The following is a 57,671-nucleotide window of genomic DNA, read 5'->3' as shown; positions in this document are numbered from 1 at the left end:
GGACCATTGGTGGTGGCTATCCTGATAGGACGTTTCGGACACAAATTACATCTGGTAACCTACACGACTCAAAGTGCCAACCTGATGATACGTGAAATCGGTATTGTTCTTTTCCTTGCCAGTGTGGGCATCGAAGCGGGAGCCAATTTTGTGGATACTGTGATCCATGGAGACGGTCTGCTTTATGTAGGTTGTGGTTTCCTGATTACGATTATCCCTTTGCTGATTATCGGAATTATAGCGCGATCATATTATAAAATTAATTATTTCATGTTGATGGGATTGATTGCGGGTAGTAATACAGACCCTCCCGCATTGGCATATTCCAACCAGGCAACCGGTAGCGATGCTCCGGCAGTAGGCTATTCTACAGTATATCCGCTATCTATGTTTCTCCGTATCCTTGCGGGACAAATGATTTTGTTGTTAATGATGTAACAAATCAAAAATAGCAATGGCCAATTACTGTGTTTTCATTTACACCGTAGTTGGCCATTAACATATTATAGCATGCCCGATTCTGATTTATAAATTTAGTTTTTTAACTATAAACTCTTCTATAAACCTTACCGTTTCATCGATTCCCAATACCGAAGAGTCAATACAAAGATGATAGGTTGCGGCCGCTCCCCAAGTTTTATAACTGTAATAATTATAATATTCGGAGCGTTTCTTATCTGCCTTATTCATTTTTTCCTCAGCAGCTTCTTCGGAAATGCCATGAATACGGCACAAACGCGCCACACGGTCTTCGTGCGAAGCAGAAATGAAAATATTGGCGCAACGGGGATGTTCGCGCAAAATGTAATCGGCACAACGCCCCACGAATACACAAGATTTCTCTGCTGCAAGATGCCGGATGACATCACTCTGAATTTTAAAGAGAGCATCATTACTCAGACAATTGGTACAGGGCATAGCACCATCACTGATAAAAGGAAAACGCATCCCAAACAATCCACCTATAATACCTTGGGAAGCTTTTTCATCCGCTTTCTCAAAAAATTCCCGACAAAGTCCACTCTCCTCTGAAGCCAGATTAATCAGCTCTTTATCATAAAAATCAATGCCTAACCTGGCTGCCAGTTTTTCCCCGATCTCTTTTCCGCCACTGCCCAATTGACGGCCGATATTGATGACATAATTACCGTTCATAGTACATTTGTATATTGGTTCAATAGCAAACATACACATTATTTCCGAAAGAAGGAAATAAATAATGTACCAATATCCGGCACATCGCATTTCTTATCAATTGGTAACTTTTCTTCTTTTCCATAGACGTATCTTTGCATCCGCTAAAAAAAACATAGATTTTATGAAAGACAGTATTGATTTCGGAAACATGGAAATCCCGAGACTGTTCAGGAAGTTGTTGATTCCAACAGTACTCGGAATGGTTTTTTCCGCCATTTTTGTAATTACCGATGGTATCTTTGTCGGTAAAGGAATTGGTAGCGACGCCTTGGCGGCAGTCAATATCACGGCCCCGCTATTTATGATCACCACCGGCATCGGATTGATGTTCGGAGTAGGTGCATCTGTCGTGGCGTCCATCCATTTATCACAAGGCAAACGAAAAGTGGCAAGTATCAATATCACACAGGCACTTGCCTTTTCATCCCTCCTGATCCTGGTATTATCAGCACTTTGCTGCTACTTTGCAGAACCGATAGGACGATTACTCGGCAGTTCGGAACGATTGCTGCCGTTGGTAGTGGAATACATGAACTGGTATGTTCCTTTTCTCGTTTTCTATCTGCTTTTGAGTGCCGGCATGTTTTATATCCGTCTGGACGGATCGCCCAACTATGCTATGATGTGCAATGCCGTATCAGCCATTATCAATATCGTACTCGATTATATTTTCATCTTCCAATTAGGTTGGGGAATGATGGGAGCTGCCTTTGCCACCAGTTTGGGAACTATGGTCGGCGGATTGATGACTCTTATTTATCTACTCCGTTTTTCCCGCAACGTGGGCATTTATCGTATCAAACTTAGCCGGAAAAGTATGCAGCTTACCTTCCGCAATATCGGCTATATGGTGAGGCTCGGCTCTTCGGCATTCATCAGCGAAGCATCCATAGCCAGTATGATGTTTTTGGGGAATTACGTATTTATCAGCCATTTGGGAGAAAGTGGTGTAGCAGCATTCAGCATCGTGTGTTACTTCTTTCCTATTATCTTTATGGTATACAACGCCATCGCCCAATCGGCACAACCCATCATCAGTTACAATTTCGGGCAACAGAATCCGGGCAGAGTGGCACGTACCATCCGACTGGCATTGAAAACAGCTTTGGGATGTGGTATTTTATTCTTTACCGCAACTCTTGTATTCAATCACGAAATAGTAGGACTATTCATCGACAAAAGTTACAAAGCGTATGACATTGCAGTAGATGGAATTCCTTATTTTGCAGTCAGTTATCTGTTCTTTGCACTCAACATAGTTGGTATCGGTTATTATCAAAGTATCGAACGTGCCCGGCGAGCCACTGTCATCACCCTTTTCCGGGGAACATTGTTTATGTTGACAGGCTTCCTGCTCCTGCCTCCGATACTGGGAATAAAAGGTATTTGGCTTGCCGTCCCTCTTGCCGAACTGCTGACTTTGCTGCTGATTATTGGAATTTACCTGAAAGACTCTTTCGCCATTCGCCGATGATGCGTATCTTTGCATCGTTCAAACAGATGTAAAAGAGCCTTATGGAAACATTTATTGAAAAATTCAGGAATAGCTATCGTCTTTCGGAAACCGATACGCAGACTCTTCTCAATTATATGGAGGAGGTGCGTTTCAAAAAGAAAGAAGTCATTGTTCATGAAGGTTCCAGAAACGGAAATTTATATCTGATAAAGCAAGGCATCTGGCGCGCTCATTATCTGAAAGACGGGGCTGATACCACCATCTGGTTTGCCGGGGAGGGCGAAGCCGCTTTTTCGGTATGGGGATACGTGGAAAATACAGCATCGCACATCACCATCGAGGTGATGTGCGACAGCATAGCCTATTGTATATCCGGACAAACATTGAACGATCTTTATACTTCATCGCTCGGTCTTGCCAATCTGGGCCGCCGCCTGATGGAACAACAATTACTCTGCACTGAAAATTGGTTGATCAGTGCCGGAAGTCCAAAAGCCAGAGAGCGTTACCTAACACTTATCAAAGAGCATCCCGAACTGCTACAAAACGTACCTTTGAAACACATAGCTTCCTATCTGTGGATAACGCCACAGTCACTGAGCAGAATCCGGGGAGAAATAAAGATGTGATCGGCCTCCCCCCCAAAAAATATAATCATCTTTTGAGAAAGAAATGTCAAACCTGATACAAGATCAACTCCTGTTTACAGAAAGTATATATGCAAGCCAGCCGATGGGAATTGAAATATATGACGCAATGGCATTTCACTAATCTATTATAATATAGCAGGTTCTTTATTCGCACGAAGGTGGCCGGCTGCCTGTCCATGTCCTGATGAATGTTTAAAATGGGTCGGCACATATTTTTTCCTTGTTCTGCATTGAATTTACATAACGCAAGCGGGTAAACACAGATCCGCTCTCTTTTCGTTAAATCTCCCTATACTAACGGCGTTCAGTAAACAATCCTCCTGATAAAAGTGTTTCATTGAACATTTTTCGTCCGTTTGCTATGCTATTTCAGAAATAATCACCATCTTTGTGGTGAACTATTTGATATTTATAAGGCAGAAACAAAGGAAATAAATAACCTTTGTTTTTACACTAACTGTAGGTGTATAATTTTATATACCTACAGTTTCTGGATAAAGACGGCTCTGCCCCCGTGTCTAACTTCGTAATGGGTTAGCATATTTCTTTCCTTGTTTCGGCATCGAATGTCAAATAGTTCAAACGGGTCAGCAGGGCCGTTCATTCTTCCCCTGCCCGATTAACACGTTTGTACTATGGGCAAACATTTAAATATCAGAATCTTGTATTTTCACTGGCGCCGAACCAACGCCAACGGTTGGTATCGGGTGGACTATATTTTCCAACGAGGCAAAAAGACCCTGCATTATACCCTTTCTACCCGGGATCAGGAATATTTAGGGTGTTTCACTTCACCTTCACATATCGAACGTGCAGACATGATTGAGTTTCTGGCCGAGATTCTTTTGGAAATCCACAAAGTGAAATATTTATCCCTGAAACGTACACCAAGCCAGGCATACATCGCTTCCAGATATATATCCCGAATCGATCAGATGTGCAAACTTAGTCGTTATTACAAAACGCCTAAAATTGAAGACGGACTATAGAACTTTAATTTTTCATAATAAATTCTCTTTTATAATTGACTTTGAATCTAAATCCGACCCACCAAAACCAGTTGACTCGCCGAACCGCTGCCACTCTACCCCCCGGAGGACAGCGGTTCTTTTTCTTTCATTTAACCAGTTCACATGAATCGTTTCTTTATTCTATTGCATATTTAATTCCTTAATTATCAGCATTTAATCATTCGTATAGGTATCTTTACCCAGTACCGTGTACGCGGGCTCATGGGCACGTGTACACGGGACCGGATGTAGATTGCACCATTTCCGGTTGAACAAGAATGGAATCTAATTCCGTTTTCGGAAGTGTAAGCCCTCGTTTATAGTTGACAAAAAAGCAAGTATCCCGGCTTTCCACCGAAGAGTTCATCCATGAGGTGAAGAAGCGAGTTTTAGAATAAACCATCTGAAAATCAATATCTTTAAAAAGTAAGATTTCTGTCCTCAAAAACTTTGTTTTAACACAGAGTTAAAGTTTGTTCTTTGGATGTGAATAACAAGTTCTTTAAATGCAAAAGACTTATTATTTGCGCATAAGAACCTGACAAACTGCAAAAGGCGTTAACAATGTTAATTGAAAAAAGAGATAAGGATGAAGATACCGGTTCAGACGGCGCAAATTCACTTCCGAAACTTGAGTTATCTTATTCAGCCGGTGTCTATTTATTCTTATTAAAGCAAGCAAAAAGGACAATTGTCAACTTGAAAATAAAGAAATAAAGAATTTACCACCAAATTTGAAGAAGAACCATTTTTCGCATGAGAAGGCTTTGCATTGATTTATTTTCCGGAGTTCCATCACAAGCAATGGCTTTGAACACCCGGAGGATGTACTGCCTCACGAAGTACAGGTGTCGAAATCTAAAAGACATATCCCAGATTCACATAGAATCCTACATCGTGTGCCCTGCTTGAATAGCCGAAAGAGGCCTCTAACGGACCGAACAAGCTATCGTAGCCATATCCCAAGCTGCCTCCCCAAACCGGCTTACCACTCAGGATATCAAAAAAGTTATCTTCCCGCAACGCCACATTCCCGGTAAGAGTGACATAATTCTTCCCCCCGATACGCTGGCGCACCTTCAAACCGGCTACGATAACAGAATTATCGACTATCTCCAGATTGGTGATCCCGGCAAAAGGAAGTTGCTGGGGCAAGTAATGACCGAAATTATCTCCACCGATGGCATTCAGATAGGGATAAGGGATATCTTTGCCTATAAGAATACGTCCATACAAAGAAGGAATCAAAGCAAAACGGTCGGTAACCGAAAAGACACTGGCCCACGAGGCGGTCAAAGCAGAAAAGGGAGCATGATCTTTATACTGTGTCAGGTTATCGGTATAAAGTGAATAATTCCCCTGAAGATCGGTCCCTTTCGAGGGAAAATATCCCTTATTGTATGTATTATAATGCAGTTGGGCATAATAGCTGAAGAAGTGTTGGGGTTTCACCTTCAACTGTTGCCCGCCCGCATTATATAGAAAGTCCTTATACTTGAAGAACTCAAAACGCAGTCCGGCTCCAAAACGAAGGTTACGATACCACACATCCGAAAACCCCAACTCACCGGAATGGTATTTATAAGTAGTGTTATAAGCACGTTTCCCGTGATCGTAGATATTAATATCGTTATACTCAAACTGATAAGCGAGATTGAAATTTCGCATCTGCATCGGTGCCAATGTATAGTCAACCCGGGCCAGATAGCGTTTTCCAAGACGTCCGGTCAGTGAAAGCCACGATGGAATACGCGTATTAAGACGGGTGCTCACATTCAACAGCAATGAAGCGATCTCTTCCGAGTCGAAACGGATCCCCAGATTGAGATTACGCTCGTACTTCTCTTCCAAAATAAAGTGTAGCAGATATCCCTGGTCGGTATCAGTCAGTTTGTAACTGACATTGGAATAAGCCTGGCTTCCGCGCAACGTAGCAAGTGCTTCATAAAGTTGCTCCATGCGCATCCGGCTGTTCTCCTTCAGGTGACAGCGGTGCATAATCCATTTCTTGTCACTGTCTTCGATACCGTCAAAGGTGATCTCTTTCACAAATATATCTTTCTCGGACCATAAAGAAGTAAACGGACCGTGTCGGGGAGCAACGTAATCTTCGGGTAGACCGATCTCTTTCTTCAGTCTGCGCAAAGCAGTCCACTGCGCGCGGGCTGCCTCTTCGCCACGGTGCATCAATGTGTCGAGTGCGGGAATGTTGAAACTTGCGGCAGAATAACCTTTTACGTCCACTTTAATATACACCGTTGCCAATTTAATATTCTCTTCATATCGGGTTTGGCCGGTCAGATTGATGATCTGGTTGAATATCTCACCAAGATTATTCAGTTCATCCGCAGTCCGGAGATCATTCTGTACATCGACACCAATAATCACATCGGCTCCCATAGCCCGGGCTATGTTCGTGGGAAAGTTGTTTTTCATCCCTCCGTCAACCAGTATCTCGTCGCCCATACGAACGGGTGTGAATACGCCGGGAATAGCCATACTGGCACGCATAGCGGTAGCCAATACACCATTGTGAAACACTACTTCTTCACCGTTCACAATGTTCTCGGAGACACAAGCAAACGGAATAGGCAGCTTATTGAAGTTAATGGAATCGTGATAGCCTACAGTCAGTTCGGAGAAAAGATTACCCAGGTTCTGCCCCTTAATGACCCCTCCGAACACATTCGCCTTCAAATCCTTTTTCAAAGGGACAGAAAGAATATAAGTTTCAGAATTCTTCCGTTCAGTCATCGTTTGATCTTCCCAACTGATACGGTCACTCAACAGAAAAGACCAATTCTGGTGATTGACCATACTATCAAGCTGACAGGGGGTATATCCGATGGAATAAAGCCCGCCAATGATAGACCCCATGCTGGTACCTACGATATAATCGATAGGAATACCTGCTTCCTCGATCACTTTGAGGGCACCGATATGGGCTACTCCCTTCGCTCCTCCCCCACTTAGCACCACAGCTACTGATTTGCGCTGCTGCGCATGCATGGGCAGGAAAAGAAACAGACTGACAAATAAAACCAACAAGAAACTTACATACTTTTTCATGGCTGCTACATTGCTTTCAGATCGTTACAGATAAAAGACAAATGCAGGCAATGATTTGTTTAGCGCAGACCGAAGAATCCTATACCCGGGCAGCAGCTTTACGGAACTGGCGGAACTGCCACCACAACATGGTAGCGGATATCAGGCTGGCTATCAGGTCGGAAACCGGCATACTGATCCAGACACCCGTCTGCCCCCAAAAACGCGGAAGAATCAACAGACAGGGAATCAGGATGAGTACCTGGCGGGTAATGGAAAGGAAAATAGCTTTACTTGCCATCCCGATACTCTGGAAGAAATTGGAAGTGACCATCTGAAAGCCGACAATCGGGAAAAAGAGTACCACAATGCGGAGGCCTTCGGCAGATTGGCGAATCAGCTCTTCGTGCGATGTGAAGACGGACACTGCCAGGTCGGGAATAAACATTCCCATCAGAAAACCGGTAGTGGTGACAATGGTCGCACCATAGATGGTCAGTTTCAGCACACGAGTGACACGGGGATATAACTTTGCCCCATAATTGTATCCGGCAATCGGCTGCATACCCTGGTTCAGTCCCATCACAATCATAAGGAATAGAAATACCAGACGGTTGACAATGCCAAATGCCCCGATGGCAAGATCCCCCCCATACCGTTTCAAACCCTGATTTATCAGAATCACAATGAAACACGATGCAAGATTCATCAGGAAAGGAGACATACCTATAGCCAGCGAATCGAGAACAATTTTTCGCTTCAACCGGAAAATTCCTCGGTGGAAATGGAGTAATTCCTCCTTATTGCCAAAGAGCCTGAACTGCCAAGCAAGGGCAATCACTTGTGCCGTAATCGTAGCAATGGCCGCTCCCTGGATGCCCCAACCAAAACCATAAATAAACAAAGGATCGAGAATGGTATTGATAACCACTGTAGCAATGGTGGCAACCATCGCCTTCTGCGGATGCCCGGCTGAACGAAGTACCGCATTCAGCCCCAGATAAATATGGGTGATGACATTCCCATAAAGAATCACTTTCATATAGTCACGGGCATAGCCCACCGTTTCGTCACTGCCTCCAAAGAAGTAAAGAATAGGATCAAGAAAAATAAGGGTTAATACGGTGAAAGCAAGCCCGATAATGATATTCAGTACCAGCACATTGCCCAATACCCGTTGCGCCGTATCGTAATCTTTTTGTCCCAGTTTGACCGAAATCAGCGTAGCGGCTCCCACTCCAACCAAGGAGCCGAAAGCAGCGGCAAGATTCATCAGTGGAAAAGTCAGAGCAAGTCCGGAAATAGCCATCGGACCCACTCCGTGACCAATAAAAATGCTGTCTACCATGTTGTAAAGAGAAGATGCGGTCATAGCGATAATAGCCGGAATGGCATACTGCATCAAGAGTTTTCCAATCTTTTCGGTGCCCAGCGCAGTGGGCGTCTTTTGTCCTGTCATACCTATTATTTTGAGGGTGCAAAGATACAAATCTATTTAGAATTAAAGGTGAAGAATAAAGAATAAGAGTTACAATGCCGTATTTCTAAGAAAAGTTTCGTATTTTTGCCTCCAAAATTGAGTTAATATCTAACGAAATGAACATATTAGAACTAAGTGAACAGGAAATCATCCGACGTAACAGTCTGAATGAACTTCGCGCGATGGGCATCGAACCCTATCCCGCAGCAGAGTATGTAACCAATGCTTTCTCAACTGATATTAAAGCCGAATTCAAAGATGACGAGACACCCCGCCAGGTATCCGTAGCCGGTCGTATGATGAGCCGCCGCATAATGGGTAAAGCCTCTTTCATTGAATTGCAGGACTCTAAAGGCCGCATCCAGGTATATATCACCCGTGATGACATCTGCCCGGGAGAAGACAAGGAAATGTACAACACTGTGTTCAAACGCCTGCTCGACTTAGGCGACTTCATCGGAATCGAAGGCTTCGTGTTCCGTACACAGATGGGCGAAATCAGTATCCATGCACAAAAGCTGACGGTGCTCGCCAAATCGATCAAACCACTGCCTATTGTTAAATACAAAGACGGCGTAACTTACGACTCTTTTGAAGATCCTGAACTGCGTTACCGCCAGCGTTATGTCGATCTGGCTGTCAACGAAGGCGTTAAAGATATTTTCATCAAACGCAGCAAAGTATACAGTTCCATGCGCGAATACTTCAACTCAAAAGGATACATGGAAGTGGAAACTCCGATCCTGCAGGCCATTGCCGGAGGAGCAGCCGCGCGTCCGTTCATGACTCACCACAATGCTTTGGATATTCCTTTATACATGCGAATCGCCAGTGAGCTCTACCTGAAACGCCTTATTGTCGGTGGTTTTGAAGGTGTATACGAGATCGGTAAAAACTTCCGTAACGAAGGTATGGATCGTACACACAATCCTGAATTCACCTGTATGGAGATATATGTAGCCTACAAAGACTACAACTGGATGATGGAATTTACCGAAAAAATGATCGAAAAGATCTGTCTGGATGTAAACGGTACTACCGAAGTAAAAGTAGGCGACAACATCATCAATTTCAAAGCGCCCTATAAGCGTGTCACTATGCTGGGAGCCATCAAAGAGCACACCGGTTACGATCTGACAGGAATGAACGAAGAGCAGATTCGCGAAGTTTGCAAGAAACTGAAGATGGAGATCGATGATACGATGGGTAAAGGTAAACTGATCGATGAAATATTCGGTGAGTTCTGTGAAGGAACTTATATCCAGCCGACTTTCATCACTGACTACCCTATCGAGATGTCTCCGCTGACCAAAAAGCACCGTACCAACCCTGAACTGACAGAACGTTTCGAGTTGATGGTAAACGGTAAAGAGTTGTGTAACGCATATTCTGAATTGAACGATCCGATCGACCAGTTGGAACGTTTCGAAGACCAGATGAAATTGAGCGAAAAGGGAGATGATGAAGCGATGATCATCGACAAGGACTTCGTTCGTGCATTGGAATATGGCATGCCTCCTACTTCGGGTATGGGTATCGGTATGGACCGTCTGACTATGCTGATGACCGGTCAATCGACCATTCAGGAAGTATTGTTCTTCCCGCAGATGCGTCCGGAGAAAGTCGTACCGAAAGACAGTGCTTCCAAATTTATGGAACTGGGCATTGCCGAGGAGTGGGTACCTGTCATCCAGAAAGCAGGATACAATCAGGTGGCCGACATGAAAGAGGTTAATCCGCAGAAATTCCACCAGGATATTTGTGGCATCAACAAGAAGTACAAATTGGAACTGACCAATCCGTCAGTTAACGATGTAGCCGAGTGGATACAGAAAATTAAATAAATTAAGAATGAAGAATGGCGATGAGAAGCCGGAGCTTTTGACTTCCAGCCTTCCCTGCACATTCTTCATTCTTCATTTTTAATTCTTAATTTATAGAAATGAAATTACCCGGTAAGATAGCGATAATGGGCGGAGGAAGCTGGGCTACAGCCATCGCAAAGATGTGTCTGGCTCAGGAAGAGTCTATCAATTGGTATATGCGGCGCGACGACCGCATCGCCGATTTCAAACGGCTCGGGCATAATCCAGCCTATCTGACAGGCGTAAAGTTCGACATGAAGCGCATCAATTTCAGCTCCAACATCAATGATGTGGTGAAAGAGTCTGATACGCTAATCTTCGTCACCCCTTCTCCATATCTGAAAGCTCACCTGAAAAAGCTGAAAACACGGATCAGAGACAAGTTCATTATTACCGCTATCAAAGGTATTGTCCCCGATGACAACCTGATTGTCTCGGAATACTTTAACAAGGAATATGGGGTTCCTCCCGAAAATATTGCCGTACTGGCCGGTCCCTGTCATGCCGAGGAAGTGGCACTGGAACGTCTCTCCTATCTCACCATCGCTTGCCCGGACAAGGATAAGGCACGTGTTTTTGCCCGCAGACTGGGCAGCAGCTTCATCAAAACTTCTGTCAGCGACGATGTGATAGGGATTGAATACAGTTCCGTACTGAAAAACGTATATGCCATAGCAGCAGGCATCTGCAGCGGCTTGAAATATGGAGACAACTTCCAGGCCGTACTGATATCAAACGCCATCCAAGAAATGAATCGCTTCTTAAATACGGTACATCCGATAAACAGAAACGTGGATGAATCTGTTTATCTGGGTGATTTGTTGGTGACCGGCTACTCTAACTTCAGCCGTAACCGTACATTCGGTACCATGATCGGTAAGGGATACTCTGTAAAAAGTGCCCAAATCGAAATGGAGATGATAGCGGAAGGATATTATGGAACAAAGTGTATTAAGGAAATCAATAAACATCATCACGTAAATATGCCGATACTGGATGCTGTATACAACATCTTATATGAGCGCATATCTCCGATGATTGAAATAAAATTGCTGACTGACTCGTTTAGATAAACAAGGAAGCAGACAAATAACTCTTTAACTCCTAAATAAAGAAAGATATGATTAGTTTGAACATTGAAAAAACTTTTGGATTCATTTCCAAGGAATCGGTTTCTGCCTACGAAGCTCAGGTAAAAGCCGCACAGGAAGCGCTGGAAAACGGCACTGGTAAAGGTAACGACTTTCTGGGGTGGTTGCATCTGCCCTCTTCTATCAGTAAAGAGCACCTGGCTGACCTGAAGGCTACTGCACAAGTACTGAGAGACAACTGTGAGGTAGTGATCGTAGCCGGTATCGGAGGAAGTTACCTGGGTGCCCGTGCGGTGATCGAGGCATTGTCAAACAGCTTCACTTGGTTACAGGAAAAGAAAACAGCTCCGGTCATGATTTATGCCGGCCACAATATTGGTGAAGATTATCTGTATGAACTGACAGAATTCCTGAAAGACAAGAAATTCGGTGTAATCAATATCTCCAAATCCGGTACAACTACAGAGACCGCTCTGGCATTCCGCCTGCTGAAGAAGCAGTGTGAAGATCAACGCGGCAAAGAGATGGCAAAGAAAGTAATCGTAGCAGTTACAGATGCCAAGAAAGGTGCTGCACGCGTTACTGCAGATAAAGAAGGATACAAATCTTTCATTATCCCTGACAATGTAGGAGGACGTTTTTCCGTATTGACTCCGGTAGGTTTATTGCCTATCGCAGTAGCCGGATTCGATATCGAGCAACTGGTAAGCGGTGCTGCCAACATGGAGAAAGCTTGTGGAGCCGATGTTCCTTTCGCAGAAAATCCTGCAGCGATTTATGCCGCTACTCGTAACGAACTGTACAAGAACGGCAAGAAAATAGAGATTCTTGTTAACTTCTGCCCGAAGCTTCACTACGTAAGCGAATGGTGGAAACAGCTTTACGGAGAATCTGAAGGAAAAGATAACAAAGGTATCTTCCCGGCAGCAGTCGATTTCTCTACAGACCTGCACTCGATGGGTCAGTGGATTCAGGAAGGCGAACGCACAATCTTCGAAACAGTGATCTCTGTAGACAAAGTGAACCATAAGTTAGAAGTACCTTCGGATGAAGCTAACCTGGACGGCTTAAACTTCCTGGCAGGCAAACGCGTAGACGAAGTGAATAAGATGGCCGAACTGGGAACTCAATTGGCTCATGTAGACGGTGGTGTTCCTAACATGCGTATCGTAATTCCTGAACTGAGTGAATACAGCATCGGACAATTACTCTATTTCTTCGAAAAAGCATGTGGTATCAGCGGCTATCTGCTGGGCGTAAACCCATTCAACCAGCCGGGTGTGGAAGCATACAAGAAGAATATGTTTGCTTTACTGAACAAACCCGGATACGAAGAAGAATCAAAAGCTATTCAGGCAAGACTGTAAGAACCCAATAAAACAAGTATATAATAGAAAAGAGCGGCACACTACGGGAGGGCACTGAAAAAGTCCTGCTGTATCTCTTCTACTTAAAAAATGACGGTATAAATCCAAAATAATACGGCTTTATACCGTTTTTTTGTATCTTAGAGTCACCAAAAGAATACCGCAATGCTAGCATCTCAAGAACGTTTGACTTTTAGTGATTATTCAAGTCTTTATGATTTGATCATCCCTCAGGATAACCTACTTCGACGTATCAACTCGCTGATAGACTTTTCCTTTGTTTATAATGAGCTTGTTTCCAAATATTGTCCGAACAATGGTCGTACCGCCGAGAGCCCTATTCGTATGTTCAAGTACCTTCTTTTAAAAACAATTTATGATTTGTCTGATATTGATGTGGTTGAACGTTCACGCTATGATATGTCCTTTAAATACTTTTTAGGAATGGTACCGGAAGAGGATGTGATAGACGCCAGCTCTTTATGCAAATTTCGTAAGCTCCGTCTGAAAGATATGGACTTGTTGAACCTGCTTATCAACAAGACGGTAACTTTGGCAATAGAGAAAGGCATTATAAAATCCACTTCTGTAATCGTTGATGCCACACATACCGGTTCGCGTTCAAATCCCCATTCTCCTATTGAGATACTGAAGTTGCGTTCCAAACAGTTACGTAAATGTCTCTATGAAGTGGATGAAAAGATAAAGGAACTATTACCCGAGAAGAATTCTGATGACGTTCTGGAACATGAGCTGACTTATACGCAAACACTGATTGATACATTAAAAGAACAGGCCCCCTTCGTCTGTATTCCCAAAATAAAGGAAAAATTGAACCTCTTAAAAGAGACATTGGATGATATCAGCGACCATTACACTGTCTCTGAAGATGAGGATGCACGTATCGGGCACAAATCGGAAGATAGTTCTTTCTTTGGGTATAAGACGCATATCGGAATGACCGAGGAGCGCATCATAGCAGCGGCTGTCATAACTTCCGGTGAGAAGGGAGACGGCCCCCAGCTACCCGCATTGATTGAACAAAGCCGAAAGAATGGTATCGATGTACAAACAGTGATTGGTGATTCAGCTTATTCGGGAAAGGATAATCTGGAGAAAGCTCGTGATGAACACTTTGAGTTGGTAGCTAAATTGAATCCCGGTATCAGCCAGGGTTTCAGAAAGGAAGAAGACAAGTTTGATTACAATAAGGATGCCGGCATGTTTGTTTGCCCTGCCGGTCACATAGCTATACGGAGGGCAAAACAGGGGAGAAAAAATGGAGCATGGAATCAGGCGTATACTTATTATTTTGATGTGCATAAGTGTCAATGCTGCTCAAGACGAGAGGGGTGTTATAAGCCGGGAGCTAAATCTAAAACCTATTCTGTTCCCATAAAAACCGATGAGCAGCAACAACAGGTAGAGTTCCAACAAACCGAACGGTTCAAAGAGAAGGCTGCCGAACGTTATAAGATTGAAGCTAAAAATGCGGAACTGAAACAGGTATATGGATATGACAGGGCGCAGTCCTACGGATTGTCATGTATGAAAATGCAAGGAGCAATGGCTATTTTTGCAGCAAATCTCAAGAGAATACTCAAACTGAGTTAAAGTAAATGTAATCCATGTCCGTGGACGACAAATACGGCTTGTATAAACCAAAGAGTTGAGTTATTCTCCTTAATATAAGAAAAAGTTGCATGTGAATGAAATGCAGCATTCAACATACAACTTTTTCCGGTAATTTCTAAAAAGGATTGGAAGCTAAAAAAAGATCACTTTTTCAGTGCCCTCCACTACGGAGTACCGCTCTTTTCTATTATATACCGATTTATCAGATCAATCGTCTTGCTTATCGGAAGTTTTGATTTCCAACTCATACTTGGCTCCTTCACAATTAACAGGCTTAGAGAAAAGATAGAATTTAAGTTTCACTCCAGCTTCGGTCACTTGCTGCACCTTTGCCCGCAACCCCACTTTAGTTTGAGAGACTCCATCTTTAAAACCTAACTTACCATTATCCTTATCCGTAAACTCCTTATCATCACTGAGAGCCTCTTCCGGCAATTCATTGAAATCAACCGTCACAGCGGTTGCCTCACTGCCCAGAGTCTCCTCTTTCACCAGAAACGTATTTAGTTCTTCTCCGTTTCCATCCAGTTTCAATGAAATTTCAAGTTCATCATCAACTTTCAGAGGGGGCAATGCCTCCATTTGCCGGGCATAATCCATCTCTCCTCCATTGACATAAAGCCCTTCCATTTCTATTGTAGGACTGGGAACAGAATCTTTGCAAGCAGTAGTCAGCAAGCATAACGACAGTAAGGGAAAAAATAGTTTTCTCATGCAATCATATCACTTAATAGATTTTGCAAAAATACATATTCTGTTCGATTCACCAAAATAATCGTATCTTTGCACTCCAAATCAATAGGTATATATCATGTTTCAGGAAGCAATTGCGCAATATCTCAAGCAAAATCATTATCCATCCATTCAGTTAAAATCCGTTCTTTTCGATATGGACGGTGTACTTTTCAACTCCATGCCTTATCACGCCGAAGCATGGCACAAAACGATGGAAGCTCACGGACTTCATTTGAGCAAGAAAGAAGCTTATTTGCACGAAGGCCGCACCGGGGCGGGAACCATCAACATCGTATGTCAGCGCCAACTGGGACGCGATGCCACGCCGGAAGAGATAGAGAGTATTTATCATGAAAAGAGCATTGAGTTCAACAAGCATCCCCAAGCCGAACGCATGCCGGGTGCCTGGGAACTACTACAAAAAATCAAAGCGGAAGGTATCATCCCGACTGTAGTCACCGGCTCCGGACAAGCTTCATTATTAGACAGGCTTGAACACAATTTCCCGGGAATGTTCCGACAAGAACTGATGGTGACTGCCTTCGACGTCAAATACGGAAAACCCAACCCGGAACCCTATCTGATGGCACTGGAAAAAGGAGTATTGAAACCTAATGAAGCTATTGTCATCGAAAACGCCCCTTTGGGAGTAGAAGCCGGACACAAAGCCGGAATATTCACTATTGCTGTCAATACCGGTCCGTTGGATGGGCAGGTACTGTTAAACTCCGGAGCCGATTTACTCTTTCCTTCCATGCAAGCTCTATGTGAGTCATGGGAAGTGTTAGTCCGGCTTTTACATTAACCGACCCTTAAAATAACAATAGCTGATAATTAAATAATTATCAGCTATTTCTTTGTACTCCCGAAGGGAATCAAACCCTTATCTTAGGTACCGGAAACCTACATTCTATTCGTTGAACTACAGGAGCATTGTTTTATGCGACGACAAAAGTATAAAAAAACTTCGCATTTTCCTAATGATTCACCATTTTTTGTAGTATCTATCTACCGAACGTCATATCCGCAAATATTATTTTGCAACTCTTATGCTATATAAAACGATCAATTTGATAACATTTCAGCCTATTATTCGTACAGATATAGATATTATTCATATCTTTGCCGACAAATAACAATCAATAAACCTATGAGTTACCTAATAAAACCTCAGAATTATAAACCCTTGCTTGACCTGAAACAGACAGAACTGGGTATCAAACAAATTAAAGAGTTCTTCCAGTTGAATCTTTCTTCAGAACTGCGTCTGCGACGTGTCACAGCCCCACTCTTCGTGCTCAAAGGAATGGGTATCAATGATGACTTGAACGGCATCGAGCGTCCTGTCTCATTTCCTATCAAAGACTTGGGCGATGCACAAGCTGAAGTAGTCCACTCACTTGCTAAATGGAAACGACTTACTTTGGCAGATTACCACATTGAGCCGGGTTACGGTATTTATACGGATATGAACGCCATTCGTTCAGACGAGGAACTGGGCAATCTTCATTCACTTTATGTAGACCAGTGGGACTGGGAACGGGTGATTACTGCCGAAGATCGCAATGCCGACTTCTTAAAAGAGATTGTCAACCGTATCTATGCCGCCATGATCCGTACGGAATATATGGTGTACGAAATGTACCCGCAAATCAAGCCTTGCCTGCCACAGAAGTTGCACTTTATCCATTCGGAAGAATTACGCCAGTTGTATCCCGATATGGAACCTAAATGCCGTGAACATGCCATCTGTAAAAAGTATGGAGCCGTGTTCATCATTGGTATCGGCTGCAAGCTGAGTGATGGCAAAAAGCATGACGGACGTGCTCCGGACTATGACGACTATACCAGCACAGGGCTGAACGACTTACCCGGACTGAATGGTGACCTGTTGCTATGGGACGATGTGCTGCAACGCTCCATTGAGTTATCTTCAATGGGTATCCGCGTAGACAAAGAGGCTCTTCTTCGTCAGGTAAAACAAGAGAATCAGGAACAGAGACTGGAGCTTTATTTCCATAAGAGATTACTGAATGATACGCTTCCACTCTCTATCGGCGGCGGTATCGGACAATCGCGTTTGTGCATGTTCTACTTACGCAAAGCTCATATCGGCGAGATTCAGGCAAGTATCTGGCCGGAAGAGATGCGCCGTGAATGTACAGCCCTTAATATACACCTTATTTAATAGCCTATGAACGTACAAATAGAAGAGAGCTGGAAAGCTCATTTACAACCGGAATTTGAGAAGGATTATTTCCGCACACTGACCGAATTTGTCAGAAGCGAATATAGCCAATACCAGATCTTTCCTCCGGGAAAGCTGATATTCAATGCATTCAACCTATGTCCCTTTGACAAAGTAAAAGTAGTCATTATCGGGCAAGACCCTTACCACGGTCCCGGACAGGCACACGGCCTTTGTTTCTCGGTGAATGACGGAGTAGCCTTTCCGCCATCTTTGGTGAACATCTTCAAAGAAATAAAAGAAGATATCGGTACGACAACACCTCCCACCGGTAATCTGACACGGTGGGCCGAGCAAGGTGTCCTGTTGCTCAACGCTACTTTAACAGTACGTGCCCATCAGGCCGGTTCGCACCAACGCCGCGGATGGGAAGAATTTACAGATGCCGCTATCCGCGCTCTGGCGGAAGAAAGAGAAAACCTGGTTTTCATCCTTTGGGGAAGTTATGCACAGAAGAAAGGTGCCTTTATTGACCGTAACAAGCATTTGGTACTCAGTTCGGCACACCCCTCTCCCCTCTCTGCCTACAACGGCTTCTTTGGGAATAAGCATTTCAGCAAAACGAATGAATACTTGAAAACCCACGGAAAAACAGAGATAAACTGGTAGGTAAGGTATCCGGAAGAAAAAGGTTAAAACTGTATATCGTATCAGAAACGAATCAAGTTCACCACAGAGGACACAGAGAATATCTTTCTCTTAAACATCCATATAAACAAGATATTAAAACTCTGTGTCCTCTGTGGTGAATAATACTCATAGCGTATCAAAAACAAGGAACGTTTATAGATATTTATTAATACCACTGGATGTTGCTTTGAGTCTGGCTTCTCTTATCCCACTTCAAATCACGCAGGATACTGGCCGTTGCACGGATCGTAAAGTTATAATAGCGGTAACGTCCGAAAGGAGAAATACTGGCTGACATATTGAAACAGTGCAAATCACGAGTAATCGTACAAGAAGTCTGAGTGATCTCTTTCGCTTCGAAATCATATCCGGAATTGAATGTAAACGACCAGTTATTGGAAATCTTCAGATTACCCGACATATTGATGTTTTGGGTATACTTAAACGGATAACGCATGGTGTTACGGTTGATCGGCTTACTACGATCCTCGCTAATGCGGAACGAATAGTTAAAATTCAGCGACCATGGCATCTTGAAAACCTGATATCCGTCACTGTCTGCCTGCGCTTTCTCCACTTTCTTTTCAGTAACCGCCTCGTCACCCGTCGAATTTCCTCCCTCGTCGTCAGCACTATCCTTTTTCTTCTTTTGATCGCTATCTTTATCTTTTCCGAACAACTTCTTCCAAGTATCATTGTTAAGAGTATAGTTAATAGAAGAGCCCCATCCCTGGAATCGCCCGAAGCGTCCGTAAGACCATTCGGTACGATCACCCACTATTACATTACCCGACTTATCGAATGTATAAGCATACGTGGCAAACACCGCGTTCATGTTCAGCGTATAGTTATTAAACTTTTTAAACTTCATACGCAAACGCATATTCAGGTTGCTCCACGGCTGTTTCTGTGCCGCCATATTATAAGAAAGATTGAAGCCTATCTCATCGATCAGACTTATTTTCATAAGAGAATCCTTTTTGTTACGGTATTTCATTTCCAGGTTGTTCGATACATCGAAACTGACCGTCCCGGACTTTTCACGCGGAGCCGTACCAAACTGCTGGCTGGAATAAGGCGAGTAATACTGGTCATTACCGTCCGCATCACGATAGTATTCCCAAAACTGTCCGAAGCTTGGAGAACCATTCAATGAAATCTGGGGCGTAAAGACGTGACGGATCTGTATTTCCTTTTTCTTCATAAACAGCGGTTGATACATACCATACATCTTTGTGCTCAACGACAAACTGGCCGAATAATTAAATACCCGGTAGAATCCATGAATCGTATCGCCGGGGTGTGTATCCCATTTCCGGGTAGTTTCATCATAACTCTTCATCACCTTACGGGTATACCAACGCTCTGTATAATTGAACGAAGGCACTACCTGCAAATACTTAAAAAGAGTAAAGGTGGCCTGTACCGGAATGTTATGCTGCATCGCATTCTCCCATTCTCTGAAACCGGCTTTGAACAAGCGGTCATCTTTGGTTTTCAAGCTGTTGGTCAGACGTCCCGAGTAACGCAAGGAAATCTTTTCGTACCAGCGCTCTTCGCCTACCGCACGTTTACGTTTAAAAGGGAAAATAGTACTCAGCGTGATATTCAAGTCAGGCAAGGTGACAGCTATTGAAGAGTCACGCATGGTCTGGGCGATGTTGAAAGTACCTGCAAGCGTCAGCTTCTGATCCGGAAAACTGCGGGAGTAACTCACACTCGAAGTTTTCGTATTCTGAGTCATCAGCTGAGAATTATAGAGGTTATTGATATTGGTACGCTCATAACTACTGGTCGCGAAATTCACACTTGCCGAGAAAGTACTGTTCGGGCTGGCCTTCTGGTCTTGCCGATGATTCCATACAATCTTAAAGTCCTTGGCAACCGAATAGTCAGCCAAGCCCTTATCTCCCAATTTAGTCACCTGATAGCCGGCCTGTAACGAACCGGAATATTTATAACGTTTATTGTAATTGGTTTCCAGATTACCTGCCCACGAGCCCTTTGTAAATACATCTCCGGTCAATTTAAGATCCATTATATCGCTGATGGCAAAATAATAACCACCTCCCGTCAATCCGAAGCCACGGCTGGAGTCGTCCATGTAGCTGGGCATCACAAAACCTGAAGAGTAACTGCTGGAAAAAGGAAAGAAAAAGAAAGGTACAGCCAATGGCAACGGTACATCTTCTACCACCAGATAGGCAGGACCGGTCACCACATTTTTCTTGGGACGGACTTTGGCCTTGGTCAACTGCATGTAGAAGTGTGGATGATCGTGATGATCACAGGTCGTATAACGTCCGTTTTCCATAAACAGTTCATCATTAGCTCCTTTTTTGGCATTATTACCCACAACATATCCTTCGCCCTGCTGGGTAACGACGTTATTGATAAATCCTTTTTTACTTTTGAAATTATACCGGATTGCTTTGGTTTCATAAGGCGTATCGCCATCCTTAAACACAGGCTTGCCTTGTTCAACCCCTAACGAGTCAGTCACACCGCGAGCGTACACCGTACTGCTATCCATATTCATGGTGATGATCTGTGCTCCCAATTCTATTTTTTCATAATTCACTTTACCATCGCCATACAAATGCGCAAAGCCACCTTCGGTAAAGACGATGGAATCATTAGCCGAATAAACCACAGGGGCATCCAGAGGTTGTTTCTTCTTTCCGGCAGATTGCAACGATAAAGTATCGGCCTTCAGCGTGTCTGCTTTTAATGAATCAGTTTGCTGGGGCGAATAAGTGACAGGTCCCTTCACCTCTCTGACACGGCGACGCTGAGCCATCGCTTCATCCGGAAGCATCAGGAGGATCAATAATAGTATGAATGATAGTATTGTATTTGCTTTCAATGGCGTCATTAACTAATAGTTTACGCTTGAAGGGGCAAAAGTACACAATCTTCACCAAATATACTTGAGAATCTTGATTTTTAATTCTTTTTTAGGCACTAAAGAAACAGCTCACACCAATTGTTAAAGCGTCGAAGTCCTTCGTCACCGTACCGGGCAATACTTTTACGGGCATCTTGCACCGATTTTTCACGATCAAGATGTGTTTTCGAAAAGAATTTATCAGCAAAGCAGATCACTTGTTCTTCCGTACTGACCGGCAACATTTCACGATGCGGCACAGGAAGCTGCTGTTTGATAATCTCTTCCAGTGAAAGTCCCGCACCGGTGTGACGCTCACAAACCAAAGCATGCCGCGGAAAACCCTCTTTGCGCACCAGCTCGGCTCCCAGATATCCATGACAAATATAAGGCTCCTTGCCCAAACACTGAATGCCCGGAGCATAAGTCAGAAAAATTCCGATATCATGCAACATGGCGGCTTCGTTCAGAAAAGTTGCGTCAAGATTCAACTCCGGGTGCTTATCGGCTATCCATAATGCCTTATCGGCAACCGAACGACTGTGAACCAACAATATATTTCTTAACTCATTATCCTGAGGATAATATTTATCAATTAAATCAATCGCTTTCATAATTCTATTCACTTTTTATACATTCCAGCTTGCTCATTCCTTATTCAGTAAGCAAATTCACACTGTTTAACTTATCAATTTCACGCCTTTATCAACAGTTTTTAGTTTGTTATTCGGTTCAATCTGCAACTGTGGTTCCATCTGTTCACAATTGTGATCTCTTTGAATCACAGCCGTGGTCTCAAGAAGGCACGTACATAAATCGAAAGAAGCGATACGTCAAAAGCATTAGCCACCCCATGACACACACTGACAAACAGGCAAAAAGCAACTTAATAAACCGATTTCTTCTGAAGAAGAAACATACAGCCGACTGCGAAAGTTTACGTAAAAGCAAAGATAGCAACAGTTTTTCAATCAGGAATGAAGATTATCAAAAGAATTGATTGTATATTTGTGCTTTCCATACAGTAAAAGTAAGCAGACTAAAACTAATTTGAAAAACAATCCAATAATTATCCTTATGACAAAACCGTCTTACAAACAATGGTTAGCGACTTGTGCTTTCATCGGCACATTACTGCTGACAGGCTGTAGCCCCACTCCCACTACCAGAGAGGTTTCTATCGTACCGTTGCCAAACAAAATGCAACAGAACCATGGTGCGTTTGTATTAACCCCAAACACCATCATCGGTACCACCAACCCGGAACTGCTTCCCGCAGCAGAGTACCTGAAAGGCATTCTGTCAATAGCCACCGGATATGATATCCAAGTAAAAGAAGGCAAAGGAGACATCACCCTTTCTACCACTGCCATAGAAGGCAAGGAGGGAGCATATACGCTCATCGCAAAACCCGGGCAAATAGAGATTACGGGTAACTCTTACAACGGTGTGATAGCCGGTATTGAATCACTCCGCCAGTTATTTCCACCTCAGATTGAATCGAAACAGGTGGTGGACAGCGTGACATGGGCCATACCTGCCGTACAGATTGAAGATGCCCCGCGCTTCGAATGGCGTGGTATTATGCTCGACGTATCCCGCCACTTCTATACCAAAGAAGAAGTAAAAGAACTGCTTGACGTAATGGCACTTTATAAAATGAATAAGTTCCACTGGCACCTGACAGATGACCAGGGATGGCGCATTGAAATCAAAAAATATCCGTTACTCACCGAAAAAGGAGCTTGGCGTACGTTCAATTCACACGACCGGTCATGCATGGAACTGGCTAAATCGGAAGATAACCCCGATTACCGGATTCCGGAAAACAAACTTCGCATCGTGGAAGGTGACACGCTGTATGGCGGTTATTATACACAAGAGGATATAAAAGAGGTGATAGAATATGCCAAAGTACGCGGTATCGATATTGTTCCCGAAATTGATATGCCGGGTCACATGCTGGCAGCCGTCAGCAATTATTCCGGAGTAGCCTGTACAGACAAAGTAGGTTGGGGAAGCACGTTCTCCTCTCCTGTTTGCCCCGGAAAAGAATCGGCAATAGAGTTTTGTAAAAACGTATATAGCGAACTGATTGACCTGTTCCCTTATAAGTATGTGCACATCGGCGGCGATGAAGTGGAAAAGACAAACTGGAAAAAATGTCCCGACTGCCAGAAACGTATGCGAGACAACCAATTGAAGACAGAAGAAGAACTGCAAGCCTGGTTTATCCATGACATGGAGAAATTTTTCAACTCAAAAGGCAAAGAGATGATCGGCTGGGACGAAATCATCGAAGGAGGATTAAGCCCGACTGCTACTGTCATGTGGTGGAGAAGCTGGGTCAAGGATGCTCCGAAAAAGACTACCCAACAGGGTAACTCAATCATCTTCTCCCCCAACAGCCAATTCTACCTGGATTACCAGCAAGACAAGAATTCTGTACGCAATATTTATGATCTCGACCTGACGATCGAAGGAGCGACTCCTGAACAACAAAGACTTCTCAAAGGCGTACAGGGAAACATTTGGTGCGAATGGATTCCCTCACGTGAACGGATGCAATACATGGCAATTCCACGTCTGTTGGCTATTGCCGAATTGGGATGGAGCCAGGCTTCGCAAAAAGAATGGAATGCCTTCGCGCAACGGTTGGCCAATCAGTTCGAACGCCTCAACATCATGGGTATCAATTATCGTATCCCCGATCTGGAAGGTTTCCACCGCAACAACGCTTTCATTGGTGAGGGAAGTGTTAGTGTGACTTGCCTGGATCCGAGTGCAGATATTCGTTATACTACCGACGGAAGCATTCCGACGCTGCAATCATCCAAATACGAAGGTCCTATCCCAGTGAAAGAAACAACCGATTTTACCTTCCGTACGTTCCGTCCTAACGGGAAAGCCGGTGATATCGCACGTACGCGTTTCATTAAGAGCGAATATGCTCCAGCCACAACTACCACTCCTTCCAGCAAAGGTCTGGAAGCTAAATGGTATGAATTTAAAGGCAGCAAATGCGCTGACATCCCCAAAGCTCCACTGAACGGAACTTATGCCATCGAGAAAATAATGATCCCGGAAAAAGCAAAGGGAAACATCGGTTTGGTAATCAAAGGATTTATCAATGCTCCGAAAGATGGCATATACACTTTTGCCCTGCTGTCTGATGACGGCAGTACCTTACTGATAGACGGTGAAGAAGTTATCAACAACGACGGACCGCACGGACCGCGCGAAGTGATTGGACAGAAAGCATTGGGCAAAGGATACCACCCGATAGAAGTACGATACTTTGACCAAAACGGTGGACAACTGAAAATGACTGTAACAGGTAGCGAAGGAAATGAAATTCCGACAAACGACTTGTTCGCACACTAAAGATTCGGGTCAACGAACAAAACTTCATTAATATGCCATAGACTACATTGAAGGTAGGACGGACAGATTATCTACATTTAGTGTAATCTATGGCTTATATAAAAAGGATGCCGGATTCTGATGCCGACACTGATGACTTTGCATAAAAAACACATAAACTCACAAGAACTAATTGAATTATAACATATACTACTATGGCAAGACTAAAGCTCGGCATTCTTACTTGGACAATTTGTTTTTCAATGACTGCCTTTTCACAAACAACCACTTCTTTAAGGTCGAAAATATTAGCATTAGACGATTATCAGGATGCTCCACAACTGTGGAAACTGTATAACGATTCTTCTTCTGTGATGGATGAAGCAACCCGGTTACATGCAAAAGTATCATTGAATTATTATTTTAATCGCCCCGACGAAATGCTTCAATGCGTAGACTCTCTCCTCACTCTATATCCGGAAGAATGTACTCCGGAACAAAAGTTGGCCTATTGTTATGCCAAAACAGAGAAACTTCTGGAAAAAGGGAACTACAGACAACTCAATGCCTGGTGGCAGACCTTGCGCAAAGATAAAAAGTTCTACCAGGCGATAGAAAGAAAAGGAAACTTCCTTTGTTCAGAAAAAACAATCCAAGGTTTATCGGAAAAAAATAATTTCCGGATAGATTTTCCAGGAACATCCTGTACACTTCCTACAAGTTATACATATCCGTTAATACTCTCAATGAAAATAAATGAAACCGAATTGCCTAACACCATCTTCGATACAGGAGCACCCTATACTTTTCTCACTCAGGAGATGGCACGCAAATGTAACGTGACATGTATGGGAGATACCATATCCGTAAACAGCATGTTTGGTACTTCACAAGCTACCACCGGTTTCGTAGAGACTTTACAATTGGGTAATATCACTTTCCACAACACGGTAGTCCATGTTTCTCTTGTTGAAAAGGATCCTATCTTTTCCGGTCACGACGCCATCTTAGGAATAAAAGAACTCCGGAGAATCTCTAAAATAGAATTCGAATTTGGCAAATTAACTTTCAAAAAAGAGGAGCAAAGGCAGCCCATCGATCCCAATATATGTTTCGCAGAAACCGGTTGTGTTTTTCTATTCGCAAACAACCGGAGTTATCTATTAGACACAGGCGGAGAGGGAAGTTTCATACACACACCGGACACGGCTTCCGTCAAAGTGATGGACGTGAATGATTATCCGGTACAATTCTTCAATACATATACAGCGGATTCCATAACCAGACAATCCGGATTATTAGGGTTTCCATTCTTCTACGGATTCGAAACCTGTACACTCAACTTCGACCGTATGAACTTCTCCGGCAAAGATTATCAGTTACGTAAAAGTTATTCGGAATATATCAATAGCGGAGACATTATGGGCTTGGATGCTCAATATGAACGGATAGAGAAAACTACCGACGAAATAGGCAGATGGCTCACCAATGCATTTATCGGGTTTATGAAAAATAATCCGGAAAGCTGTATCCACTACACAGACAGTTTGTTAGGCAAATACCAACAGGAGCTTGGGGGAAGTATACTTTCTATACTCAACCTGCGTGCCGCTTCATTAGCCTATCTGGGAATGTATAAAGAGGCAAGCGAATTAATGAAAATCTGTGCACAAGCTGTCCCTGACATAATAAACGGATACAATAAATGCGTAGCTTTAGAGCCTTTCGGTGCACAGCGGCTCATTTGGACAAAACCGGAAGTATCTATCAGTACTACTCTTGATGAAAAAGGACTTTTAGTAAGGGGAAAGATAAATGAAATAAAAAGTAAGCTCTACTTTGCTCCAGACCACAGTTTTTCAAGTATATCGGAAGCCGATGCCCAGAAACTTAAAATGAAAATCATTGAATTTGAAGACAGTACTGGTAAAGGTGGCAAAAAGCGCATGGCAATAGCCGATGAATTGAGGTTAGGTGACCTATCGATAAACAATGTACAGTTCGACATCGCAGAGGAAACAGAAATTGTATTAGGGAACACTTTCATACGCCTGCTTCCTCAGTTTTCTATTGAGAATCAAAAGATCGTATTGGTACAGCACCCTCAGACCTATCCTAATGCCAAACAATATCCGCTACTGTTGATAAACTATACGTTCTGTTTCCGTGATCCGGACGACAATACAAAACGGTATTCGATAGGTAATCCCACTCCCAATGCCCAACAGATTTCTTTGCAGGAATTAAGCAGAGCAAACAAAAAAGTAGTATTCGATGTAGAGCACATGAAACTATCAGAACTTCTTAACTAAATTCAGAAAGTGAGAGTGTCTTCTATAACTGATAAAAAATAAAATACATCATGAAGCAATTGAAACCCGCATGTGCAAACACGGCTCCCCAAATGGAATTACAAAACTGCTTACATCTGAAAAAAATCTGGCTGACTACAAACATGGATAAAACCCAAAGAACAGCGGGGAAAGGAAGAAATTGCCAAATACCAGAAACATAAACAATACCAAAATGGGCAACATGGGTAACAGCGAAGGCCAATGAATCTAAAACAGAGGCCTTCGACTCACCAAACCTTTGAACAAAACTGCCATGTATCACCCCACGGTATAAAAACTCTTCCCCTATCGGGCTAAATATCATACTTGGAATAACAGCTATCCAAAAATAAAGCTGCTTATCAGGTCCTGAAATGGATGCCCCGGGATTATTCCCTCCTATATATACAAACGCGTTATCTATTGTTTTATCATATAATAAAAAGAAAAGGGCAAATATAACAGCACAAGATATCCCTCCCGCAATAAAAGACAAAAACAAACGTCCACAGTGATCAGGCCTCCTTATGCCAATACATTTCCGTCCGTATCGGGTAAAGAAAATAAAGGGTACAAACCACATGGCTAAAAAAACAAACATCACTATACCATAACTTCTTGTCACGTAAGATTGCAGGACAATAACAAACCGGGGAACACCGAATAATAAAATCAGGAACAGACCAAAAGCCCAATCATAATGAAAATAACGATTCCAGAAAGCTCGCAATATTTTATCCATAATCCAATATTTTATAGTTCCGTCCCACCGGATAGAGGGCACTTTAAATTCTTTATCTCCACTGTACATTATACCGGCTATAGATATACCAAACTAAATATACTCTTATAATTAATAACGGGGTAATAAGATAGTAAGAAAACAAAAATATTCACCGAATAATGAGCCTGATACACAAAGGTAACAAAAGGTAGCCAACTATAAAAATAAAGCTGGTAAAAAGAAAAAGATTGTTTTTCTTTTTACTACCACAGATATTTTGGCTCCAATAGAAGTAAGGTTTAGTTTGCTATATAAACAAAGGAATATACTAAACTTGTGGCAAACGTGTAAATGCCAGAAGTATCTCTAAAGATCAGCTGAGAAAGTGATATGTTTTTGGTAAACTCGTGTATGCTCCCCCCACGGATGATAGCAATCTCCTATATAATTAAAACAGAAATGTTCGTAATAGCCTATATGCTTTGTACACAAATATAAATTCCCAAACCCCAATTGTCGGGTATCTTTTTCTACGGTTTCGATTAATAATCTTCCATAATTATGTCCTCTATATCGTTCCTCTATGAATAAGGCAACCAGCCACGGATACAAATCCATTCGTGAATTAAAATCATTTGTTGCAAGTCCGGCACAACCTATTATTTCTTCGTTATCCATCAGAAGATAGAACTGTGGTAAGGGAGATTCTGACACCACACAGGTCCTAAAACAGTTGTCATAGACCATTTTACTGTCTTCGTCAGCCCATTTACTTTGAAAATAAGCAATCGCTTCCTCTAAATATTGAGGATTTTTTCGCAATGAAACAATATTCATAATTACATCCTTATTTATTTTCTGGCAACATCGCCAGTATAGTAACCCAGTAATAAGTAGGAAAAAGGAAAAACCAAAGGGACAAACAAGCTCCAACAACTTCAAATCGGCATCTTACATCCTATATTTTATCTCACTCTTTCTCTTTTTCCACAACTGCCAGCTATTAATAATGTTTTGCCACAAAACATAACTCCCCGGCCCCACAGCCGAAAGTGGATTCAGATAAGTATGAGCCATCCAAATGGCAAGAATCGTATTCTTCTGTCCCAAAGCTTGTCCTCCACTTATTCGGTCATTGTAGACACTACCCAAGGTTTTCCCTAAAAAGAATTGCAAACAACAAGTTATCAAAGCGACTACTGCAATCGTGATTTCTGTCAGTCCGTCCGCCGGATCATTAATTAGCGAATAGAGAGTTTGCGCCGTTACGATGGCAAGAGAAATACCCCATAAATAAAATGCTAATTCGTGATAACTTAACAATACCCGATGAACCTTCGGAATGAACCTCTGCAAAAACCAGGCCACCAGAAAAGGACAAATCAACAATGGAAAAACTTTACTCAAAATAACCAGAAACGCACCTATAAAACTAATATCCGGATTTGCCTCTATCAACGGAAAGAAAATAGGAACTGCAACAGCCGCCCCAATATTTGCAATCAATGTATAAGTAGTCAGGCTGGCGGCACTTCCACCCAATTTAGAAGTAATGACCGCCGCTGCCGTAGCTGTAGGACAAATAACACAAACCATTGCTCCCTCCGCTACAATTTTATTAAAACGATAAAGAAGAAGATAAACTGCCAATGAACCGAATATCTGGATCAACAAAAGCCACAAATGTAAGGGCTTAGGCTTCAGGTCACAAGGAGATACTTTACAAAAAGTAAGCAGTAACATAGTGAAAATCAGTATCGGAGTCAAAAAAGAAAGGCTGATAAATACAGGATAACCAATGGCACCTAACAACATCGCTACCGGAAGCGTCCAATTTTTCAAGAACTTCAGCATCGTTATATCATTTAAATTTAGAGTGCAAAGTAAGGTAAAAAACTCAAAACTTAACACTAAATAGTGAGTTTTCAACAAAATTCTGCTACATTTGCACATTATTTTTATATGGAACTACGTAGACCACACATATTATATATACTGATTTGCCTTTGGCTACTCGTTTCTCCACTAAACGTCGGTAGTGCCTGGGCAAAAGATTTTGTTGTCGTTATTGACGCCGGACATGGCGGTCATGATCCCGGAGCCATCGGAAAGATATCTAAAGAAAAAAATATCAATCTGAAGGTAGCATTAAAATTGGGCAATCAGATTAAGCAAAACTGTAACGACGTAAAAGTAGTATATACCCGCAGCAAAGATGTTTTTATACCACTGGATCGCCGTGCCGAAATTGCCAATAATGCCAAAGCCGATCTATTTATTTCAATCCACACCAATGCTTTAGCCAATAACCGGACAGCCAAAGGTGCTTCTACCTGGACATTAGGTCTGGCCAAATCGGATGCCAACCTGGAAGTTGCCAAACGGGAAAACTCTGTAATCCTATATGAGGATGATTATAAAACCCGCTACGCAGGGTTCAACCCAAATTCGGCAGAATCATATATCATTTTCGAATTCATGCAAGATAAGTACATGGAGCAGAGTGTACATCTGGCATCTCTGGTACAAAAACAGTTTCGTCATCATTGCAAACGGATAGACCGTGGTGTACATCAAGCCGGGTTTCTGGTATTAAAGGCCAGTGCCATGCCGAGTATTCTCGTTGAACTTGGTTTCATTTCCACTCCTGAAGAGGAACGCTATCTGAATACGGACGAAGGAACCACTACTTTAGCAAAAGGAATCTATCGGGCATTTCTGGCCTATAAAAGAGAACACGAAATCCGTTTGACCGGTGCCAGTCGTACCATTTTGCCAAATGATGACGAAGAAACTACAGAAGCACCTGTAATTGCACAGACAGAGAGTACACAAGAAAAAGCAGCAGAAAGACCTAAAAACTCTTCACGCCCCAAAGAGTTAATCGCAGAAGCGAAAACTCAACGTCCAATTATTGCAGAAAGCACAACAAACGACTCCGAAATTACGTTTAAGATACAAATACTTACTTCCTCACGTCCATTGGCCAAAAATGACAAACGACTGAAGGGATTGAAAGACGTAGATTACTATAAAGAAGGAGGAATATACAAATACACTTACGGGGCATCTCCTGATTACAACAAAGTGCTGCGGACGCGCCGTAATACGGTGACTCCATTATTTAAGGATGCTTTCATCATTGCATTCCGCAACGGAGAGAAAATGAATATCAATGAGGCTATAGCCGAATTTAAGAAAAGAAGAAATAAATAAAAAGACTAAATAACAAAACATGAAACTCATTACGAAAGAAGTCAGAATAGGAATAGCAGGTATTGCGGCCTTGTGCTTACTTGTCTTCGGAATTAACTATCTGAAGGGCATTAATATGTTTAAGCCTGCCAGCTATTTTTATGTGAAATTCCATAATGTAAACGGCCTGGCACAATCGAGTCCGGTATTCGCTGATGGTGTCCGCGTAGGCATTGTCCGTGATATTGCCTATGATTACAACCAACCGGAAAATGTCATCGTGGAAGTAGAAGTAGACACTGATCTTCGCATACCGAAAGGAAGCTCTGCCGAATTGGTGCCCGAACTGATGGGAGGAGTAAGAATGAATATCTTATTGGCTAATAATCCGCGCGAACGTTATATGGTAGGTGATACAATTCCCGGAACGCTGAACAACGGAATGATGGAAAAAGTAGCAGCTATGATGCCTGCTGTAGAAAAGATGCTACCTAAATTAGATTCCATCCTAACTTCACTGAACACGATTATGACGGATCAAAGTATTCCGGCAACTCTACATTCTATTGAAAAGACGACGGCCAATCTGGAAGTTACCAGCCGCCAGCTGAAAGTATTGATGAATAATGACATTCCACAATTAACAGGGAAGCTGAATACCATCGGAGATAATTTTGTCGTAATCAGTGGCAATCTGAAAGAGATTGATTATGCCACTACGTTCAAAAAAATAGACGCAACCCTTAGTAACGTAAAAATGCTTACAGAAAAGCTTAACAGCAAAGACAATACCGTTGGTTTGCTGCTAAACGATCCACAATTATACAATAACCTGAACCAAACTACCATCAATGCAGCAAGTTTGCTTGAAGACCTGAAGGAACATCCCAAACGATATGTCCACTTCTCTCTGTTTGGCAAAAAAGATAAGTAGGTGAAACCTCTTAAATAGAATTTATCTAAATAAGAGCCCACAAAACAAGGACAGGATGAAATCCTTCAAAAGTCTATCCATAGACAGAAAGGATATCTGTACAGCTTATCAGGTTCAAAAACAGTACGTGGAAATTTCTCTGATAATTGATTAACTAACAAGTAGTTATAAAAAAGCAATAGCTTCCTATGAGAAGTATTTTATGGGGAAGGGATAAGTCATTGAAAGTAAACACATTATTCTTTCAGTGAGAAATACAAGAAAAAGGAGATTTGTTTTTCTCGAATAAGATTCCCAATTTTGCAATCGTAGAAGTTTTGCTTAATTAATAAATGTATTACAGCCGCTATGAGTGAATCGAGTCATGTCGGCCTATGGAACCGCTGTCTTGAAATTATTAGAGACAATGTTCCTGAGTCGACATACAAAACATGGTTTGTTCCCATTGTTCCTTTAAAATATGAGGACAAAACGTTGATCGTACAAGTTCCCAGCCAGTTTTTCTATGAATTTCTGGAAGATAAATTTGTGGACTTGCTACGTAAGACATTATATAAGGTTATAGGAGACGGCACCAAGTTGATGTACAACGTGCTGGTAGACAAAAGTTCAGGGGCAACCGTGAATCAGGAGTCTACTACCCGCTCTACGGCTATTCCCCAGTCCGGACTTCCCCGCATTGATGAAAGGAAAGCTCCGGGGTTGTTGCGGGCACCGGCCGTTCAGGACCTTGACCCACATCTAAATCCGAACTATAATTTTGAGACCTTTATTGAAGGATACAGTAATAAGCTTTCAAGAAGTGTTGCCGAAGCTGTAGCTGAGAATCCGGCAAAAACAGTCTTCAATCCGCTGTTTCTCCATGGTGCATCGGGAGTAGGAAAAACCCATTTGGCCAATGCCATTGGTACCCGTATCAAAGAGTTGTATCCGGATAAAAGAGTGCTATATGTTTCAGCACACTTGTTTCAAGTACAATACACTGACTCTGTGCGTAACAATACAACGAATGACTTCATCAACTTCTACCAAACAATTGATGTATTAATTATTGATGATATTCAAGAATTTGCAGGTGTCACCAAAACACAAAACACTTTCTTCCATATCTTCAATCACCTACACCAAAACGGCAAACAGCTGATATTAACTTCCGACCGTGCTCCCGTATTACTGCAAGGCATGGAAGAGCGCTTACTAACCCGATTCAAATGGGGAATGGTAGCCGAACTGGAGAAACCGACCGTAGAACTGAGAAAAAATATTTTAAGAAATAAAATTCATCGGGATGGATTACAATTCCCTTCGGAAGTGATTGACTATATCGCCGAAAATGTAAATGAAAGCGTGCGTGATCTGGAAGGTATCGTTATTTCCATCATGGCCCACTCTACTATTTACAACAAAGAAATCGATTTGGATCTGGCACAACGTATTGTCCGCAAAGTCGTTCGTTGTGAGACAAAAGCTGTCACCATCGATGATATCATCAATGTAGTTTGCAAACACTTTGATCTGGAATCATCTGCCATCCATACCAAATCAAGAAAAAGAGAAGTCGTACAGGCACGCCAGGTGGCTATGTATTTAGCCAAGACACATACCGACTTCTCAACTTCTAAAATCGGAAAATTTATTGGAAATAAAGATCATGCTACCGTTTTACATGCATGCAAAACAGTAAAAGGCCAGTGCGAAGTTGATAAAAGCTTCCGGTCCGATCTGGAAAACATAGAAACTTTACTAAAGAAAAGAAATATAAACAGTGAACGATAAACAGTGAACGATGAACATTTGCAACCAATCATGCAAGCTGTTCATCGTTCGCTGTTTATTAATCACCGCCAGTTATTGCCCATCATTCATAAAGCCTTGTTGGCGAAGTACTTTCAACAGATTTTCAGACATAAATTCATTATCCTTCTTTGTATAACGAACATCTGTAAACACTTGAGCCAAAGTCTCCTTATGATTCTCCTCTATAAACTGCTTATTCTCTGGTAAGGACTCCTTATAAGCATACAGCCGGTTTATATCTTCGGCTGTATAATCGTGATAACTCTCTTCATGTATGATACCTTCTATAGGCAGACGATCTACTTGTTTAGGAGATTCCGCCGGATATCCCACTGTTACAGTAGTAATGGGAAATACCAGTTCCGGCAAGTGTAAAGCATCAATTATCATTTGAGGATTGTAAGTAGTAGTACCCAAATAACAAATACCCAGTCCGGCCTCTTCGGCAAGCGTACAAAAGGTTTGTGCAACCAATAAAGTATCCATAGCCGCATTCAAAAAAGACATTAAATTATCATATCCCGGTTCCGCATTCCTTTCCTGACAATATTTGCAGAAACGACGGAAATCTGCGCAAAATGTCAACACCACCGGCGCAGACTTTATCATCGGCTGGTTAAAATGAGCCGGAGAAAGTATTTCTTTTTTCTCGGCATCACGAGTGACAACCACACTATAAAGCTGCATTCCGCCCATCGTAGAAGCACGAAATGAAGTTTCAAGCAAATCATTTAACAAATCCGACGTAATATCTTTTTGCTGATATTTGCGGATAGTTCTTCTGTTCTTAACTGTATCCATCATATCTTTTTTCTGCAAAGATATAAAAAGAATAATCATTCTATCTCATTTCCAATTTAGATTAATTTTCTTTTTGGAAAACTTCAGGCACTGAACAAAACCATCATTCATTTGTTTATCAATTGCTTATCATTTATAAACGGATAACTTAGTACCGGTTAATAAATTATCTCGTTTTTATTTTGATATACCAAAAAACATTCATAGCTTTGCAGGCACGTTTGTTAATGATAAGTAAGCTTCTACATATTTACTTATTAATAATGATATCTAAGACACATTGCATCGTGGAAAAGCAAATTTACTCTTACGAGGAAGCCTACGAAGAATCTTTACGATATTTTCAGGGCGATGAACTTGCTGCGCGAGTTTGGGTAAACAAATACGCAGTAAAAGACTCTTTCGGAAATATTTACGAGAAATCACCGAAGGACATGCATTGGAGACTTGCTAACGAAGTGGCCCGCATCGAGGCAAAGTACCCAAACGCACTAAGCTCCGAACAGCTGTTTGAGCTTTTTGACCATTTTAAGTATATCGTGCCGCAAGGCAGTCCGATGACAGGTATCGGTAACGATTATCAAGTTGCTTCACTTTCCAATTGCTTTGTGATTGGTATTGATGGTTCTGCCGATTCATACGGAGCTATCATCAAAATAGATGAAGAGCAGGTGCAACTAATGAAAAGACGCGGAGGTGTAGGTCATGACCTCTCCCATATCCGTCCCAAAGGTTCTCCTGTGAAAAACTCAGCCCTGACTTCTACCGGGCTGGTCCCATTCATGGAACGTTATTCTAATTCTACACGTGAAGTTGCCCAAGACGGACGCCGCGGTGCGTTGATGCTCAGTGTATCGATCAAGCATCCGGATTCCGAAGCATTCATTGATGCAAAAATGACAGAAGGCAAGGTTACAGGTGCCAATGTTTCAGTAAAGCTGGATGATGCATTCATGGCAGCAGCTGTAGAAGGCAGAAAGTATACCCAACAATACCCCATTGACTCTGACCATCCCACTACGGTGAAAGAGATCGATGCTTCCAACTTGTGGAAGAAGATTGTGCATAATGCATGGAAATCGGCTGAACCGGGCGTATTGTTCTGGGATACCATTATCCGTGAATCAGTGCCCGACTGTTATGCAGATTTGGGATATAAAACGGTTTCGACAAATCCTTGTGGTGAAATTCCGTTATGCCCCTACGATTCTTGCCGACTGTTGGCCATCAATCTATATTCATACGTAGTCAATCCGTTCACCAAAGATGCCTACTTTGACTTTGACCTCTTCCATAAACATGTAGCACTGGCTCAGCGCATCATGGATGATATCATCGATCTGGAATTGGAAAAGATAGAACGCATCATGGAGAAGATAGATCTGGATCCGGAAAACGAAGAAGTGAAACACACTGAACGCGGTTTGTGGGAAAAGATTTATAAGAAGAGTGGTCAGGGAAGACGTACCGGTGTCGGTATCACTGCCGAAGGCGATATGCTCGCCGCACTCGGAATGCGTTATGGAACAGAAGAAGCAACAGATTTCTCCGAGAAAGTACACAAAGCCGTAGCACTGGGTGCTTACCGTTCATCGGTAGATATGGCCAAAGAGCGTGGTGCATTCGATGTATACGATACGGAAAGAGAAAAGAACAACCCGTTCATCAACCGCTTGCGCGAAGCTGATCCGGCATTGTATGAAGACATGAAGAAATATGGTCGCCGTAATATTGCGTGTCTGACCATCGCTCCTACCGGAACAACCAGTCTGATGACTCAGACAACCTCAGGTATCGAGCCTGTATTCCTTCCGGTATATAAACGCAGAAGAAAAGTGAACCCGAATGACACCAACGTACGCGTTGACTTTGTAGACGAAACCGGAGACGCTTTTGAAGAATACATCGTGTTCCACCACAAATTCGTAACCTGGATGGAAGCGAATGGTTACGATCCCGCCAAACGATATACTCAGGAAGAGGTGGATGAACTGGTGGCCAAGTCTCCTTATTATAAAGCCACTTCAAACGACGTAGACTGGTTAATGAAAGTCCGTATGCAAGGCAAAATCCAGAAATGGGTGGACCACTCCATCAGTGTGACCATTAACCTGCCGAACGATGTAGACGAGGAACTGGTGAACCGCCTGTATGTCGAAGCATGGAAGTCCGGTTGTAAAGGCTGTACGGTTTACCGTGACGGTTCCCGTTCAGGAGTGCTTATCTCTGCGAAGTCCGACAAAGACAAGAAAGAAGAGCTTCCTCCTTGTAAGCCGCCAACGGTAGTCGAAGTACGTCCGCCGATACTTGAAGCTGATGTTGTGCGTTTCCAGAACAATAAAGAGAAATGGGTAGCCTTGGTCGGCCTGCTCGACGGCAGACCTTACGAAATATTCACCGGTCTGCAGGACGACGACGAAGGAATTATTATTCCGAAAAGTGTAAACACCGGACGCATCATCAAGAATGTCGATGAGAACGGAAACAAACGTTACGACTTCCAGTTTGAAAACAAACGCGGATACAAAATGACAATCGAAGGTCTGTCCGAGAAGTTCAACAAAGAATATTGGAACTATGCCAAACTGATCTCAGGTGTGCTCCGCTGGAGAATGCCGATCGAGCAGGTCATCAAACTGGTAGGTTCACTGCAATTGGACAGCGAAAACATCAATACCTGGAAAAATGGTGTAGAACGTGCACTGAAGAAATATGTGCAGGACGGAACGGAAGCCAAAGGCAAGAAGTGCCCGAACTGCGGAAATGAGACATTGGTTTATCAGGAAGGTTGCCTCATCTGTACCACTTGCGGCGCATCCAGATGCGGATAAAAAACAAACCTGTAAATGATTAATATATAAGCAAAAGCGTTGAAAGGAGCCTCTTGGCTCCTTTCAATGTTTAATAACATAAATAGCACAAACGTTTGCATACTATTTTAAAGTAGTTCGACGAGAGTAGAGATACGACATACGTAGAATATTTCTATACTTGCAAAATCATTAGTCAAAAATTAAATCTAATATATATGATAGTATCATTTCATATCGAGTATCGCACAAGTTGGGGAGAAGAAGTCAGAATATTAGGTTCTGTACCCGAACTTGGAAACAATGATCCGGATAAAGCTATCTCCCTCATCACAGTAGACGGTATCCATTGGAGCAATGAAATAGCTATTCAATTACCGGCAAAAGGAGTGGTAGAATACAGTTATCACATTTATCGCGACAACAAGATCATCCGTACGGAATGGAACTCTTTCCCCCGGCGTGTCTACCTGCCTGCGGATAACAAAAAAAGTATGCGCATCAATGATTGCTGGAAGAACCTTCCGGAGCAACAGTATTTCTACAGTTCGGCATTCACCGAATCGCTTCTGGCACACCGCGACCGGAGTACAGCCCCCAAAAGCTACAAAAAAGGATTGATGATCAAGGCTTATGCTCCGCGCATCAACGGCAACTACTGTCTGGCCATCTGTGACAATCAGAAAGCCCTTGGCAACTGGAACCCGGACAAAGCATGGCCTATGAGCGACATCAACTTTCCGGAATGGCAAGCCGAATTGGATGCATCTAAACTGGAATTTCCATTAGAGTACAAATTTGTATTATATAATAAGGAAGAGAAGAAAGCTGAAGCTTGGGAAAACAATCCTAACCGTTACATGGCTGCCCCCGAGATTAAAGCAAACGAAACACTGGTTATTTCCGACCGATATGTCTACTTTGACGTTCCGGCCTGGAAAGGTGCAGGAGTGGCCGTCCCCGTATTTTCACTCAAATCGGAGAAAAGTTTCGGTGTAGGAGACTTTGGGGACCTGAAACGAATGGTGGACTGGGCAGTCAGTACCAACCAGAAAGTGGTACAGATCCTACCGATCAATGACACCACCATGACCCATACATGGACAGATTCCTATCCTTACAATAGTATTTCCATCTATGCTTTCCACCCGATGTATGCCGACCTTAAACAGATGGGTACCCTGAAAGATAAAGAAGTCGCTACCGCTTTCAACCAAAAACAGAAAGAGTTGAATTCACTTTCTGCCATCGACTACGAAGCAGTGAACCGGGGAAAATGGGAATATTTCCATCAGCTATTCAAGCAAGAAGGAGAAAAAGTATTGGCTTCGAAAGCCTTCCGTGATTTCTTTGAGGCCAACAAAGAATGGCTGCAACCCTATGCTGCCTTCAGTTATCTGCGTGACGTATACCGGACACCAAACTTCCGCGAATGGCCTAAATATTCGGAATATAATGCACAAGAGATTGAAGAGCTTTGCCGTCCCGGTACGGAAGTCTACCCCAATATCGCCATCTATTTCTATATACAGTTCAACCTCCACTTACAACTGCTGGAAGCAACCACTTATGCCCGCGAGCACGGAGTGGTACTAAAGGGAGATATCCCTATCGGCATCAGCCGCAACAGTGTGGAAGCCTGGACAGAGCCCTATTATTTCAATCTCAACGGACAGGCCGGTGCCCCACCCGATGATTTTTCTGTCAACGGGCAGAACTGGGGTTTCCCCACCTACAATTGGGACGTAATGGAAAAGGACGGCTATAAATGGTGGATGAAACGTTTCCAAAAGATGGCCGAGTATTTCGACGCTTACCGCATCGACCATATTCTGGGATTTTTCCGCATTTGGGAAATCCCGATGAATGCCGTGCATGGATTACTGGGGCAGTTTGTTCCCGCACTGCCCATGAGTCGTGAAGAGATAGAAAGCTACGGACTACCTTTCCGCGAAGAGTTCCTGACACCTTATATCCACGAGTACTTCCTCGGACAAGTGTTTGGTCCTCACACCGACTACGTCAAACAAACCTTTATTGAGCCGACCGACACGTACGAAGTGTACCGCATGCGTCCGGAGTTCGACACTCAACGCAAAGTGGAAGCTTTCTTTGCCGGCAAGAACGATGAAGACAGCATATGGATCAGAGACGGATTGTACGCCTTGATAAGTGACGTACTGTTTGTGCCCGACCGTAAGGACACGAACCTCTTTCATCCGCGTATCGGAGTACAGCACGACTTCATCTACCGTGCCCTGAACGATTGGGAGAAAGCAGCATTCAACCGACTTTACGATCAGTATTATTATCATCGCCATAATGACTTCTGGCAACAACAAGCCATGAAGAAACTGCCACAACTGACTCAGTCGACCCGCATGCTGGTATGTGGTGAAGATTTGGGAATGATACCGGATTGCGTGGCATGGGTGATGAACGACCTACGCATTCTGAGTCTCGAAATCCAGCGGATGCCCAAGAACCCGGCTGAAGAGTTCGGTCGCCTGAACGAATACCCGTATCGCTCGGTTTGCACATTCTCTACCCATGACATGTCGACTTTACGCGGATGGTGGGAAGAGGATTATCAACAGACTCAACGTTACTACAATCAGATGCTGGGGCATTATGGTGCCGCCCCTGCCGTAGCAACACCGGAACTGTGTGAAGAAGTGGTCCGCAACCACCTCTACAGTAACTCCATCCTTTGCATTCTGTCACTACAAGATTGGTTGTCGATGGACGGAAGATGGCGCAACCCGAACGTGCAGGAAGAACGGATCAATGTCCCTGCCAATCCCCGTCACTACTGGCGTTACCGGATGCATCTGACACTGGAACAGCTCATGAAAGCCGAAAGCCTGAATGAGAAAATCAGAGAACTGGTTAAGCAAACCGGCAGAAATCCGGAAAAATAATATCCGTCAGTTTCCCAAGAAAGAAAAAGAACAAAGAGAGAAGAGCGAACCGGTGTGTTTTTCGCTCTTCTCTCTTGCTTTTCAGTAATATTCAGTATCTTTGCTGCACCAATGCACAAACAGTCAGAATGGGAGACGACAAAAACAAACGAATTGATTTTGTAGACTTGACGAAAGGAGTCTGCATCATCCTGGTGGTGATGGCACACATCGGTGGAGCTTTCGAAAAGCTTGATTACCATTCGATGATCGCCAGTTTTCGTATGCCCCTTTATTTCTTTATCTCAGGTATCTTCTTCAAGTCGTACGAGGGGCTTTTCGGATTCTTCATCCGGAAGATAAACAAATTGATCGTCCCCTTCCTCTTTTTCTATCTCAGCGCATTCCTCCTGAAGTATATTGTATGGAAAATTGCTCCGGGTGTATTTCAACTCCCGGTCAGTTGGACAGAGCTTTTAGTTGTGTTTCATGATCATGCCCTGATCAAGTTCAACCCTCCTATCTGGTTTTTACTGGCACTTTTCAATTGCAATATCCTGTTCTATCTGGTCCACAGCCTGCGCGACCGGAAGTTAGGTTTAATGTTTGCCCTCACCCTCCTGATCGGAATCGCCGGATTCTATATGGGTAAACACCAGATCGAACTGCCCTTGTACATAGACATAGCCATGACCGCCCTACCCTTCTATGTGGCCGGATTCTGGATTCGCCGTTACAACTTTTTCCTCTTTCCCCACCGTTTCGACAAACTGATTCCGCTATGTATCCTGGCAGCCTTGGTCGTGATGTACTTCACCGCCACGTTTGTCGGTATGCGTACCAACAATTATGCAGGCAACATTTTCCAGTTCTGGGCCTCAGCGTTTGCCGGCATCTTTATGATTATGCTTTTCTGCAAAAAGTTTAAAAAGCTCCCTGTCATCTCTTATCTGGGACGTTACTCGGTCATTACATTGGGAATACATGCCCCCCTTTTACATTTCGAATATCCGGTTGTCAGCCGGTTTATCCATAATGAATGGGGACAAGCCATTGTCTTGCTATTGCTCACCCTGACAATCTGCATTGCCGCAACTCCCATATTTCTGAAACTGATTCCGCAGGCTGTGGCGCAAAAAGACTTTATCAAAACCAAGCAATCGCAACAACAGGAACCATAATTGCATTTATTATCTTATCTTTGCCAGAAGACAATATCAATCTTTATATTTATGACTACCCATTATTATATCTTTTTGGAAAACGTCCGTTTCTACAGTTATCATGGAGTAGCTCCACAAGAGACTGCGATTGGCAACGAGTTCATCATCAACCTGAGGCTGAAAACCGATTTTGGCAAAGCCACCGAAACGGATGAAGTAGAGGATACCGTCAGCTATGCAGACATACACGCCGCGCTGAAAGAAGAAATGGATATTCCCTCTAAACTGCTGGAACACGCCTGCGGACGAATCGTGAAAAGGCTCTTCCGGGACTTCCCGAAAATCAGTGAGATAGAAATCAAACTGTCGAAAAGGAATCCGCCCATGGGAGCAGACATCGACTCTGCCGGAGTAGAGATGCATTGCACGAGAGACTGAATCAACATTAATATACTAATAAGATGAAAAACCTTTTATTAATCCTCCTGTTGTTGCTAACGGGAGAAATCAGCGCACAACAAACCGCGACAATTGTAGTCAAGACCACCCCGGACAACGAAATCGCTTACTGGCCTACAGGAAAAGATCACCTGTTCTTCATTACCTTGGGCATTAAGGCACAAGCTGACCCTCAAGGGCAGTTCGTTCATGAATTCAGCGTGAGCCGTCCCACTACGATTCATGTATGGGCCAAAGGGAATAATTCTTTCACGCTCTACCTGACACCGGGAAGCAAAGATACTATCGCTGTGGCCAAAGACACGATCAACTTCAGTGGCACCAACCGGGTCTACAACCGATGTCTGAAAGCGGTGGACGACTATCAGCAATATAGCGACAATCTGATATACATGCAGCCTCACGAACTCGAAGGGGTGACTTCATTGGAACAATATCATCAGTTGGCAGATGCCAGGATGAAACAGGCACTCGACTCTGTAAATGCCTCCGGACTTGATAAAGAGTTTCTCGCAGAGCAGCGTGCACACATCGATTACACCCATCGGTCTATCTTTCTGCACGTCGCAATGTATCTGGTGAAAAATGAAAACTTTACCGAAAATTGGCGTAAAGAACTTGCAGAAATCATCAATCAACCCGTAGACAGTGATTATCTGCGTTCCTACCGCGGAATCGGACTCTTTATAAACGACTTGATCAGCGCACAATTCATAAAACTGGAAAACGGCAAACCCGAAGAGATAAAGGACTATTGCGCCTTCCGCTTCGACCGCTACCGGAAATTCTTCAAAGGCGACAATCTGCAATATGCACAAGCGCTACTTATCTACGAAGACGAATTTCAAACAAGAAACACTCCCTCAATCCCCCAACTATACGAAAGATATAAGGCCGAATTCCCCAATAGCCCCTTTCTATCTGTTCTTGAACCGGGCGTTAATAAAAACATCCGCTTCCAAAACAGCCGCATCGACGACAAGGACTATCACATTCTGCCTTGCGACTCCACCATCACCAATCTGGAGGATGCGGTAAAACCCTTCAAAGGCAAAGTGGTCTATATCGACGTATGGGCTACCTGGTGCGGCCCATGCATCAAAAAGTTCCAATACCTGCCCGCCCTCAAAGAAAAAACACATAACATGGACATTGTGTACCTATACATCTCGATAGACCGCCCTCAGGACAAGGAGAAATGGGAAAAAACCATCGGATATCACCAACTGAAAGGCTATCACTTATTGGTAAACGAAACGTTAGGAAAATCGTTGTATGCCGAACTTGGAAACGAACGGCAAATACTGAGTATCCCCTGCTTTGTAGTTATTGATAAAACAGGAAAAATAGCTATCCGACACGCAGCCGCCCCGGACGAACCGGAAAAGGTAATAGAACAGTTGAGCACCTATTATAATGAGTGAAAACATATTCCCGGCCGGATCATTGGAAAAATAAAAACAGGCAAAAGCTTGACTTCTGCAAGAAAACAGAGTATCTTTGCCTATGTAATCATAAAGTATATTCGAATTAAAATACGGTAATAGGGAGGAATAAATGTTTCTCCCTATTTTTTTGTACCTGCATCAAAAAATTCCGGAAGAGCGTTGGTTTGAAACCTGCAGAGCCGGTGTTCCCCCCATTTAGAGCCTGAGTTTTACTCATTCAGACGGTTGCTTCCGATACTTTTCCCGGTATGTCGGGACACATTTCCCGGCATGAAAATATTTTTTCATCAGAAGATAATCTTTTTTCTCCTATTGATAATCAACGGCGGGAAAGATGAAGGCTTGGAAGTTAACAATACATAAATCTGCTCTTGACAAAAACAGAAAGATAAACGACAGGCAAAACCGATACGCCACAAAGTAGATGTACCACCGAACGCGGGGATGTGTCATAACTCTTTTTACCGGAGTAACACAGAGTATCACAGAGTTTTTCTTTATTAATAATCAGCAATTTAAAATCACCTCTGTGTTACTCTGTGTCCTCTGTGGTGGGTTTTGACACATCCTCGTACTCTGTAGTGAAATATATTCGTAACCGAATAGGCTCTTATTTCTTTCTCTTTCTTTTCTTTACCGATTCTACCGCTTCGGTAACCACCGGTTTGTTTTCGAAACGTTTCGTATAGCCGGAGTAGTCCGGATGTGTCCGTTCGTAATCCGGATCAACAAAGAGCGGACTCGAAATAATATGATCGGCAGTGGAACGGTTGCAGCAGAAAACTATGTTCTCTACACTTGCCAGACGGGTCAGTGCCTTTACATCCGTGTCGTGCGGTTGCAGGGTCATCGGGTCAGTGAAGAAGAAAAGATAATCGATCTCTCCGTCCACAATACGCGATCCCATCTGCTGGTCACCCCCCAAAGGACCTGACTTCAGAATGGTAAAATCCCATTCCACATCGGGATGTTTCTCTTTCAATGCTTCCAGTATCAGCGTACCGGTGGTACCTGTACAATAAAACTTATGTCCCATCAATAACTCCGAGTTCCAAAGAACCCATTCAATCAGGTCTTTTTTCATAGCATCGTGTGCTACCAGCCCGATTCTTCGAATTAGTTTTTCCATAACGTTATCCTTTAAAATCTGGTAATTGCGAAAAGAACTTCCGCCCTTTCACATAGAACTGCACTAAGATACTACTTTTTATCCGTTCGGGAATAAAGTGTGAGGAAGTTTTTCTGAGATTCTCCATTCTTGCATCCCGGAAGCTATCGCGCAATTGTTTAAATTCACGACGGGCATGGAGAACGGCCTTTGCGTTGGGCAGCTGTCCTTTAAGAACAAACGTAGCTGCCGCAATGTAATCGAGCCAGCAACGTACCCGCATCACTCTGGGCAGCTCTTCATCCGGAAGATTCTTATAGAGCATGACAAGATTATTACGAAAGTTGAGGAAGGTTTTATGCGGATTTTCTTTTTTCAATGTGGCCCCTCCTACATGATACACCGTACTTTGAGGAATGCATACAATCCCCCGTCCACGGGCACGAAGCCTCCAGCAAAGGTCTATCTCTTCCATATGGGCAAAGAAACGCCCGTCAAGCCCGCCTGCCTCACGATAATCTGCCAGACGAATGAACAGGGCGGCACCGGTAGCCCAGAACACGGGGAATACTGTATCATATTGTCCTTTATCCGCCTCGACCACTCCCATCACCCGTCCCCGGCAAAACGGATAACCATAACGGTCAATGAATCCGCCGGAAGCGCCGGCATATTCAAACAGGTCCTTTTGTCGCCAACTGAGTATTTTAGGCTGGCAGGCAGCAACCTCCGGATGAGTATCCAAATAATCAGCCATCGGTTGCAGCCAGTGCTCTGTTACTTCTACATCAGAATTCAGCAGAACTACATATTCGGCTTCCACCTGTTGGAGGGCAAAGTTATAACCGTCGGCAAAACCATGATTTTCATCCAGCAGAATCTGGCGAACCGAAGGGAACTCGTGCCGCAACATCTCTACCGACTGATCTGTAGAACCATTATCAGCCACACAAACTTCCACACCTTCCGCCTCGGAATGCCGGAGTACGGAGGGAAGAAACGAACGGAGCATTTCGCAACCGTTCCAGTTCAATATAACGACAGATATCTTATTCATCTTTCTTTTCGGGGCGTTTCAGCTTCCAGCGCTTATGTGACCAAAGCCAGTAAGCAGGTTCCTTCCGGATGGTCTGCTCCAATCTGCGGGCAAAGATTTCGGTAATCTCACCATCGGCGGTTTCTTTCGGACGATCAGTGACCAGATCGAACTCTACTCGGCAATACCCTCTCCGCTCCTTGCGCAACTCACAATAGAAAACCGGAAAGTCCATCATCTTGGCAATGCGCTCGGCACCATCCATGAACACCGTGTCCTGATTCAAAAAAGTAGTCCAATGGTGCGCCTCGTTCGTATTGGGCGATTGGTCGGTAATCAGTCCGATAGCCATCTTCTTGCCATCACGTCTCAGCCTGATCACTTCGCGGGCGGTGGAGTGCTTCGGCACATTGTACCCTCCGAAGCGGCTGCGGATGTACTTGAAAAGACCATCCAGATAAACATCTTTCAAAGGTTTGTATACCTGTATAGGTACATCGCCGGGACGCATAATCATTCCCATCCCCGTAATCCATTCGAAATTAGCATAGTGGGGGATCAGCAGGACAATCCCGCCCCGTTCGTCAATCATCCGGAGATAAGCTTCCTTGTTTTCGTAAGTCATACGTTTGCAAAGCTCTTTCTCGGACATGCGCAACATTTTCACATCTTCGAGCATATAGTCGCAAAGGTAATGATAGAACTTACGTTCAATGGCCTTCAATTCTGCTGCCGACTTCTCCGGAAAAGAGTTCTTCAGATTGGTACCCACCACCTTTCTCCGGTAACCGATCACGTGGTACAACCAGAAGTAAATAAAATCGGACAGGGCATACAACACCGGAAACGGAAGAATAGCCAAAAGCCACATCCCCACATAGGTTAACAAATAAAGAAGTTTCGATTTCATGTTTATTGTGTTATAGTTCCTTTCAGTGCAGTGCCATCTTCGTTAAAATCTCCCAAGAGAACATTTACTACTTGATTATCCAATGCCGGGTCACTTTCCACCTCTACACGAATGTAGTTTGCCGTAAAGCCGTGCATAGGCGCTCCTGCCTTAGGCTTCTCCATCAGGACAGGCATAGTCTGGCCGATATGACGGGCATAGAAGTCCTTCGTTTTCCCATCCGACAACGCAAGCAAACGCTGGCTTCGCTGATGCTTCGCCTCAGGAGTCACCACATGGTCTATCTTCAGTGCCTGGGTACCGGGACGTTCCGAATAACTGAACACATGCAATTGCGTGATATCCAGTCCGGAAATAAATTCATAGGCTTTCTCAAAATACTCATCGGTTTCGCCACGTGTACCCACAATTACGTCCACGCCGATAAACGCATCAGGCATCACCTCTTTTATCTTTGCAATCTTCGAAGCAAAAAGTTCCGTTCCATACCGACGGCGCATCAACTGGAGCACTTCATCGCAACCGGACTGCAAAGGGATATGGAAATGAGGCATGAAGCTGCGGGAGGTGGACACATATTCTATAATCTCGTCCGTCAGCAGATTGGGCTCAATGGAAGAGATGCGATAACGCTCAATGCCTTCTACCTGATCGAGTGCTTTCACCAAATCGAAGAAAGTCTCACCGGTGGACTTTCCGAAATCTCCGATATTGACTCCCGTCAGCACAATCTCTTTCCCACCTTCGGCAGCAGCCTGCCGTGCCTGCTCCACCAAAGATGCGACAGTCCCGTTGCGACTCCGTCCACGGGCAAAAGGAATGGTACAGTAAGAACAAAAGTAATCGCACCCATCCTGTACTTTCAGGAAAAAGCGGGTACGGTCACCTCTTGAACAAGACGGGGCAAAGGAACGGATATCTTTCGTTGCGGTTGTATAAGCCTCTCCTCCTTCGTGCTTATGCAGATCGCCCAGATACTGAAGCAAATCTTTCTTCTGTTCCGCACCAAGCACAACGTCCACTCCCTCTATCTTTGCCACGTCACCGGGTTTCAACTGGGCATAGCAACCTGTCACCACTACAAAAGCGCCGGGATGTTGTTTCACCAGGCGGTGAATAGCCTGACGGCACTTCTTGTCCGCCATCTCGGTCACCGAACAGGTATTGACAATGCAAAGGTCAGCCTTTTCACCTTTCCGGGCCGTACGCACACCTGCCTCACGCAGGATTTTACCAATCGTCGAAGTCTCTGAGAAATTCAGCTTGCAGCCTAAAGTATAGTAAACGGCTGTCTTATCTTGAAATACAGTGGTATCTATCATAATCTGTAAAAACGCATATTCAGCGCAAAGTTACACATTATTATTAGGAGTAAAGATGCAGAAGGAGTTAAAAGGAGTTAGAGGTTTTCTATTCTGAAAGTTTATACCTACTTTTGCACAAATCTTCAAAAAACGTGCAATGATAAAAGAAAACTTTATAAAACTCTACGAAAATAGTTTCCGTGAAAACTGGGATTTGCCCTGCTACACCAATTATGGTGAACCGGAAAGTTATACTTACGGTGAAGTTGCCGAAGAAATAGCCAAACTTCATTTGCTTTTCAAACACTGTAGTTTGCGACGGGGAGATAAAATCGCAGTCATCGGAAAGAATAATGCCCGCTGGTGCATCGCTTACATGGCTACCATTACATACGGAGCCATCATAGTGCCCATCTTGCAAGACTTCAATCCGAACGACGTACATCATATTGTCAATCATTCCGAATCCGTTTTCCTTTTCACCAGCGACACTATCTGGGAGAATTTGGAAGAAGAACGCCTAATCGGTATCCGTGCCGTTTTCTCACTGACCGACTTCCGTTGCCTGCACCAGCGGGACGGAGAAACTGTGCAGAAATTCCTAAAGCATATCAATCAGTGCATGGAAGAAACTTACCCGAAAGGATTCCAAAAAGAAGATGTCCTTTACACCACCTTGTCCAATGACAAGGTGATGCTGCTGAACTATACCTCGGGCACCACCGGATTCAGCAAAGGAGTGATGCTGACCGGCAACAACCTGGCCGGTAATGTGACTTTCGGTATCCGCACGGAACTGCTGAAAAAGGGTGATAAAGTGCTTTCTTTCCTTCCGCTGGCTCATGCTTATGGATGCGCCTTCGACTTTCTGACGGCCACGGCAGTCGGCACGCATGTAACCCTTCTCGGCAAAGTGCCCTCGCCCAAAATCATCATGAAAGCATTCGAAGAGGTGAAACCGAATCTGATTATTACAGTACCGCTGGTCATCGAGAAGATCTATAAAAACGTGATCCAGCCTATTATCAGCAAAAAAGGAATGAAATGGGCCTTGAGCATCCCCCTGCTGGATAATCAGATTTACGGCCAGATCCGTAAAAAGCTGATCGATGCGCTTGGCGGACGCTTCAAGGAAATCATTATCGGCGGAGCCGCCATGAACCCGGAAGTAGAAGAATTTTTCCACAAAATCAAGTTCCCCTTCACCATTGGCTACGGCATGACAGAATGTGGTCCGCTTATCAGTTATGCCCCCTGGGAGAAATTTATCCCCTCTTCATCGGGCAAAATACTCGATATTATGGAAGCCCGTATCTATAAGGAGAATCCCGAAGCCGACACCGGAGAGATTCAGGTACGGGGAGAAAACGTAATGACCGGATATTATAAAAACCCGGAAGCCACTCAGGAAGTATTCACTAAAGACGGATGGTTACGTACCGGTGACTTAGGCACCATGGATGACGAAGGCAATATCTTTATTCGCGGCCGACTGAAAACGATGATCCTCAGTTCAAGCGGACAAAACATCTTCCCCGAAGAAATCGAGGCTAAACTTAATAATCTTCCGTTCATTCTTGAAAGTCTGGTGATCGAACGAAACAAAAAACTGGTTGCCCTGGTCTATGCCGACTATGAAGCTTTGGACTCTTTAGGACTCAACCACGAAGACAACTTAAAAACGATCATGGACGAGAATTTGAAGAATCTGAATAACAATGTAGCCGCTTACGAAAAAGTAAGTCAGATTCAACTCTATCCTACTGAGTTTGAGAAAACTCCGAAAAGAAGCATCAAACGCTATCTATATAACAGTATAGCAGAAGATTAGACATGTTTTAAAACATATAAAAAAACATAATGAAACACTCTTCTAAAAAAAAAATAAAAAAAAGTTGGGCTTAGGAGTACAACATATACAAAAAGTACATACCTTTGCAGCGTTTTAATAAGCAATTGATTGTATTACAGATTTAAAAAGCAAAGAAAATGAAAAAATTAGTTTTGATGTTCGTAGCTATCGCAGCAGTATCATTCGCATCTTGTGGTAACAAAGCAGCTGACGCTGAAAAAGCAACTGCAGATTCTATCCGTATCGCTGACTCTATCGCAGCAGTAGAAGCAGCTGCAGCTGAAGCAGCAGCTCAGGCAGCTGATACTATCGCAGCTGACACTACAGTAGTAACTGAAACTGTTGTAGCTGAATAATCTCGAACAACATTAGAGAGAATTGAAAGTCTGCCGTGCAAAAAGCACGTACAGACTTTTTTTTATGTCCTTAGCTCTCCTCCCTCCTCCTCAAAACACGCTCTTCCAGATACCTACCACCCATACCGTAATCAAAAGAAAGCTAATATTGTAACGCCACATAAGGATACTAAAAAAGGGTATTCTTTTTCAAGAACACCCTTTCCTTATATCTCGGTATTATATACTACTTATTCAGCTACTACTTCGAAAGGAATTTCTACAGAAACTTCTTTGTGCAGTTTAACGATAGCTTTATAAGAACCAACTTCTTTCACAGCGTCTTTTACAACGATGATCTTTCTGTCGATCTCGTGACCCAACTTAGCCAATTCCTCAGCGATCTGGATGTTACCAACAGAACCGAAGATAGTACCGGTTGAGCTAACTTTTGTAGCAATAGTCAATGATACGCCTTCTAATTTAGCAGCCAATGCTTCAGCATCCTTCTTAATCTTCTCAAGTTTGTGAGCACGCTGTTTCAGTTCTTCAGCCAACATTTTCTTTGCAGAAGGAGAAGCAATAACAGCTTTTCCAGTGGGGATCAAGTAATTACGACCATAACCAGACTTAACAGTTACGATGTCATTCTTATAACCCAAGTTTACTACGTCTTCTTTCAATATAATTTCCATACTTTTCCTCCTTATTTCATCATGTCAGTTACAAATGGAAGTAACGCCAAGTGACGTGCTCTCTTCACAGCCTGCGCAATACGACGCTGGAACTTCAAAGAAGTACCGGTGATACGGCGCGGAAGGATCTTACCCTGCTCATTCAAGAATTTCTTCAAGAATTCAGGATCTTTGTAGTCAATATACCTAATACCGCTCTTTTTGAAACGGCAGTATTTTTTCTTCTTAACGTCTACTGAAGGCGGAGTTAAATATCTGATTTCTGATTGAACTTGTTGTGCCATGATTAATCCTCCTTTTTGTTTGATTTAACACTTCTTCTCTTTGCAGCATATTCTGCAGCGTATTTATCCATTCTGAAAGTCAGGAAACGGATTACGCGTTCATCACGACGGAAATTTAATTCCAACTTGTCAATTACAGTAGGTTCTGCATTGAACTCAATCAGCTGATAGAATCCTGTAGACTTCTTCTGGATTGGATAAGCCAGTTTCTTCAGTCCCCAGTTTTCTTCATTGATAATCTCAGCACCTTCAGCCTGAAGAATGCCTTTGAATTTTTCTACCGCTTCCTTCATCTGAACATCAGACAAAACGGGAGTTAAAATGAAAACGGTTTCGTATTGATTCATACTCGTTTTAATTAAATAAATAAATTATTTGATTTTAAAAATGCGGTGCAAAGGTAGGCATTTTATTTTGAACTGCAAACATTTAATCTTTTTTTGTGTTACGAGATAGGATTTGTCAAAGAAGACATTTATCTTTGCAAAGTTGCTTAAACAATAATTTCATGATCGAACAATTTAACTTTGATATCAGACTGATCTTTGCTATCCTGAATGGTAAAGTTTCTGCCGCCATTAACCGCAAACTATACCGTAACTTCAGACAGAACGGTTTGGAGATCAGTCCGGAACAATGGACGGTTCTTATTTTTCTCTGGGAAAAAGACGGAGTGACGCAACAAGAGTTGTGCAATGCAACTTTTAAAGACAAACCGAGTATGACCCGCTTGATTGATAATATGGAACGCCAGCATCTGGTGGTACGCATCTCCGATAAAAAAGATCGCCGTACCAATCTGATTCATCTGACCAGAACAGGAAAAGAACTCGAAGAAAAGGCCCGTATTATAGCTAACCGGACCCTAAAAGAGGCACTGCATGGCATCACAGTCGAAGAGCTAAGTGTAAGTCAGGAAGTATTAAGAAAAATATTCTTCAACACCAAAGATTAATCGACAGTAGGGAGAAGTGAGAGCAACAAAATCAACTATTTATGGCTAATTAATGGTTTTTTTGCGAAAAATATTTCGCCCGTTAAAGAATTATGCGTTAATTTGTGACTGGAATATAATAATCTATTAAAATACACACACATGAAAGGCTTATTAAAGAATTTAGGATTGCTATTAATCTTAGTCGGAGTAATCATTCTGATTGTTTGCTCTCTGACCGGAGACGTAAACAACAACGCTGTCTTGGGAGGATCGATAGTATTGGTGGTACTCGGACTCATTTCTTACATTGCGATCAACAAAAGAATTGCGGATTAATAGTTTCAGTAAGAAATAAAAAAGCCGGAAAACGAATGTTTTCCGGCTTTTTTATTTCTATACATTCCCCTATCCATTATGATTCAGGTTCGGGGGTAATCAACTTGTAACCTTTTCCGTGGATGTTGATAATCTCAATCGAATCATCATCTTTCAGGTGCTTACGCAGCTTAGTGATATACACGTCCATACTACGCGCATTGAAGTAATTATCATCGATCCAGATGGTCTTCAAAGCAAAGTCACGCTGCAAAATTTCATTAGCATGCGCACAGAGCAATCCCAGCAATTCCGATTCTTTGGTAGTCAGTTTCGTTTGCTTGTCGCCGATGGCCAGGATCTGCTTTTGGGTATCAAACGTAAACTTACCAATCTTATAAACATTGCTCTCCTTGTTCTTCTTTCCGCGAACACGTCTCAGGATAGCCTCGATTCTGAAAGTAAGCTCTTCCATACTGAAAGGTTTGGTGATATAATCATCCGCACCGATCTTAAATCCTTCCAGAATATCTTCTTTGAGTGTTTTTGCAGTCAGGAAGATAATAGGAATTTCAGCGTTGGCCGCACGAACCTCCTGTGCCAGTGTGAAACCATCTTTTTTAGGCATCATCACGTCAAACACGCACAAGTCATATTTATTCTTCAGGAAAGCTTTAAATCCGGCTTCTCCATCAGGATACAACTCAGCAGAGTAACCTTTTGCCTGTAAATATTCTCTTAAAAGCATGCCAAGATTTTCATCATCTTCGCATAGTAAAATACGCAGTTTCTCGTCCATATCAATCATTTTTTAATAAAGGTAATGCAATAATAAATTTAGTTCCTACATTCAGTTCACTCTCTGCCCGGATAGTTCCCTTATGATCCTGAATAATCTTTTTCACATAAGCCAGTCCCAGACCGAAACCTTTTACATCGTGCAGATTACCTGTATGCACGCGATAGAACTTATCAAACACCTTCTTCAGGTTTTCTTTTTTAATACCAATACCGTTGTCCTGTATCGAAATCATCAATTTACCGGGTTCGTTCCATGTTCTCACGTCGAGCACCAGGTCTTCTTCGGGCTTCTTGTATTTCACCGCGTTATCCATCAAGTTGAATATCACATTGGTGATATGCATTTCGTCCGCAAATATAACAGGATTGGTAGCCTCAAGGTTCGATGTAATCTTACCATTATAGCGTTCCACCTTCAAAGCGAACGTATTGATAACTCCGGTAATCAGCTCATTGGCATCGAGTTCCTTCATCTTCAACGTTGCTTTCTGCCTGTCGAACATAGACATCTGAAGCACCTTCTCCACCTGGAATCTCAACCGCTTCGTTTCATCATTAATGACTCCCGATATATGCTGGAACATCTGCGGCGACTTCCCGACTGCGGGGTCTTTCAGCATCTGGGCAGCAAGCGAGATGGTCGATATCGGTGTCTTGAACTCGTGCGTCATGTTGTTGATAAAATCATTCTTCATCTCTGTCAACTTCTTCTGACGGAAGACGATATAGATGGTGAAAATGAATGTAATCAGCAGCACGATAGTGAATATCATCGAAGGAATCATAAAACTAACCGAGTCGAAAATATAATCTTTCTTACCGGGAAAGTGGACCTTCACAATACTCATCTTCGCAGGCGGATCATTCTGAAACAGAGGTTGCGTATAAGAGTCTTCACTCCCTTTGTCTTCGTAATCCGAGCAACGATATACTTCACGCCCATCTTTATCAATCACCGAAAAATGATACAGCAACTCTATACCATTATTAATAAAGTTCGATTTCAGATAATTATCCAGTTTCTTAAAGTTCACCCGTTCGCCAATCGATTTATCACTTGCCTTGTAAATCATCCTCAAAGCCACATCATCGAGCAGAAAGCGTTGATACATATACCTATTTTTAATAGCGTCAGTCAAGCTCCGTGATGTCTGCGGAATGGTATTCCGGCCATGTCTTTCGGAAATCATGGCTTTGGGCACTTTCGACGGCTCGGTGGTAATCATCTTCAATTCAAACTCCGAATACAGGGTTCCGTCCGGTGACTTAAACCTATAACGCTCCGATTGCTGAATTAAGCCGTTCTTCTGTTCGGTAGTAGAAGAAGACTGAGCCAATGCCCTGCGTTCCGCTTCAGTGATATCTTCTAACAGCCAACGTTGCGTTTCATCATACTCTACATCCTTTGAAACCTGAAACAAAGCATTTCGCACGGATGTATTAAATTGTTCTTTACGCATCTTCACCATTTCCTCGATGTAGCTCACTTGTAAATAGAGCAAACTCAGAAAGGAAAGACCCATAATAATGCCTAATATCCAGATTGTTGACTTTTTCATAGCAACAAAATTAACACTCCCTAATTAACACTCCTAACAGCTTAACCTGTTTTAACAGGACGTTCTCTATAATTAACCGAAAGGCGTTTTTTAGGTCATATTCTGACCACTATAACAAAACGTATACGCCTTTGGTTTGCAAATTTAATAAAAAATTAAAGATTTCTCTTCAGAAAATCTACTTTCTTTAATCATTGTTAATGGAGAGGCAGACTATAAGATACCGGTTACGTCCTCTTATAGCCCCCACACCGAACAAGTACGTCCCAAAGCCCCCCAAAAAAATAAAGCTACGAGTAGCTGCACACTTTTTGCACACTTCTCGTAGCCTTATCATTTAGTAGCACAGTCACTTATAGTCTAAGCCCGGCAGTTTATAACTATAATCACTCTTCTGTTTGTTTGGATTCGAAGTCTTTTATTAACTTATCCTGTACATCACTCGGAACAAGTTCGTAACTTGCAAATTTCATAATGAACGAAGCACGGCCTCCGGTAAGCGAACTAAGGGCAGTTGAATAAGAAGCCATCTCTTTCAAAGGCACTTTAGCCACCAGTTTCTCATAACCGTTTTCGCTACTCATACCCATGATCATGGCACGACGTCCCTGGAGGTCTCCCATCACATCACCCATCTTATCGGAAGGCACAAAGACTTCTACATCATAAATAGGTTCGAGAATCTTCGGTCCCGCATTTTTAAACGCTTCGCTGAAGGCATTGCGTCCGGCCAGCATGAACGAGATTTCATTAGAATCTACCGGGTGCATCTTTCCGTCATATACGATGACACGTACATCGCGGGCGTACGAACCGGTGAGAGGTCCCTGCTCCATACGGGACATGATACCTTTAAGGATAGCAGGCAGGAAGCGGGCATCGATAGAACCACCGACAATACTGTTAACAAATACCAATTTTCCGCCCCATTCCAATGGAACTTCTTCGGTACCTTTCACATTAATCTTAAATTCCTGTCCACCGAACTTATACGTATCGGGCACCGGCATTCCTTCATAATATGGTTCTACGATCAAGTGTACTTCACCAAACTGTCCGGCACCACCCGATTGTTTTTTATGACGATAATCGGCACGGGCCGCCTTAGTGATGGTCTCACGATAAGGAATCTTCGGTTCCTCGAATTTCACCTGAAGTTTTTCATTATTCTCCAGACGCCATTTCAAAGTACGGAGGTGGAATTCACCCTGACCATGTACGATAGTCTGTTTCAATTCTTTCGATTGTTCGATGACCCAAGTCGGATCTTCCTCGCGCATACGGTTCAAGATAACCATCATCTTCTCTGTATCGGCTTCGTTCACCGGTTTGATGGCACGTGAATATTTAGAATTCGGATATTTAATAAAATTAAACCGGTTTTCGGCACCTTTACCATTTAGCGTGTTTCCGGTATGAACATCTTTCAGCTTCACCGTACAGCCGATATCACCGGCCACCATCTCTTCTACTTTGATACGGTTGGCACCGGCACAAGCATAAATCTGTGCCACACGTTCTTTCGAACCGCGGTCGGCATTCGTAAAGTCATCTCCTTCGTGCACTTTTCCACTCATCACCTTGAAGTATTGAACGTCGCCAATATGCGGCTCCACACCTGTTTTGAAGAAATAGAGTGAAGTAGGCCCATCAGGATCGGGTTCCACCACTTCGCCACGGGTATTGTGCACTTTCGGCATTTCGGATACACCGGGCACTACATTACCCAGGAACTCCATCAAACGACGCACACCCATATCTTTGCCTGCACATACACAGAATACGGGGAACATACCACGTGCAGCCAATCCTTTGCGGATGCCTTCACGCATTTCGTCTTCTGTCAGTGAATCCTGTTCGAAGAATTTTTCCATCAAGCCTTCATCATTCTCAGCAGCGGCTTCTACCAGGGCTTTATGCATTTCCATAGCCTTGTCCATCTCTTCGGCCGGGATCTCTTCAATAGTGGGTGCTCCACCTTCGGGTCCCCAAGAGTATTTCTTCATCAGCAGCACGTCTATCAGCGAGTTGAAGTTGGGACCAGTAGCCAGCGGATACTGAACCGGAACTACTTTGGGACCGTAGATGGACTTCAGTTGTTCAAGCACCATATCATAATCGCACTTCTCGTTATCGAGTTGATTCACCAGGAAGATTACCGGTTTACCCAGTTTTTCGGTATAGCGGAAATGGTTTTGTGTTCCCACTTCCGGTCCATATTGTCCGTTCAGCAGCAAAATAGCTGTATCGGTTACGTTGAGTGCCGTCATGGCAGCCCCTACAAAGTCATCGCTACCCGGGCAGTCTATGATGTTCAGTTTCTTCCCGTTCCATTCTACATGGAAGATGGTCGAAAAGACAGAATATCCATATTCCTGTTCTACCGGAAAGTAATCGCTTACGGTGTTTTTGGCAGTGATTCTGCCGCGACGTTTTATAATACCACTCTCATAGAGCAACGCTTCTGTGAGAGTGGTTTTTCCTGAGCCGTCATTGCCAAGAAGGGCAATGTTTTTAATTTCGTTCGTCTGATATACTTTCATGATATATAAGATTTAAATGAATGATTCAGTATGTGTTTTTCGCATACCCTTTTTTTACTGAGGCGCAAATTAGGCATTAATCAAATGAAAAGCAATAAAACGGACAGTGTTACTAAACAATGTTATGTAACATACAGGATCTGTTTATTGAGCAGATATTACAGTGTCACAAACTCTTGGCACTCTCTCAACGGAGTTGAATCAGGATAAACAACTTTCCGTATTATCGGACTTGATAGCACCAATATAATAAACCTCTTGGCTTATGCTTCCTTATAAAACAGATTTTATAAATGGAACAACTTCTCTATCATCCGATGTATTAGGAAGTATATAATCCTTTATACAGTTTGAAGAATCCAGTAAAAGCATTATAGGTGTCGGAGCATATTTCAATTCTTTTCTTATCAGATCTTTTGAGTCAATGTATATATACTCATAATATTTATTACGTTTCTGGAATAATGAAGGGCTTCCCATAATTGAAATAATAGCTACTCTATTATTTCTATAAAGAGAATCTATTTTTTTTGTAATAGAGAATCCTAAATCGATACAAGTTCCACAATCATAATAGTTAAATAGAAAAACAACTCTACAAGTCTTATTTGACACAATAGAATCAATGAAGGTTACCCTTTTCCCTATTAAGTTATAAACATCCTTTTGGGGAGCTCTAGTAACATCATTTTCTTTTTTTTGATTATTGCTACATCCCCATATAATGCAAAGCAATATAAATAAGGTAAAGAATTTATTTTTCCGC

The 57,671-nt window shown here is 43.0% G+C and carries 49 protein-coding genes and 1 tRNA gene (3 of these 50 only partly in view); 26 read left to right on the top strand and 24 right to left on the bottom strand.

The window, feature by feature from the left end:
* Nucleotides 1-438, top strand: the final stretch of a protein-coding gene (locus tag FDF36_RS10850) for a putative transporter (protein ID WP_122200534.1). 1,227 nt of this gene lie to the left of the window's left edge; only the last 438 of its 1,665 coding nucleotides appear in the window; its start codon lies off the left edge, out of view; the stop codon is at nt 436-438.
* A gap of 87 nt (nt 439-525) precedes the next feature.
* Here the strand turns inward: FDF36_RS10850 and FDF36_RS10845 are convergent, their stop codons facing one another.
* Entirely contained in the window at nt 526-1,155 is a 630-nt protein-coding gene (locus FDF36_RS10845; RefSeq protein ID WP_005781380.1) for a cytidylate kinase-like family protein, read from the bottom strand.
* A 163-nt stretch (nt 1,156-1,318) separates the two neighbouring features.
* Between FDF36_RS10845 and FDF36_RS10840 the strand changes: the two genes are divergently transcribed.
* The 3 genes from FDF36_RS10840 (at nt 1,319) to FDF36_RS10830 (ending at nt 4,292) form a co-directional block, all read left to right on the top strand.
* Nucleotides 1,319-2,671 (top strand): MATE family efflux transporter, encoded by a 1,353-nt coding sequence (locus FDF36_RS10840; RefSeq protein ID WP_220391341.1) that lies wholly within the window; start codon nt 1,319-1,321, stop codon nt 2,669-2,671.
* A 41-nt stretch (nt 2,672-2,712) separates the two neighbouring features.
* Nucleotides 2,713-3,282, top strand: coding sequence for a Crp/Fnr family transcriptional regulator (locus FDF36_RS10835; RefSeq protein ID WP_220391340.1), 570 nt, complete (start codon nt 2,713-2,715; stop codon nt 3,280-3,282).
* Nucleotides 3,283-3,938: 656 nt separating this feature from the next.
* Entirely contained in the window at nt 3,939-4,292 is a 354-nt protein-coding gene (locus tag FDF36_RS10830; RefSeq protein WP_032536998.1) for a hypothetical protein, read from the top strand.
* A 241-nt stretch (nt 4,293-4,533) separates the two neighbouring features.
* On the opposite strand, the gene FDF36_RS21460 is transcribed toward FDF36_RS10830, so the two are convergent.
* Complete coding sequence (locus tag FDF36_RS21460) at nt 4,534-4,716, bottom strand: hypothetical protein (RefSeq protein WP_128900005.1); 183 nt, start codon at nt 4,714-4,716, stop codon at nt 4,534-4,536.
* A gap of 161 nt (nt 4,717-4,877) precedes the next feature.
* Between FDF36_RS21460 and FDF36_RS10825 the strand changes: the two genes are divergently transcribed.
* Complete coding sequence (locus FDF36_RS10825) at nt 4,878-5,030, top strand: hypothetical protein (protein WP_220391339.1); 153 nt, start codon at nt 4,878-4,880, stop codon at nt 5,028-5,030.
* A 141-nt stretch (nt 5,031-5,171) separates the two neighbouring features.
* Here FDF36_RS10825 and FDF36_RS10820 read toward each other — a convergent pair whose 3' ends face one another.
* Nucleotides 5,172-7,382 carry a patatin-like phospholipase family protein gene (locus FDF36_RS10820; protein WP_220391338.1) on the bottom strand — a complete coding sequence of 737 codons (2,211 nt, stop codon included), beginning with the start codon at nt 7,380-7,382 and terminating at the stop codon, nt 5,172-5,174.
* A gap of 79 nt (nt 7,383-7,461) precedes the next feature.
* Entirely contained in the window at nt 7,462-8,820 is a 1,359-nt protein-coding gene (locus FDF36_RS10815; protein ID WP_462061215.1) for an MATE family efflux transporter, read from the bottom strand.
* A gap of 137 nt (nt 8,821-8,957) precedes the next feature.
* Between FDF36_RS10815 and lysS the strand changes: the two genes are divergently transcribed.
* The 4 genes from lysS to FDF36_RS10795 all read left to right on the top strand — a co-directional run bounded on the left by lysS (nt 8,958) and on the right by FDF36_RS10795 (nt 14,778).
* Complete coding sequence (gene lysS, locus FDF36_RS10810) at nt 8,958-10,685, top strand: lysine--tRNA ligase (RefSeq protein WP_220391336.1); 1,728 nt, start codon at nt 8,958-8,960, stop codon at nt 10,683-10,685.
* A gap of 98 nt (nt 10,686-10,783) precedes the next feature.
* Nucleotides 10,784-11,779, top strand: a complete 996-nt coding sequence (locus tag FDF36_RS10805; protein WP_005781396.1) for an NAD(P)H-dependent glycerol-3-phosphate dehydrogenase — start codon at nt 10,784-10,786, stop codon at nt 11,777-11,779.
* Nucleotides 11,780-11,826: 47 nt separating this feature from the next.
* Nucleotides 11,827-13,164, top strand: a complete 1,338-nt coding sequence (locus tag FDF36_RS10800; RefSeq protein WP_220391335.1) for a glucose-6-phosphate isomerase — start codon at nt 11,827-11,829, stop codon at nt 13,162-13,164.
* A gap of 165 nt (nt 13,165-13,329) precedes the next feature.
* Complete coding sequence (locus tag FDF36_RS10795) at nt 13,330-14,778, top strand: IS1182 family transposase (protein ID WP_220390113.1); 1,449 nt, start codon at nt 13,330-13,332, stop codon at nt 14,776-14,778.
* A 228-nt stretch (nt 14,779-15,006) separates the two neighbouring features.
* Here FDF36_RS10795 and FDF36_RS10790 read toward each other — a convergent pair whose 3' ends face one another.
* Entirely contained in the window at nt 15,007-15,513 is a 507-nt protein-coding gene (locus tag FDF36_RS10790) for a DUF5035 family protein (RefSeq protein WP_220391334.1), read from the bottom strand.
* Between the two features lie 97 nt (nt 15,514-15,610).
* Between FDF36_RS10790 and FDF36_RS10785 the strand changes: the two genes are divergently transcribed.
* Nucleotides 15,611-16,339 (top strand): inorganic diphosphatase, encoded by a 729-nt coding sequence (locus tag FDF36_RS10785; protein ID WP_220391333.1) that lies wholly within the window; start codon nt 15,611-15,613, stop codon nt 16,337-16,339.
* 55 nt (nt 16,340-16,394) lie between these two features.
* Here FDF36_RS10785 and FDF36_RS10780 read toward each other — a convergent pair.
* Nucleotides 16,395-16,466: transfer RNA gene (locus FDF36_RS10780), tRNA-Arg, on the bottom strand.
* Between the two features lie 218 nt (nt 16,467-16,684).
* Between FDF36_RS10780 and asnA the strand changes: the two genes are divergently transcribed.
* On the top strand, nt 16,685-17,722 hold the full coding sequence (asnA, locus tag FDF36_RS10775; protein WP_005821791.1) for an aspartate--ammonia ligase: 1,038 nt from the start codon (nt 16,685-16,687) through the stop codon (nt 17,720-17,722).
* A gap of 6 nt (nt 17,723-17,728) precedes the next feature.
* A complete protein-coding gene (gene ung / locus FDF36_RS10770) occupies nt 17,729-18,391 on the top strand; it encodes a uracil-DNA glycosylase (RefSeq protein WP_220391332.1) in 663 nt (220 codons plus the stop codon).
* 187 nt (nt 18,392-18,578) lie between these two features.
* Here the strand turns inward: ung and FDF36_RS10765 are convergent, their stop codons facing one another.
* Nucleotides 18,579-21,287, bottom strand: coding sequence for a putative LPS assembly protein LptD (locus tag FDF36_RS10765; protein ID WP_220391331.1), 2,709 nt, complete (start codon nt 21,285-21,287; stop codon nt 18,579-18,581).
* An 89-nt stretch (nt 21,288-21,376) separates the two neighbouring features.
* Nucleotides 21,377-21,913, bottom strand: coding sequence for an HD domain-containing protein (locus FDF36_RS10760; RefSeq protein ID WP_220391330.1), 537 nt, complete (start codon nt 21,911-21,913; stop codon nt 21,377-21,379).
* 463 nt (nt 21,914-22,376) lie between these two features.
* On the opposite strand from FDF36_RS10760, the gene FDF36_RS10755 reads away from it, so the two are divergent.
* Together FDF36_RS10755 and FDF36_RS10750 are read left to right on the top strand one after the other, a co-directional pair.
* Nucleotides 22,377-24,683 carry a family 20 glycosylhydrolase gene (locus FDF36_RS10755; RefSeq protein ID WP_220391329.1) on the top strand — a complete coding sequence of 769 codons (2,307 nt, stop codon included), beginning with the start codon at nt 22,377-22,379 and terminating at the stop codon, nt 24,681-24,683.
* Nucleotides 24,684-24,877: 194 nt separating this feature from the next.
* On the top strand, nt 24,878-26,974 hold the full coding sequence (locus FDF36_RS10750) for a retroviral-like aspartic protease family protein (RefSeq protein ID WP_220391328.1): 2,097 nt from the start codon (nt 24,878-24,880) through the stop codon (nt 26,972-26,974).
* Between the two features lie 22 nt (nt 26,975-26,996).
* Here the strand turns inward: FDF36_RS10750 and FDF36_RS10745 are convergent, their stop codons facing one another.
* The 3 genes from FDF36_RS10745 to FDF36_RS10735 all read right to left on the bottom strand — a co-directional run bounded on the left by FDF36_RS10745 (nt 26,997) and on the right by FDF36_RS10735 (nt 29,573).
* On the bottom strand, nt 26,997-27,737 hold the full coding sequence (locus tag FDF36_RS10745; RefSeq protein ID WP_220391327.1) for a CPBP family intramembrane glutamic endopeptidase: 741 nt from the start codon (nt 27,735-27,737) through the stop codon (nt 26,997-26,999).
* Nucleotides 27,738-28,085: 348 nt separating this feature from the next.
* The gene (locus tag FDF36_RS10740; protein ID WP_220391326.1) at nt 28,086-28,556 is read right to left on the bottom strand and encodes a GNAT family N-acetyltransferase; all 471 of its coding nucleotides are present in this window, start codon (nt 28,554-28,556) and stop codon (nt 28,086-28,088) included.
* A gap of 114 nt (nt 28,557-28,670) precedes the next feature.
* Entirely contained in the window at nt 28,671-29,573 is a 903-nt protein-coding gene (locus tag FDF36_RS10735; protein ID WP_220391325.1) for a transporter, read from the bottom strand.
* Nucleotides 29,574-29,681: 108 nt separating this feature from the next.
* Here FDF36_RS10735 and FDF36_RS10730 point away from each other — a divergent pair, with 108 nt between their 5' ends.
* From FDF36_RS10730 to dnaA, 3 genes are all read left to right on the top strand, one after another.
* Complete coding sequence (locus FDF36_RS10730; protein ID WP_032537574.1) at nt 29,682-30,935, top strand: N-acetylmuramoyl-L-alanine amidase family protein; 1,254 nt, start codon at nt 29,682-29,684, stop codon at nt 30,933-30,935.
* A gap of 19 nt (nt 30,936-30,954) precedes the next feature.
* The gene (locus FDF36_RS10725; protein WP_005821812.1) at nt 30,955-31,848 is read left to right on the top strand and encodes an MlaD family protein; all 894 of its coding nucleotides are present in this window, start codon (nt 30,955-30,957) and stop codon (nt 31,846-31,848) included.
* 348 nt (nt 31,849-32,196) lie between these two features.
* Nucleotides 32,197-33,624 (top strand): chromosomal replication initiator protein DnaA, encoded by a 1,428-nt coding sequence (gene dnaA / locus FDF36_RS10720; protein WP_005821814.1) that lies wholly within the window; start codon nt 32,197-32,199, stop codon nt 33,622-33,624.
* A gap of 72 nt (nt 33,625-33,696) precedes the next feature.
* On the opposite strand, the gene FDF36_RS10715 is transcribed toward dnaA, so the two are convergent.
* The gene (locus FDF36_RS10715) at nt 33,697-34,485 is read right to left on the bottom strand and encodes an NADPH-dependent oxidoreductase (protein ID WP_005808456.1); all 789 of its coding nucleotides are present in this window, start codon (nt 34,483-34,485) and stop codon (nt 33,697-33,699) included.
* Between the two features lie 248 nt (nt 34,486-34,733).
* Between FDF36_RS10715 and FDF36_RS10710 the strand changes: the two genes are divergently transcribed.
* The 5 genes from FDF36_RS10710 (at nt 34,734) to FDF36_RS10690 (ending at nt 43,202) form a co-directional block, all read left to right on the top strand.
* Nucleotides 34,734-37,277 carry an adenosylcobalamin-dependent ribonucleoside-diphosphate reductase gene (locus FDF36_RS10710; RefSeq protein ID WP_220391324.1) on the top strand — a complete coding sequence of 848 codons (2,544 nt, stop codon included), beginning with the start codon at nt 34,734-34,736 and terminating at the stop codon, nt 37,275-37,277.
* Between the two features lie 197 nt (nt 37,278-37,474).
* Nucleotides 37,475-40,177, top strand: coding sequence for a 4-alpha-glucanotransferase (locus FDF36_RS10705; protein ID WP_220391323.1), 2,703 nt, complete (start codon nt 37,475-37,477; stop codon nt 40,175-40,177).
* A gap of 128 nt (nt 40,178-40,305) precedes the next feature.
* A complete protein-coding gene (locus FDF36_RS10700; protein WP_220391322.1) occupies nt 40,306-41,337 on the top strand; it encodes an acyltransferase family protein in 1,032 nt (343 codons plus the stop codon).
* A 51-nt stretch (nt 41,338-41,388) separates the two neighbouring features.
* Complete coding sequence (gene folB / locus FDF36_RS10695; protein ID WP_005781435.1) at nt 41,389-41,757, top strand: dihydroneopterin aldolase; 369 nt, start codon at nt 41,389-41,391, stop codon at nt 41,755-41,757.
* Between the two features lie 23 nt (nt 41,758-41,780).
* Nucleotides 41,781-43,202, top strand: a complete 1,422-nt coding sequence (locus FDF36_RS10690; RefSeq protein ID WP_220391321.1) for a TlpA family protein disulfide reductase — start codon at nt 41,781-41,783, stop codon at nt 43,200-43,202.
* A 634-nt stretch (nt 43,203-43,836) separates the two neighbouring features.
* Here the strand turns inward: FDF36_RS10690 and FDF36_RS10685 are convergent.
* The 4 genes from FDF36_RS10685 to mtaB are packed head-to-tail and all read right to left on the bottom strand — an operon-like array spanning nt 43,837 to nt 47,602.
* Nucleotides 43,837-44,355, bottom strand: a complete 519-nt coding sequence (locus FDF36_RS10685) for a methylglyoxal synthase (protein WP_005781440.1) — start codon at nt 44,353-44,355, stop codon at nt 43,837-43,839.
* Between the two features lie 4 nt (nt 44,356-44,359).
* Nucleotides 44,360-45,391, bottom strand: coding sequence for a glycosyltransferase family 2 protein (locus FDF36_RS10680; protein WP_005808466.1), 1,032 nt, complete (start codon nt 45,389-45,391; stop codon nt 44,360-44,362).
* Nucleotides 45,384-46,280, bottom strand: coding sequence for a lysophospholipid acyltransferase family protein (locus tag FDF36_RS10675; protein ID WP_220391320.1), 897 nt, complete (start codon nt 46,278-46,280; stop codon nt 45,384-45,386). Before FDF36_RS10675 ends, FDF36_RS10680 begins: the two co-directional genes overlap by 8 nt.
* A 2-nt stretch (nt 46,281-46,282) precedes the next feature.
* Complete coding sequence (gene mtaB / locus FDF36_RS10670) at nt 46,283-47,602, bottom strand: tRNA (N(6)-L-threonylcarbamoyladenosine(37)-C(2))-methylthiotransferase MtaB (protein WP_005808470.1); 1,320 nt, start codon at nt 47,600-47,602, stop codon at nt 46,283-46,285.
* A 139-nt stretch (nt 47,603-47,741) separates the two neighbouring features.
* Here mtaB and FDF36_RS10665 point away from each other — a divergent pair, with 139 nt between their 5' ends.
* Both FDF36_RS10665 and FDF36_RS10660 read left to right on the top strand, forming a co-directional pair.
* Nucleotides 47,742-49,415: a long-chain fatty acid--CoA ligase gene (locus FDF36_RS10665; RefSeq protein WP_220391319.1), complete on the top strand. Its 1,674-nt coding sequence runs from the start codon at nt 47,742-47,744 to the stop codon at nt 49,413-49,415.
* Between the two features lie 158 nt (nt 49,416-49,573).
* Nucleotides 49,574-49,792: a PG1828 family lipoprotein gene (locus FDF36_RS10660; RefSeq protein WP_005790940.1), complete on the top strand. Its 219-nt coding sequence runs from the start codon at nt 49,574-49,576 to the stop codon at nt 49,790-49,792.
* Between the two features lie 230 nt (nt 49,793-50,022).
* On the opposite strand, the gene rplI is transcribed toward FDF36_RS10660, so the two are convergent.
* The 3 genes from rplI to rpsF are packed head-to-tail and all read right to left on the bottom strand — an operon-like array spanning nt 50,023 to nt 51,097.
* The gene (gene rplI / locus FDF36_RS10655; RefSeq protein ID WP_005781448.1) at nt 50,023-50,466 is read right to left on the bottom strand and encodes a 50S ribosomal protein L9; all 444 of its coding nucleotides are present in this window, start codon (nt 50,464-50,466) and stop codon (nt 50,023-50,025) included.
* An 11-nt stretch (nt 50,467-50,477) separates the two neighbouring features.
* Nucleotides 50,478-50,750 (bottom strand): 30S ribosomal protein S18, encoded by a 273-nt coding sequence (rpsR, locus tag FDF36_RS10650; protein ID WP_005781450.1) that lies wholly within the window; start codon nt 50,748-50,750, stop codon nt 50,478-50,480.
* Between the two features lie 2 nt (nt 50,751-50,752).
* Nucleotides 50,753-51,097 (bottom strand): 30S ribosomal protein S6, encoded by a 345-nt coding sequence (gene rpsF, locus FDF36_RS10645; RefSeq protein ID WP_005781453.1) that lies wholly within the window; start codon nt 51,095-51,097, stop codon nt 50,753-50,755.
* 161 nt (nt 51,098-51,258) lie between these two features.
* Here rpsF and FDF36_RS10640 point away from each other — a divergent pair, with 161 nt between their 5' ends.
* Together FDF36_RS10640 and FDF36_RS10635 are read left to right on the top strand one after the other, a co-directional pair.
* Nucleotides 51,259-51,705: a MarR family winged helix-turn-helix transcriptional regulator gene (locus tag FDF36_RS10640; RefSeq protein ID WP_005790948.1), complete on the top strand. Its 447-nt coding sequence runs from the start codon at nt 51,259-51,261 to the stop codon at nt 51,703-51,705.
* 141 nt (nt 51,706-51,846) lie between these two features.
* Nucleotides 51,847-52,023, top strand: coding sequence for a hypothetical protein (locus FDF36_RS10635; protein WP_220391318.1), 177 nt, complete (start codon nt 51,847-51,849; stop codon nt 52,021-52,023).
* Nucleotides 52,024-52,099: 76 nt separating this feature from the next.
* Here the strand turns inward: FDF36_RS10635 and rprY are convergent, their stop codons facing one another.
* Nucleotides 52,100-52,801 carry a response regulator transcription factor RprY gene (gene rprY, locus FDF36_RS10630; protein ID WP_005790952.1) on the bottom strand — a complete coding sequence of 234 codons (702 nt, stop codon included), beginning with the start codon at nt 52,799-52,801 and terminating at the stop codon, nt 52,100-52,102.
* A gap of 1 nt (nt 52,802) precedes the next feature.
* Nucleotides 52,803-54,362 (bottom strand): sensor histidine kinase, encoded by a 1,560-nt coding sequence (locus tag FDF36_RS10625; protein WP_220391317.1) that lies wholly within the window; start codon nt 54,360-54,362, stop codon nt 52,803-52,805.
* Between the two features lie 386 nt (nt 54,363-54,748).
* Nucleotides 54,749-56,905: an elongation factor G gene (locus FDF36_RS10620; RefSeq protein WP_005781460.1), complete on the bottom strand. Its 2,157-nt coding sequence runs from the start codon at nt 56,903-56,905 to the stop codon at nt 54,749-54,751.
* Between the two features lie 273 nt (nt 56,906-57,178).
* Nucleotides 57,179-57,671, bottom strand: the 3' portion of a protein-coding gene (locus tag FDF36_RS10615; protein ID WP_220391316.1) for a hypothetical protein. 2 nt of this gene lie beyond the right edge of the window; only the last 493 of its 495 coding nucleotides appear in the window; the start codon is cut by the window's right edge — 1 of its three bases falls inside, at nt 57,671; it ends in the stop codon at nt 57,179-57,181.
* A protein-coding gene (locus FDF36_RS10610; protein WP_220391315.1) for a hypothetical protein crosses the window boundary here: on the bottom strand, nt 57,660-57,671 show its 3' end. The gene runs 975 nt beyond the window's last position; only the last 12 of its 987 coding nucleotides appear in the window; its start codon lies off the right edge, out of view; the stop codon is at nt 57,660-57,662. The genes FDF36_RS10615 and FDF36_RS10610 overlap by 14 nt, the downstream gene beginning before the upstream one ends.

Origin of the sequence: Bacteroides fragilis (genome assembly GCF_019583405.1) — a bacterium.
Lineage (GTDB): Bacteria > Bacteroidota > Bacteroidia > Bacteroidales > Bacteroidaceae > Bacteroides > Bacteroides fragilis_B.
Note: the sequence above shows the minus strand (reverse complement) of the source record. Positions and strands in the feature narration are given on the sequence as shown.

What these genes read in the sequence shown, in the direction of transcription:
- mtaB (WP_005808470.1), bottom strand. Translation starts at nt 47,602, where the DNA reads ATGATAGATACCACTGTATTTCAAGATAAGACAGCCGTTTACTATACT.
- rprY (WP_005790952.1), bottom strand. Translation starts at nt 52,801, where the DNA reads ATGGACGAGAAACTGCGTATTTTACTATGCGAAGATGATGAAAATCTT.
- FDF36_RS10620 (WP_005781460.1), bottom strand. Translation starts at nt 56,905, where the DNA reads ATGAAAGTATATCAGACGAACGAAATTAAAAACATTGCCCTTCTTGGC.
- FDF36_RS10730 (WP_032537574.1), top strand. Translation starts at nt 29,682, where the DNA reads ATGGAACTACGTAGACCACACATATTATATATACTGATTTGCCTTTGG.
- FDF36_RS10745 (WP_220391327.1), bottom strand. Translation starts at nt 27,737, where the DNA reads ATGGATAAAATATTGCGAGCTTTCTGGAATCGTTATTTTCATTATGAT.
- FDF36_RS10815 (WP_462061215.1), bottom strand. Translation starts at nt 8,820, where the DNA reads ATGACAGGACAAAAGACGCCCACTGCGCTGGGCACCGAAAAGATTGGA.
- FDF36_RS10805 (WP_005781396.1), top strand. Translation starts at nt 10,784, where the DNA reads ATGAAATTACCCGGTAAGATAGCGATAATGGGCGGAGGAAGCTGGGCT.
- FDF36_RS10765 (WP_220391331.1), bottom strand. Translation starts at nt 21,287, where the DNA reads ATGACGCCATTGAAAGCAAATACAATACTATCATTCATACTATTATTG.
- FDF36_RS10625 (WP_220391317.1), bottom strand. Translation starts at nt 54,362, where the DNA reads ATGAAAAAGTCAACAATCTGGATATTAGGCATTATTATGGGTCTTTCC.
- FDF36_RS10825 (WP_220391339.1), top strand. Translation starts at nt 4,878, where the DNA reads ATGTTAATTGAAAAAAGAGATAAGGATGAAGATACCGGTTCAGACGGC.
- lysS (WP_220391336.1), top strand. Translation starts at nt 8,958, where the DNA reads ATGAACATATTAGAACTAAGTGAACAGGAAATCATCCGACGTAACAGT.
- FDF36_RS10790 (WP_220391334.1), bottom strand. Translation starts at nt 15,513, where the DNA reads ATGAGAAAACTATTTTTTCCCTTACTGTCGTTATGCTTGCTGACTACT.
- FDF36_RS21460 (WP_128900005.1), bottom strand. Translation starts at nt 4,716, where the DNA reads ATGGTTTATTCTAAAACTCGCTTCTTCACCTCATGGATGAACTCTTCG.
- FDF36_RS10680 (WP_005808466.1), bottom strand. Translation starts at nt 45,391, where the DNA reads ATGAATAAGATATCTGTCGTTATATTGAACTGGAACGGTTGCGAAATG.
- FDF36_RS10635 (WP_220391318.1), top strand. Translation starts at nt 51,847, where the DNA reads ATGAAAGGCTTATTAAAGAATTTAGGATTGCTATTAATCTTAGTCGGA.
- FDF36_RS10785 (WP_220391333.1), top strand. Translation starts at nt 15,611, where the DNA reads ATGTTTCAGGAAGCAATTGCGCAATATCTCAAGCAAAATCATTATCCA.
- FDF36_RS10725 (WP_005821812.1), top strand. Translation starts at nt 30,955, where the DNA reads ATGAAACTCATTACGAAAGAAGTCAGAATAGGAATAGCAGGTATTGCG.
- FDF36_RS10845 (WP_005781380.1), bottom strand. Translation starts at nt 1,155, where the DNA reads ATGAACGGTAATTATGTCATCAATATCGGCCGTCAATTGGGCAGTGGC.
- FDF36_RS10640 (WP_005790948.1), top strand. Translation starts at nt 51,259, where the DNA reads ATGATCGAACAATTTAACTTTGATATCAGACTGATCTTTGCTATCCTG.
- FDF36_RS10660 (WP_005790940.1), top strand. Translation starts at nt 49,574, where the DNA reads ATGAAAAAATTAGTTTTGATGTTCGTAGCTATCGCAGCAGTATCATTC.
- FDF36_RS10705 (WP_220391323.1), top strand. Translation starts at nt 37,475, where the DNA reads ATGATAGTATCATTTCATATCGAGTATCGCACAAGTTGGGGAGAAGAA.
- rplI (WP_005781448.1), bottom strand. Translation starts at nt 50,466, where the DNA reads ATGGAAATTATATTGAAAGAAGACGTAGTAAACTTGGGTTATAAGAAT.
- FDF36_RS10835 (WP_220391340.1), top strand. Translation starts at nt 2,713, where the DNA reads ATGGAAACATTTATTGAAAAATTCAGGAATAGCTATCGTCTTTCGGAA.
- FDF36_RS10760 (WP_220391330.1), bottom strand. Translation starts at nt 21,913, where the DNA reads ATGAAAGCGATTGATTTAATTGATAAATATTATCCTCAGGATAATGAG.
- FDF36_RS10675 (WP_220391320.1), bottom strand. Translation starts at nt 46,280, where the DNA reads ATGAAATCGAAACTTCTTTATTTGTTAACCTATGTGGGGATGTGGCTT.
- FDF36_RS10750 (WP_220391328.1), top strand. Translation starts at nt 24,878, where the DNA reads ATGGCAAGACTAAAGCTCGGCATTCTTACTTGGACAATTTGTTTTTCA.
- FDF36_RS10715 (WP_005808456.1), bottom strand. Translation starts at nt 34,485, where the DNA reads ATGATTATTCTTTTTATATCTTTGCAGAAAAAAGATATGATGGATACA.
- dnaA (WP_005821814.1), top strand. Translation starts at nt 32,197, where the DNA reads ATGAGTGAATCGAGTCATGTCGGCCTATGGAACCGCTGTCTTGAAATT.
- FDF36_RS10840 (WP_220391341.1), top strand. Translation starts at nt 1,319, where the DNA reads ATGAAAGACAGTATTGATTTCGGAAACATGGAAATCCCGAGACTGTTC.
- FDF36_RS10755 (WP_220391329.1), top strand. Translation starts at nt 22,377, where the DNA reads ATGACAAAACCGTCTTACAAACAATGGTTAGCGACTTGTGCTTTCATC.
- FDF36_RS10665 (WP_220391319.1), top strand. Translation starts at nt 47,742, where the DNA reads ATGATAAAAGAAAACTTTATAAAACTCTACGAAAATAGTTTCCGTGAA.
- FDF36_RS10735 (WP_220391325.1), bottom strand. Translation starts at nt 29,573, where the DNA reads ATGCTGAAGTTCTTGAAAAATTGGACGCTTCCGGTAGCGATGTTGTTA.
- FDF36_RS10690 (WP_220391321.1), top strand. Translation starts at nt 41,781, where the DNA reads ATGAAAAACCTTTTATTAATCCTCCTGTTGTTGCTAACGGGAGAAATC.
- FDF36_RS10685 (WP_005781440.1), bottom strand. Translation starts at nt 44,355, where the DNA reads ATGGAAAAACTAATTCGAAGAATCGGGCTGGTAGCACACGATGCTATG.
- FDF36_RS10740 (WP_220391326.1), bottom strand. Translation starts at nt 28,556, where the DNA reads ATGAATATTGTTTCATTGCGAAAAAATCCTCAATATTTAGAGGAAGCG.
- asnA (WP_005821791.1), top strand. Translation starts at nt 16,685, where the DNA reads ATGAGTTACCTAATAAAACCTCAGAATTATAAACCCTTGCTTGACCTG.
- FDF36_RS10820 (WP_220391338.1), bottom strand. Translation starts at nt 7,382, where the DNA reads ATGAAAAAGTATGTAAGTTTCTTGTTGGTTTTATTTGTCAGTCTGTTT.
- FDF36_RS10830 (WP_032536998.1), top strand. Translation starts at nt 3,939, where the DNA reads ATGGGCAAACATTTAAATATCAGAATCTTGTATTTTCACTGGCGCCGA.
- ung (WP_220391332.1), top strand. Translation starts at nt 17,729, where the DNA reads ATGAACGTACAAATAGAAGAGAGCTGGAAAGCTCATTTACAACCGGAA.
- FDF36_RS10800 (WP_220391335.1), top strand. Translation starts at nt 11,827, where the DNA reads ATGATTAGTTTGAACATTGAAAAAACTTTTGGATTCATTTCCAAGGAA.
- folB (WP_005781435.1), top strand. Translation starts at nt 41,389, where the DNA reads ATGACTACCCATTATTATATCTTTTTGGAAAACGTCCGTTTCTACAGT.
- FDF36_RS10700 (WP_220391322.1), top strand. Translation starts at nt 40,306, where the DNA reads ATGGGAGACGACAAAAACAAACGAATTGATTTTGTAGACTTGACGAAA.
- rpsR (WP_005781450.1), bottom strand. Translation starts at nt 50,750, where the DNA reads ATGGCACAACAAGTTCAATCAGAAATCAGATATTTAACTCCGCCTTCA.
- FDF36_RS10795 (WP_220390113.1), top strand. Translation starts at nt 13,330, where the DNA reads ATGCTAGCATCTCAAGAACGTTTGACTTTTAGTGATTATTCAAGTCTT.
- rpsF (WP_005781453.1), bottom strand. Translation starts at nt 51,097, where the DNA reads ATGAATCAATACGAAACCGTTTTCATTTTAACTCCCGTTTTGTCTGAT.